Annotated in this window: 49 protein-coding genes (2 of these 49 running past the window's edge); 29 read left to right on the top strand and 20 right to left on the bottom strand. The window is 51.4% G+C overall.

The annotated features are described in order from the left end of the window. From Q4E40_RS14170 to Q4E40_RS14150, 5 genes are all read left to right on the top strand, one after another. On the top strand, positions 1–112 hold the 3' portion of the coding sequence (locus Q4E40_RS14170) for a GbsR/MarR family transcriptional regulator (protein ID WP_303413051.1). It extends 350 nt beyond the left edge of the window; the window shows 112 of its 462 coding nt (coding positions 351–462); its start codon lies beyond the left edge, outside the window; the stop codon is at positions 110–112. Positions 113–181: 69 nt separating this feature from the next. Further along, positions 182–1,534 carry a TolC family protein gene (locus tag Q4E40_RS14165; RefSeq protein WP_303413049.1) on the top strand — a complete coding sequence of 451 codons (1,353 nt, stop codon included), beginning with the start codon at positions 182–184 and terminating at the stop codon, positions 1,532–1,534. 17 nt (positions 1,535–1,551) lie between these two features. Next, entirely contained in the window at positions 1,552–2,607 is a 1,056-nt protein-coding gene (locus Q4E40_RS14160) for an efflux RND transporter periplasmic adaptor subunit (protein WP_303413048.1), read from the top strand. Positions 2,608–2,885: 278 nt separating this feature from the next. Next, the gene (locus Q4E40_RS14155) at positions 2,886–6,065 is read left to right on the top strand and encodes an efflux RND transporter permease subunit (RefSeq protein WP_303413047.1); all 3,180 of its coding nucleotides are present in this window, start codon (positions 2,886–2,888) and stop codon (positions 6,063–6,065) included. 96 nt (positions 6,066–6,161) lie between these two features. Then, positions 6,162–6,404: an acyl carrier protein gene (locus Q4E40_RS14150; RefSeq protein WP_303413045.1), complete on the top strand. Its 243-nt coding sequence runs from the start codon at positions 6,162–6,164 to the stop codon at positions 6,402–6,404. 124 nt (positions 6,405–6,528) lie between these two features. On the opposite strand, the gene Q4E40_RS14145 is transcribed toward Q4E40_RS14150, so the two are convergent. Beyond that, on the bottom strand, positions 6,529–6,663 hold the full coding sequence (locus tag Q4E40_RS14145) for a hypothetical protein (protein ID WP_303413044.1): 135 nt from the start codon (positions 6,661–6,663) through the stop codon (positions 6,529–6,531). Between the two features lie 318 nt (positions 6,664–6,981). Here Q4E40_RS14145 and Q4E40_RS14140 point away from each other — a divergent pair, with 318 nt between their 5' ends. The 3 genes from Q4E40_RS14140 (at position 6,982) to tamL (ending at position 15,073) form a co-directional block, all read left to right on the top strand. After that, positions 6,982–7,452, top strand: coding sequence for a YbhB/YbcL family Raf kinase inhibitor-like protein (locus tag Q4E40_RS14140; protein ID WP_303413043.1), 471 nt, complete (start codon positions 6,982–6,984; stop codon positions 7,450–7,452). A 108-nt stretch (positions 7,453–7,560) separates the two neighbouring features. Next, positions 7,561–12,687, top strand: a complete 5,127-nt coding sequence (locus tag Q4E40_RS14135) for a translocation/assembly module TamB domain-containing protein (RefSeq protein ID WP_368411173.1) — start codon at positions 7,561–7,563, stop codon at positions 12,685–12,687. A gap of 7 nt (positions 12,688–12,694) precedes the next feature. Further along, the gene (tamL, locus tag Q4E40_RS14130) at positions 12,695–15,073 is read left to right on the top strand and encodes a translocation and assembly module lipoprotein TamL (protein ID WP_303413042.1); all 2,379 of its coding nucleotides are present in this window, start codon (positions 12,695–12,697) and stop codon (positions 15,071–15,073) included. A 74-nt stretch (positions 15,074–15,147) separates the two neighbouring features. On the opposite strand, the gene arsC is transcribed toward tamL, so the two are convergent. Beyond that, a complete protein-coding gene (arsC, locus tag Q4E40_RS14125) occupies positions 15,148–15,489 on the bottom strand; it encodes an arsenate reductase (glutaredoxin) (protein ID WP_303413041.1) in 342 nt (113 codons plus the stop codon). A gap of 166 nt (positions 15,490–15,655) precedes the next feature. Here arsC and Q4E40_RS14120 point away from each other — a divergent pair, with 166 nt between their 5' ends. Next, positions 15,656–16,297 (top strand): DUF3347 domain-containing protein, encoded by a 642-nt coding sequence (locus tag Q4E40_RS14120; RefSeq protein ID WP_303413040.1) that lies wholly within the window; start codon positions 15,656–15,658, stop codon positions 16,295–16,297. Positions 16,298–16,451: 154 nt separating this feature from the next. Here the strand turns inward: Q4E40_RS14120 and Q4E40_RS14115 are convergent, their stop codons facing one another. The 3 genes from Q4E40_RS14115 to Q4E40_RS14105 form a co-directional block, all read right to left on the bottom strand. Then, on the bottom strand, positions 16,452–16,760 hold the full coding sequence (locus Q4E40_RS14115) for a DUF6122 family protein (protein WP_303413039.1): 309 nt from the start codon (positions 16,758–16,760) through the stop codon (positions 16,452–16,454). 106 nt (positions 16,761–16,866) lie between these two features. After that, positions 16,867–17,136, bottom strand: a complete 270-nt coding sequence (locus tag Q4E40_RS14110; RefSeq protein WP_303413038.1) for a hypothetical protein — start codon at positions 17,134–17,136, stop codon at positions 16,867–16,869. A gap of 187 nt (positions 17,137–17,323) precedes the next feature. Beyond that, complete coding sequence (locus Q4E40_RS14105) at positions 17,324–17,776, bottom strand: STAS/SEC14 domain-containing protein (protein WP_303413037.1); 453 nt, start codon at positions 17,774–17,776, stop codon at positions 17,324–17,326. Positions 17,777–18,074: 298 nt separating this feature from the next. Here Q4E40_RS14105 and Q4E40_RS14100 point away from each other — a divergent pair, with 298 nt between their 5' ends. The 3 genes from Q4E40_RS14100 to Q4E40_RS14090 all read left to right on the top strand — a co-directional run bounded on the left by Q4E40_RS14100 (position 18,075) and on the right by Q4E40_RS14090 (position 22,003). After that, a complete protein-coding gene (locus Q4E40_RS14100) occupies positions 18,075–18,335 on the top strand; it encodes a hypothetical protein (RefSeq protein ID WP_303413036.1) in 261 nt (86 codons plus the stop codon). A 343-nt stretch (positions 18,336–18,678) separates the two neighbouring features. Further along, positions 18,679–21,114: a TonB-dependent receptor gene (locus Q4E40_RS14095; RefSeq protein WP_303413035.1), complete on the top strand. Its 2,436-nt coding sequence runs from the start codon at positions 18,679–18,681 to the stop codon at positions 21,112–21,114. Between the two features lie 139 nt (positions 21,115–21,253). Further along, positions 21,254–22,003 (top strand): metallophosphoesterase family protein, encoded by a 750-nt coding sequence (locus tag Q4E40_RS14090; protein ID WP_303413033.1) that lies wholly within the window; start codon positions 21,254–21,256, stop codon positions 22,001–22,003. A gap of 72 nt (positions 22,004–22,075) precedes the next feature. On the opposite strand, the gene Q4E40_RS14085 is transcribed toward Q4E40_RS14090, so the two are convergent. Further along, a complete protein-coding gene (locus Q4E40_RS14085) occupies positions 22,076–23,590 on the bottom strand; it encodes a SulP family inorganic anion transporter (RefSeq protein WP_303413031.1) in 1,515 nt (504 codons plus the stop codon). Between the two features lie 762 nt (positions 23,591–24,352). On the opposite strand from Q4E40_RS14085, the gene Q4E40_RS14080 reads away from it, so the two are divergent. Both Q4E40_RS14080 and mscL read left to right on the top strand, forming a co-directional pair. Next, a complete protein-coding gene (locus Q4E40_RS14080; protein ID WP_368411172.1) occupies positions 24,353–25,873 on the top strand; it encodes a SulP family inorganic anion transporter in 1,521 nt (506 codons plus the stop codon). 207 nt (positions 25,874–26,080) lie between these two features. Beyond that, positions 26,081–26,509: a large conductance mechanosensitive channel protein MscL gene (gene mscL / locus Q4E40_RS14075; protein ID WP_425475176.1), complete on the top strand. Its 429-nt coding sequence runs from the start codon at positions 26,081–26,083 to the stop codon at positions 26,507–26,509. A gap of 875 nt (positions 26,510–27,384) precedes the next feature. On the opposite strand, the gene Q4E40_RS14070 is transcribed toward mscL, so the two are convergent. The 3 genes from Q4E40_RS14070 to Q4E40_RS14060 are packed head-to-tail and all read right to left on the bottom strand — an operon-like array spanning position 27,385 to position 29,069. After that, on the bottom strand, positions 27,385–28,152 hold the full coding sequence (locus Q4E40_RS14070) for a creatininase family protein (RefSeq protein ID WP_303413025.1): 768 nt from the start codon (positions 28,150–28,152) through the stop codon (positions 27,385–27,387). Positions 28,153–28,204: 52 nt separating this feature from the next. Next, positions 28,205–28,609, bottom strand: a complete 405-nt coding sequence (locus tag Q4E40_RS14065) for a hypothetical protein (RefSeq protein ID WP_303413023.1) — start codon at positions 28,607–28,609, stop codon at positions 28,205–28,207. A 58-nt stretch (positions 28,610–28,667) separates the two neighbouring features. Further along, a complete protein-coding gene (locus Q4E40_RS14060; RefSeq protein ID WP_303413021.1) occupies positions 28,668–29,069 on the bottom strand; it encodes a hypothetical protein in 402 nt (133 codons plus the stop codon). Positions 29,070–29,331: 262 nt separating this feature from the next. Between Q4E40_RS14060 and Q4E40_RS14055 the strand changes: the two genes are divergently transcribed. From Q4E40_RS14055 to Q4E40_RS14040, 4 genes are all read left to right on the top strand, one after another. Continuing rightward, on the top strand, positions 29,332–29,739 hold the full coding sequence (locus tag Q4E40_RS14055; protein WP_303413019.1) for a hypothetical protein: 408 nt from the start codon (positions 29,332–29,334) through the stop codon (positions 29,737–29,739). Between the two features lie 351 nt (positions 29,740–30,090). Next, positions 30,091–30,384 carry a S8/S53 family peptidase gene (locus tag Q4E40_RS14050; protein WP_303413017.1) on the top strand — a complete coding sequence of 98 codons (294 nt, stop codon included), beginning with the start codon at positions 30,091–30,093 and terminating at the stop codon, positions 30,382–30,384. 260 nt (positions 30,385–30,644) lie between these two features. Continuing rightward, the gene (locus Q4E40_RS14045; RefSeq protein ID WP_303413016.1) at positions 30,645–32,867 is read left to right on the top strand and encodes a PAS domain-containing sensor histidine kinase; all 2,223 of its coding nucleotides are present in this window, start codon (positions 30,645–30,647) and stop codon (positions 32,865–32,867) included. Beyond that, positions 32,857–33,255, top strand: coding sequence for a response regulator (locus tag Q4E40_RS14040; protein ID WP_303413015.1), 399 nt, complete (start codon positions 32,857–32,859; stop codon positions 33,253–33,255). Before Q4E40_RS14045 ends, Q4E40_RS14040 begins: the two co-directional genes overlap by 11 nt. Here Q4E40_RS14040 and Q4E40_RS14035 read toward each other — a convergent pair. The 3 genes from Q4E40_RS14035 to abc-f all read right to left on the bottom strand — a co-directional run bounded on the left by Q4E40_RS14035 (position 33,252) and on the right by abc-f (position 37,284). Continuing rightward, entirely contained in the window at positions 33,252–34,328 is a 1,077-nt protein-coding gene (locus tag Q4E40_RS14035; RefSeq protein ID WP_303413014.1) for a sensor histidine kinase, read from the bottom strand. The genes Q4E40_RS14040 and Q4E40_RS14035 overlap by 4 nt on opposite strands. Before the next feature lie 111 nt (positions 34,329–34,439). Further along, positions 34,440–34,919, bottom strand: coding sequence for a hypothetical protein (locus Q4E40_RS14030; RefSeq protein ID WP_303413012.1), 480 nt, complete (start codon positions 34,917–34,919; stop codon positions 34,440–34,442). A gap of 433 nt (positions 34,920–35,352) precedes the next feature. Continuing rightward, complete coding sequence (gene abc-f / locus Q4E40_RS14025; RefSeq protein ID WP_303413011.1) at positions 35,353–37,284, bottom strand: ribosomal protection-like ABC-F family protein; 1,932 nt, start codon at positions 37,282–37,284, stop codon at positions 35,353–35,355. Positions 37,285–37,503: 219 nt separating this feature from the next. On the opposite strand from abc-f, the gene Q4E40_RS14020 reads away from it, so the two are divergent. The 3 genes from Q4E40_RS14020 to Q4E40_RS14010 all read left to right on the top strand — a co-directional run bounded on the left by Q4E40_RS14020 (position 37,504) and on the right by Q4E40_RS14010 (position 44,076). Continuing rightward, positions 37,504–38,055 (top strand): 2'-5' RNA ligase family protein, encoded by a 552-nt coding sequence (locus Q4E40_RS14020; protein ID WP_303413009.1) that lies wholly within the window; start codon positions 37,504–37,506, stop codon positions 38,053–38,055. A 256-nt stretch (positions 38,056–38,311) separates the two neighbouring features. Continuing rightward, positions 38,312–40,507: a catalase gene (locus tag Q4E40_RS14015; RefSeq protein WP_303413008.1), complete on the top strand. Its 2,196-nt coding sequence runs from the start codon at positions 38,312–38,314 to the stop codon at positions 40,505–40,507. A gap of 986 nt (positions 40,508–41,493) precedes the next feature. Then, entirely contained in the window at positions 41,494–44,076 is a 2,583-nt protein-coding gene (locus tag Q4E40_RS14010) for a M1 family metallopeptidase (protein WP_303413006.1), read from the top strand. An 82-nt stretch (positions 44,077–44,158) separates the two neighbouring features. On the opposite strand, the gene Q4E40_RS14005 is transcribed toward Q4E40_RS14010, so the two are convergent. The 5 genes from Q4E40_RS14005 to hslV form a co-directional block, all read right to left on the bottom strand. Next, entirely contained in the window at positions 44,159–45,430 is a 1,272-nt protein-coding gene (locus tag Q4E40_RS14005) for a hypothetical protein (protein ID WP_303413004.1), read from the bottom strand. A 353-nt stretch (positions 45,431–45,783) separates the two neighbouring features. Further along, positions 45,784–46,755: a deoxyhypusine synthase family protein gene (locus Q4E40_RS14000; RefSeq protein WP_303413003.1), complete on the bottom strand. Its 972-nt coding sequence runs from the start codon at positions 46,753–46,755 to the stop codon at positions 45,784–45,786. A 112-nt stretch (positions 46,756–46,867) separates the two neighbouring features. Next, positions 46,868–47,185, bottom strand: coding sequence for a DMT family transporter (locus Q4E40_RS13995; protein WP_303413001.1), 318 nt, complete (start codon positions 47,183–47,185; stop codon positions 46,868–46,870). Positions 47,186–47,247: 62 nt separating this feature from the next. Further along, the gene (locus Q4E40_RS13990) at positions 47,248–47,817 is read right to left on the bottom strand and encodes a Crp/Fnr family transcriptional regulator (RefSeq protein WP_303413000.1); all 570 of its coding nucleotides are present in this window, start codon (positions 47,815–47,817) and stop codon (positions 47,248–47,250) included. A 17-nt stretch (positions 47,818–47,834) separates the two neighbouring features. Next, positions 47,835–48,377, bottom strand: coding sequence for an ATP-dependent protease subunit HslV (gene hslV / locus Q4E40_RS13985; protein WP_303412999.1), 543 nt, complete (start codon positions 48,375–48,377; stop codon positions 47,835–47,837). A 222-nt stretch (positions 48,378–48,599) separates the two neighbouring features. On the opposite strand from hslV, the gene Q4E40_RS13980 reads away from it, so the two are divergent. The 8 genes from Q4E40_RS13980 (at position 48,600) to rclC (ending at position 54,916) form a co-directional block, all read left to right on the top strand. Next, the gene (locus Q4E40_RS13980; RefSeq protein ID WP_303412998.1) at positions 48,600–49,433 is read left to right on the top strand and encodes an FkbM family methyltransferase; all 834 of its coding nucleotides are present in this window, start codon (positions 48,600–48,602) and stop codon (positions 49,431–49,433) included. A 66-nt stretch (positions 49,434–49,499) separates the two neighbouring features. Beyond that, on the top strand, positions 49,500–50,342 hold the full coding sequence (locus Q4E40_RS13975) for a 1,4-dihydroxy-2-naphthoyl-CoA synthase (RefSeq protein ID WP_303412996.1): 843 nt from the start codon (positions 49,500–49,502) through the stop codon (positions 50,340–50,342). 317 nt (positions 50,343–50,659) lie between these two features. Continuing rightward, entirely contained in the window at positions 50,660–51,571 is a 912-nt protein-coding gene (locus Q4E40_RS13970) for an amidohydrolase family protein (RefSeq protein ID WP_303412994.1), read from the top strand. Between the two features lie 189 nt (positions 51,572–51,760). Beyond that, positions 51,761–52,240 (top strand): YybH family protein, encoded by a 480-nt coding sequence (locus Q4E40_RS13965; protein ID WP_303412993.1) that lies wholly within the window; start codon positions 51,761–51,763, stop codon positions 52,238–52,240. A 140-nt stretch (positions 52,241–52,380) separates the two neighbouring features. Beyond that, a complete protein-coding gene (locus Q4E40_RS13960; protein WP_303412991.1) occupies positions 52,381–52,710 on the top strand; it encodes a DUF1801 domain-containing protein in 330 nt (109 codons plus the stop codon). Positions 52,711–52,740: 30 nt separating this feature from the next. Then, positions 52,741–53,301 (top strand): sugar O-acetyltransferase, encoded by a 561-nt coding sequence (locus tag Q4E40_RS13955; RefSeq protein WP_303412989.1) that lies wholly within the window; start codon positions 52,741–52,743, stop codon positions 53,299–53,301. Positions 53,302–53,375: 74 nt separating this feature from the next. Then, positions 53,376–54,206: an AraC family transcriptional regulator gene (locus Q4E40_RS13950; RefSeq protein WP_303412988.1), complete on the top strand. Its 831-nt coding sequence runs from the start codon at positions 53,376–53,378 to the stop codon at positions 54,204–54,206. A 71-nt stretch (positions 54,207–54,277) separates the two neighbouring features. Next, positions 54,278–54,916, top strand: coding sequence for a reactive chlorine resistance membrane protein RclC (gene rclC, locus Q4E40_RS13945; protein WP_303412987.1), 639 nt, complete (start codon positions 54,278–54,280; stop codon positions 54,914–54,916). A 303-nt stretch (positions 54,917–55,219) separates the two neighbouring features. On the opposite strand, the gene Q4E40_RS13940 is transcribed toward rclC, so the two are convergent. From Q4E40_RS13940 to Q4E40_RS13930, 3 genes are all read right to left on the bottom strand, one after another. After that, a complete protein-coding gene (locus tag Q4E40_RS13940; protein WP_303412986.1) occupies positions 55,220–55,465 on the bottom strand; it encodes a hypothetical protein in 246 nt (81 codons plus the stop codon). Between the two features lie 283 nt (positions 55,466–55,748). Then, complete coding sequence (locus Q4E40_RS13935) at positions 55,749–57,479, bottom strand: pyruvate dehydrogenase complex dihydrolipoamide acetyltransferase (RefSeq protein WP_303412984.1); 1,731 nt, start codon at positions 57,477–57,479, stop codon at positions 55,749–55,751. Between the two features lie 109 nt (positions 57,480–57,588). After that, positions 57,589–57,671, bottom strand: the 3' portion of a protein-coding gene (locus Q4E40_RS13930; RefSeq protein WP_303412982.1) for a histidine phosphatase family protein. The gene runs 544 nt beyond the window's last position; only the last 83 of its 627 coding nucleotides appear in the window; its start codon lies off the right edge, out of view; its stop codon occupies positions 57,589–57,591.

Raw genomic sequence — 57,671 nt, 5'->3', positions numbered from 1 at the left:
GCGCGATAATCCGATCTATGACGCCAAGCTTAACGACTTTATCAGCTTCATGGACTACATGCAAAACAGAATGCCCTCCCTGATTGAAGAGTGGGAGAAGAGCCGAAAATAATTTTTTTATTTCTATAGTTCACTCTTTCCTGAACTTACTAGTTACATCTAAACACAATAAACCAACAACGTGAAAATCAAATATTTAGTAGTCGGATTGGCCATGCTTTTCGTGAAGCCGGTGGTGGCGCAGGAGAAGCCCGATGTGCGGACGCTGAGTCTGCAGGAGGCCATTACCTATGCGCTGGAGCATAACGAAGACATGCAAAAGGCTTCGTATGACCAACTGAGCGCCAAATACATGGTGAAGGAGGCGAAGAGCAATGGGCTGCCGCAGGTGAATGCCTTCGGTAACTTTAATATGTACCCTGCCATACCCGTGCAGGTGATCCCGAACGTGTTCGAGGGAAAGCCTGACGAGATGATCCCGGTGCAGTTCGGTACCAAATACAACGCAAACGGCGGTATACAGCTGTCTCAGCTGTTGTTCAACCAGTCTTACTTTGTAGGCCTGAAAGCAGCCAAGAGCAGCGAAGACCTTTACCGCCTGCGTAAGACCATGACGGAAGAAGAAGTAATGTACAACGTGAGCTCTTCTTATTTTCAGATCCTGCAGACGAAGGAGCAATTCCAGATCATCAATGCCAACCTGGCACGACTGGAGCAGCTGGGCAAAATCCTTCAGCTGCAGTACGAAAACGACCTGGCCCGCAAGGTGGATGTGAACCGCATCAAGGTGAACAAGACCAACCTGGAGACGCAACTGCAGACGCTGACCAGTGCACTTGACCAGCAAATGAATGTCCTGAAGTTTTTCATGGGCATGCCGCTGGAAGAGGGCATCGCGTTGACAGACGCTGCCATCACGCTCGACACAGGCGCTGCGGCCTTTAACAGCAGCAAAGACCTGGTGCAGGGACAGACACAACTGGAATTGCTCAACAAGCAGGCTGAGCTGACTGATCTGCAGATGCAGAACATCAAGGCTGGCTACTACCCTACTTTGGCGGCAACAGGCACTTACCAGTACAACGCCATGCGCAAGGAGTTCAACTTCTTCGACACGAACATGCCATGGTTTAAAACAGCCATTGTAGGCGTTCAGCTCAACATCCCAATTTTCGACGGTATGCGCAAGCACTCCCAGATTAAGCAGACAGAGTACACACTCAAGTCGCTGGAGGCAGATCGCCAGAAGCTGACCAAGAACCTGGAAGTGGCGCTCGAGAACTCTATCAGCCAGCTGCAGAACAGCTCGTCGTCCATTGCGGCGCAGGAGCAGAATGTGGCCCTGGCCCAGGAGGTATACGACACCACCAACGACCTCTACAAGGAAGGCATCTCTCCGCTGACCGATCTGCTGGAGGCCGAAGTGAGCCTGCGCGAAGCCAAAACAAATCTGAACAACGAAATGCTGAAGTACCAGCTGGCCCAACTCGGCTACCTGAAAGCTACCGGCGACCTAAACACATTAATTAAATAAGCATCACAAACAACAAAATGAAAAAGCTGATTTATATCGTAGTCGTAATCGTGATTTTGGGCGCTATAGGCTTCAAGCTGATGAGCAACAAAGAGCAGATGGCAGCCAACGCCGCCGTTGCCTCCATCAAGAGCGATGCTATACCTGTGACCATTACCGAAGTAGCTTCTGCTAAACTCGACAAGTCCTTTACGGCACAGGGCAACTTCGCCCCGATCCAGAGCCTGACGCTGCTGTCTGAAACACAGGGCCAGATCAAAAGCGTGCTCAAGCGCAAAGGTGACAAAGTGAAGGCAGGCGAACTGCTGTTACAGGTTGAGAGTAACACCATGGCCGCCGACCTGGCCACCGCGCAAACCAACGCCGAGAAAGCCAAGCGTGACCTGGAGCGTTTTGAGAACCTGGCAGCAGGCGATGCGATCACCAAACGCCAGTTGGAAGATGCCCGTCTGAACGCAAAGGCTACAGAAGGACAGCTTGTAGCTGCCCGTCAGCGTCTGACCAAGACCCGCATTACTGCCCCCATCAGCGGCGAGATCAACGAGATCTATGTGGAAGTTGGCTCATACCTGAACACAGGCACCAGGCTGTATGACATCGTGAACGTGGACAAGCTGAAGCTAAAAGTGAAAGCTTCTGAAAGTGAAGTACTGCTGATCAACAAAGGAGACAAAGTGAAAGTGAAAGCCGATGCCGGTTCCGGCCAGGAGTATGAAGGCATCGTGACCGCCATTGCTGCTCAGGCTGACCCTACCCTGAAGTTTGACGTGGAAGTGGAAGTGAAAAATGCCGCTAACAACAACCTGCGCGCCGGTATGTATGGTACCGCTTTCTTCGACATAGCCGACCAGCGCGACGCCATGCTGTTGCCGCGTGAGGCGCTTGTAGGCAGCATCCAGAACCCACTGGTGTATGTGGTGAAAGACGGACAGGCCAGCCAGCGTCCGGTACGTGTGGGTGTGGTAACGCAGGACAAAGTAGAGATTCTGGACGGTGTGAAGCCAGGAGAGCAAGTAGTGCGCAGCGGCCAGATCAACCTGCGTGAAGGCATGAAAGTAACGGTGCTGAAATAGTTATTGGTGCACGATTGTCATCCCCCTGCCCCCTTCTTTGTCGAGGGCCCCTACCCCCAAGGGGGACTTTGGTCCATTAGATTGCATTTGTCATTCTGAAAGGAACTTGGTTGAAGAGAGGTTAAGCTAAAGCTAATATACACCCCTGCCCCTCCCAAGAGGTGAATTGAACTTGCAAACAAGTCCCCCTTTGAAGGGGGCAGGAGGATGACATACTACAGGAGAATTCAACTCCTTAAAATGATACAGATAAACTTCTTTCTCAAGAACATTAAGAAATGAATATAACCAAAATATCGATACAGCGCTCAACCATTGTGGTGGTGGTCTTCACGGTCCTCACACTACTGGGTGTTGCGAGCTACCAATCGCTCAACTATGAGCTTCTTCCGAAGTTCAACCCACCGGTACTCACCATATCCACCCTTTATCCGGGCGCCTCTCCTAACGAGGTAGAAAACTCGGTAACCAAGGAGATCGAGGAAGCCCTGTCATCACTCGAGAACGTGAAGACCATGCGAGGCACCTCCCTGGAGAGTTTCTCGATCATTGTAGTGGAACTGAACCAGGGTACTGACGTGGACCTGGCCCTGCAGGATGCGCAGCGTAAGATCAACACCATCCTGGCCAATCTGCCGGATGATGCGGAATCGCCGACATTGAACAAGTTTGACCTCGACGACCTCCCAATCATTAAGATGGGTGCCACGGCCAACATGTCGCCAACTGAGTTTTACGACCTGATCGACAAGAAGATCAAGCCGGAGCTGTCGCGCATACAGGGTATGGCCGCCATCAAAATTCTGGGTGGCCAGGAGCGTGAGATAAAAGTGAACATCGACGCCAACAAACTGGAGGCCTACAACCTCTCTATCCTGCAGGTGCAGCAGAAGATACGCAACTCCAACCTTGACTTCCCTACCGGAAAGATCAAGCAGGAAAGCGGCCAGACACAGATCCGTCTGGCAGGAAAGTTTGCGTCGCTGGACCAGCTGCGCAACCTGATCGTACGCGAAGACCAGAACGGCATCGTGCGTCTGGCGGACGTAGCCGAGGTGCAGGATACGCAGAAAGACATTGAAGTACTGACCCGCGTGAACAGCAACCCATCCGTAGGTATCACCATCCAGAAGCAGTCGGACGCCAACGCCGTAGAGGTAAGCCGTTTGACAAAGGAAGCCCTGGCTGACCTCGAGAAGACGTACGCTGACGTCGGATTGAACTTCAACATCGCCAACGACTCCTCTGACTTTACCCTGGAAGCTGCCGACTCGGTACTCCACGACTTGATGATTGCAATCATCCTGGTGGCGGTAGTGATGTTGCTGTTCCTGCACTCGCTCCGTAACGCGGTGATTGTAATGGTTTCTATACCTGCCTCTTTGGTGGCGACCTTTATTTTCATGTACCTGTTTGGCTACTCGCTTAACCTGATGTCCCTGCTGGCACTCTCGCTCGTGGTGGGTATCCTGGTGGATGACGCCATTGTGGTGATCGAGAACATTCACCGCCACATGGAGATGGGCAAGAAGCCGGCACAAGCTGCTTACGACGGTATCCGGGAGATCATGGCGACCGTTACATCTATCACGCTCGTAATTTCGGTGGTGTTCATTCCGATCGCCCTTTCATCGGGACTGGTATCAGACATTCTGCGTCAGTTTGCCGTGGTGGTGGCGGTGTCTACGATGATCTCACTCTTCGTAGCCTTCACCCTGATTCCGCTGCTGGCCAGCCGTTTCTCACGCCTGGAGCATATCTCGGACAAGAACATCTTCGGACGCTTTATTCTGGCATTCGAGCGCTTCCTGGACAACATCATCGATGGCTTTACTGCCGCTCTGAAGTGGGCCTTTAACCACAAGTTTATCACACTGGGGGTAACGATCCTGATGTTGGTGGCCTCGTTTGCGCTGGTGCCACTCGGCTTCATCGGTTCGGACTTTATACCTGCCGGTGACCGTGGTGAGGTGAGCCTGCAGCTAGAGTTGCCAAAGAACTCTACTGTGGAGCAGACTAACTTTGCAACGCGCCAGGTAGAGCAGTACCTGGATGGTTTTCCGGAAGTAGCAAAAGTATTCACCACAGTAGGTACTACTTCTTCTGCGCAGCAGGGCCAGAACACAGCTTACAAAGCGGAAGTATCGGTTACGCTGGTCGATGTGAAGGAGCGTACGTTCAGCACGGACCAGTTCAGCCGTCAGGCCAAGGCCGACATCGAGAGCAAACTGCCAAATGTGGAAGTAACGCCGGTACCGGTAGGCCTGGTGGGTAACTCACAGGCCCCTATCCAGCTGATCATTTCAGGTTCTAACCTGGACAGCGTGATGGCTTTCTCGCAGCAGGTGATGCGTGTGGTGGAAGGCGTGGCAGGTACTGCCGACGTGGAAATGTCAGTGGAAGGCGGTAACCCGGAAATTGAAGTAGTGGTGGACCGCGACAAAATGGCCAACGTAGGCCTGTCGCTGGAGAACGTGGGTGCGAGCATGCAGCTGGCCTTCAGCGGTAACTCCGACGTGACTTTCCGCTCCGGCACCGAAGACTACGACATCAACATCCGCCTCGACGAGTTTGACCGCCGCAGCGTGACCGACATCGCCAACCTATCCTTCGTGAACAACACGGGGCAGCTGGTGCGCCTGGGTCAGTTTGCCGACATCCGTCAGTCAACTGGTCCTTCTCAGCTCGAGCGCTACAACCGCGTAACATCCATTAACGTGAACTCACAGGTAATCGGTCGTCCGACAGGTACTGTGGGTGCCGACATTCAGGCGCTGATGGAAGAAGTGGACATGCCGGCTGGGGTGAGCATTGAGTACGGCGGTAACCTGAAAAACCAGAGCGAAGGCTTCGGTACTCTGGGTGTTGCCCTGCTTGCCTCGATCATCTTCGTGTACCTGATCATGGTGGCCCTGTACGACTCGTACGTGTACCCGTTGGTGGTATTGTTCTCTATACCGCTAGCGATCATCGGTGCCTTGCTGGCCCTGGCACTGGCGCAGCAGTCGCTGAGCATCTTCTCCATCCTGGGTATTATCATGATGATCGGTCTGGTAGCCAAGAACGCCATTATGGTGGTGGACTTCACCAACAAGCTCAAAGATGAAGGCGTGGAAGTGAAAGAGGCCCTGATCGAAGCGGTGCGTATCCGTTTCCGTCCGATTCTGATGACGACGCTGGCGATGGTGATCGGTATGTTGCCGATCGCGCTGGCAGGTGGCTCTGTGGCCGCAACCAAGAACGGTCTGGCATGGGCTTTGATCGGTGGTCTGAGCTCTTCGATGTTCCTGACCCTGATCGTGGTGCCGATCATCTACTACGGCTTCGACCGCATCCTGGCTAAGTTCGGGCTGGATAAGAAAACGGTTATTCACCTTGAAGATAAGACGCTGGAAGAGCTGGAGCACGAAACGCGTGAGCTCGAAGAGAAGAAAATGTCACACGAGTTTGTGCACTAAAGTCTTATTTTGATTCCCCTCTCCTCCTGTCTCAATAAGAGGCAGGAGGAGATCAGGGAAGCAAGAGGTTCAATATTACTCTTTATTATTAAGCACATGGCAGATCCTAAAACTACCCTTTACAAAGAGGTAATTAATCTGGTGAGCAGGTTAAAAGCAATCGCCCCCCATAAACTATCCGGCCCTAAAGGCCTTTGGGAAAATGGGATGGATATAGTTGATGTTGTAGATATTATTCTGGCCGTAGAGAAAAAGTACAGCATCGTAATTCCGGACGAGGTTCCGGTATACTCAATTGACGATCTGGTGAACTACCTCCAGTTAAGCAAAGCATGTTAGGCAAGTGTATTTCCTAATTGATTTACGCAAAAAAAGGTGCAGGACGTTAACCTGCACCTTTTTTATTGGTGCGACAGTTGCGGTAATGACCGGGCACTGAAAATACAAATAGTAAAATTCTCCCTTATACCTGGTAGCGGTCGTACTTTTGATAGCGGTCGTACTTTCGGTTCTTTCGCTCCTCTTTGCCATACATGTAGTACAACAGGTAGCCTACTGCATAAATCGCCAGTACTGTCAAGATGATAAATATCTCCATAACCCCATGCTTTTTTATCCGAGTTGCCTTATATACGAAAGTTAATAGGTTCTGGCTAATTCTCAATTATTTAGGAAAAAATATTTAAAAATAATCACCATTCGCCTTCTCTTCTGAAGATGGAGACTGTTTTTCGCCCAAAATAAGCCTAAATTGATAAAATAGTTAGTAAATATAGACTTTTATTTATTTCAAAACACAACCTTTATAATAAAACAAAGTTATTATATAAATATTAAATTCATACCTGTGCTACCACTTTCTCTTACACCCCCCTGAACGACGAGTACCAGAACACTTAACCGGAACTGAACCGCTATGCAGCCCAGAACACAAGGAAAGCTATACCTGACTAGTCCCGCCTTTTCGCAGGGTGAGCGGATTCCGACCCGCTATACCTGTGACGGCGAGAACATCAGTCCGCCGCTTGAAATCAGAAACCTGCCTAAATACACGGAAAGCGTGGTGTTAATTGTGGAGGACCCGGATGCGCCACGTGGTATCTGGACGCACTGGTTGGTCTGGAACGTGCCACCCACCAATCTGATCGAAGAAGGCGATGTGCCAGGTATACAGGGTACCAACGATTTTGGCAGACTGCACTACGGAGGTCCCTGTCCGCCCCAGGGTTTGCACCATTACTACTTCCGGATCTATGCGCTGGATGTGATGCTCAACATCAAGGAAGGCACTGGCCGACAAGGACTGCTTCGCGTGCTCGGTCCGCATGTGCTCGCAATGGGCGAACTGATGGGCGTGTACAGCCGCTACAACGTGATGATGGCCTAAGTAAACGGAGCTAACAACAGCCATGGATTGATCCTACGATTGTCGTTAGTAAAAAATTCTATCCTTGTTAGCAATCTTGCGTAAAGTCAATCAGTAAATACCAGACTTATCGCATCAGCTAAACATATCGGAAAGACCATCGCCAAGGTAGTACTGTGGTTCCTCGCCATCGTAGTGGGCCTGTTATTGCTCATTATCATTGCCTTACAAATCCCAAAAGTACAAAATTTCGCTGCTCAGAAAGGAGCCTCATACCTGGCCGGCATGCTCGACACCCGGGTGGAGATCGGGCGTTTTAAAACAGACTGGCGCAATGCCATTGTGCTGGAAGATGTATACCTGGAGGACCAGCAGCAGGATACGCTCTGGTACAGCCAGCGCCTCGGGCTGGACCTTAAGGTATGGTCACTCTTGAGTGGCGGAATCAACATCAGCAAAATAGACCTGCAGCAGGCCACCCTCAACCTGCACATCCGCCCTGACTCCACGTCCAACTTCGATTTTCTGATGGAGGCCTTCGCCACCGATACCACGGCAGCCCAACCTGCCGACTCGACCGGTGCCATGCAGCTGGACCTGGGCCTGATCAACCTCGAGAACGTGTATGTCAACTTCAATGATGAGGCAGGCGGCAACCACATCCGGGCAAGGGTGGGCCAGCTGACCACCACCATGGAAGAACTGAACCTGGAAGAGGAGATCTACCGATTGGATGAAATAGAGCTTCGCAACACAGGTATAAGCTACGTGCAGTCCAAACTACCGCCTGAGACGGAGCCGGAGCCCATCACCTTTGAATTTGACATGAACGGCGTGGAAGTGGAGAATTTTGCCCTGAACTACGTCAGCATTCCGGCATCACAAAGCATCGAGCTGAAGTTAGGCAAATCGGAACTGGCCGTGGAGGACATTGACCTGCCCAACGCACGCATCGACCTGCGCAGCTTCGACCTGCACGATTCCAAAGTGCTCTATGTGCAGAAGAAAATGGTACCGACCGACTCGCTGGCTGTGAACCCGGCCGAGACGGTGCGCAAACTGGACGAGTCGGTAGAAAAGACGCAGGGCCAGCCGGTGAAGTGGGCCCTTAACCTGGGTAAGCTGAACGTGAGCGGACTGGAAGCAGGTATGGAGAATGCCGATGCACCACGACAGGCCCGCGGGATGGATTACAACCACCTGCGCTTCACCAACATCGAACTGGATGCTGAAGATGTCAGGTATAGCCTGAACCAGATGGGCATGCAGCTCAACCAGCTTAAGCTTCAGGAAAAGAGCGGCTTCCGGATTAACAATTTTCAATCCGACATCACCCTCGACTCCACACATGCCCGGCTGGCCGACCTTGATCTGCAGACTGTCCACAGCCACATCAGCAAAGACCTGGCGCTGCGCTATACCTCATGGGCAGACCTGACCGATAACCTGGATGCCGTGCAAGTGGATCTCGACATCGACAACAGTCGTATCGGCATGCAGGATGTGCTACTGTTTGCTCCCGACCTAACCGATAATCCTTCGTTCCGCAAGATCGCTAATTCTACCATTCGCCTCGACGGACGCGCACAGGGGCCGCTGGATAACATTCACATTCAGCAGTTGCAGGTAGCAGGTTTGCAGGGCACCACCGTGAATGTGAGCGGCAACGTGCGTAATGCCATGGACCCGGACCGCCTGGCCATGAATCTCAACATCAACCGCCTGGCCACCACCCGCACCGACATCCTGGCGCTGGCTCCTCCGGGCACCATTCCACCTGAGGTCAGGATCCCGAACAACCTGAGCATGACGGGCAGGTATAGCGGCACACTTACCAACTTCGATCTGAATGCAGCGATCAGAAGCTCCTTTGGCAACCTGAATGCCGTCGTGGACATGGACGAGGGACCGGCGGGCGCCGAGCCTTTCCGGGCGACGGTCAAAACAGCGGGCTTTGACCTGAAGCAACTCTTTACGGAAGACTATGGTGTGGGACGTGTGGCTTTTGAGGCAACAGCCAAAGGCACGGGCTTAAGCCCTGAAACCATGCGCGCAGATGTGAAGGCCCACATTAAGGAGGCCAACTACAACAACTACGCCTACAACAACGTGGACGTCGACGCACGCATCGACCGCAACCTATACCAGGTAGCAGCCCGCGCCCGCGACGAGAATCTGAACTTTGACCTGAAAGGCGACTTTAACATGCGCAATGCCCAGCGGGGTGAGTATGTGTTTGACCTGGACCTGAAAGGCGTAGACCTGAAAGCCCTCAATTTCTATGAAGAGGAGCTCGGCGTGCGGGGCCAGTTGCGCGGTCGCTTTGCAGGAAAGGATGCCAGTGACATCAGCGGTACGCTGGAGGGCGACAACGTACGCGTTCGCCTGCAAGGCGTCTCCTACCCGATCGACTCGCTGCAATTGACGCTGAACCAGAAAATGCCCGGCACTGCCATCGCGCTGAACTCCAGCATCCTCAACGCCGATATGCGCTTTGCCAATGACCTGGGCGAGCTCCCGACTGCGCTGGCCAAACATTTCTCCGCTTACTTCGACCTGCAACCTGATCCGCCTTTCCCGGCTAACCTCAACCTGGGCGACTTTGAAGCTACGATGCTGGTTCGCCGACCGGACATCATTGCCTCCTTTGTGCCTGGTTTAGAAGAACTGTCGGTAAATGGTCCCATCACGGCTTCCTACAACGGGGAGACGCAGGTATTTGCCATGGACGCGAACGTGAGCAAGCTAACCTATACCGAGTATAACGTACAGGATGTGGCACTGCAGCTACGGGGCAACCGGGAGCAAATGGGTTACAACCTGGGCGTGCGTGAAATCCGTTCCCCTTCCCTGCTGCTCAACAATGTGAGTCTGAACGGGGCGGCCCGCGACAATGACCTGACCCTGCGCCTGGCCATGGCCAATGCGGATAGTGTGGAGCGATTTGTGATTGGCGGTGTGCTCAATAGCCTGGGGCCGGGCTACCGTTTTTCCTTCAATCCGGAACAGCTCGTCATCAACAGCGAACCCTGGTCAGTATCAAAAGACAATTTCCTGCAGTTCGACACCAACCTGCTCTATGCGCAGAACATCCGCCTGGAGCGCAATGGCAATTTCGTGCTGCTCAACAGCACCGGACCGGTGAGCCCGAATGCACCGCTGCAGGTGGAGTTCGGCAACTTTGAGATCGGCCAGATCATGGCCTCTTTTCAGCAGCAGGACAGCGTGATGACGGGCGTGCTGAACGGTACCGCAACGTTGACCGATATCATGGCCGGTAATCCGGCCTTCACGGCGGACATGACCTTGTCTAACTTCGCCTACACAGGTATACCGATCGGGGACATTGCCCTGAAAGCCAACACGGCGGGCGCCAACCGCTACAACCTGAACCTGGGGCTGACCGGCAATGGCAACGAAGTGCTGGTAAGTGGCACGTATGAAGTAAAGCCTGAAACGAGCCTGCTCAACCTCGACGCCAACATTGCCAACCTGAACCTGGCCTCGTTCGGCGGCTTTACCCAAGGCATGGTGGATGAACTGGCCGGTAGCGCCAATGGCAAACTCCGCATCACAGGCACACTGGCGCAGCCCGCTATCCGGGGTGGGCTGGATTTTAACCAGGCGCAATTCAACCTGACCATGCTCAACTCGCTCTATACCTTACAAAACGAGCGTCTGGAGTTTACGGAGCAAGGCATCAGCATGCGCGACTTCACCCTGACCGATACACTGGGCAATACGCTCGATATCAACGGCAACATTCTGACACAAAACTACACGGACTATACCTTCGACCTGCGCGCGCGAACGGACCGGTTCCTGGCCATGAACTCCACCGCCAACGACAACGATCTATTTTACGGCAACGTGCAGATGGCCATGAAAGCCAGTATAACAGGCAGTATGATGGCGCCTAACATTGAGGTATTCGTGACGGTGCTCGATGGCTCCACGTTCACCACCGTGATCCCGGCCGATGGGGTGGCCGCCGCTGAGCGCGAAGGGGTCGTCGAATTTGTCACGCTCAATGACTCCCTCAATGCCATTCTCGCAAGGACGTTTGAGGAGACTACGTCCGCTGGTTTTATGGGTGCCAATGTCGACGCGCAGATCACCGTAACCGATGCCACTACCGTTACCATTGTGATCGATCCGACCACAGGTGACAACCTGGTCGTTCGTGGCAACGCTTCCCCCCTGTACATCGGCATTACGCCGAGCGGACAGATCAGCATGAGTGGTCGCTATGAGATTACGGAAGGCATGTACAGCATGGACTTTTATGACCTGGTGTCCCGCAAACTCGAGATCGCCAAAGGCAGCTACATCAACTGGACCGGCGACCCGTTGCAGGCCAACATGCAGATCTCTGCCATTTACAGAATTGATGCCGCGCCAATGGAGCTGGTGGCCAACCAACTGGACGCAGAGGCGGGAGAGCTCAACCGTTTCCGCACGCAGTTGCCTTTCGAGGTATATGTGAACCTGAACGGGGAGTTGCTCAAACCTGAGATCGGATTTGATATTCAACTGGAAGAGCAGCGCCGCGGGGCCTTGGATGGCACGGTGGAAGCACGCCTGGGGGCCTTGCGCCAAAATGATTCTGAACTCAACAAACAGGTATTCTCGCTGCTGGTTTTGGGCCGCTTTCTGGCAGAGGACCCACTGTCGAGCTCCGGTGGTGGCGGGCTGGGCTCTACTGCCCGTAACAGCTTAAGCCAGGTGATGACAGACCAGCTCAACCAGCTGACGAACCGCTATGCAGGGGGACTCGGGCTGGAGCTAGGCGTGAGTTCCTACGAAGACTACTCCTCCGGTTCAGCCGAGGGCCGCACCGACCTGAACGTGGCACTCCGCCAGCAGTTCCTGGATGACCGCCTGACGGTGCGTGTTGGTGCTGACATCGGGCTGGAAGGCCAGAGTGAGCAGCAGCGCAACATGAGCGGCTTCGGCGGGGACGTATCGGTGGAGTACTCGCTCACGAAAGACGGCAGACTGCGCGTGCGCGCCTTCCAGCGCAACCAGTACGAGGGCTTCCTGGAGGGGGACGTGCGGGCCACCGGCGTGGGCCTGATCTTTGTGCGCGACTACGACAATTTCTCCGACCTCTTCCGAAGCCTGGAAAGCAGAGGGGCACGCAGAGAAGAACGTCGCATGGAGGAGGCCATTAAGTTTAACCAGCGTGAGAAACGCAAGGAAGAGCAGGAAGCTGAAGAGAAAGTAGAAGAAGTCGTAAAAGAAGAACAAGAATAAGCCACTTATGACCACAGCCTTACGCTATACCTTATTTGCTTTATGTCTGGCGCTGAGCTGGGTACTGCCCGGTTGCAGCAGCACGAAAACGGTACCGAAGGGCGATGCCCTGTTTGCCGGCTATGAGGTAAAGGTGAACGATGAGGAGGACAGCAGCAAGCGCGGCCCGGAACTGGAAACAGAACTGAGCAACACGGTTCGCCCGAAGCCCAACGCCTCTATACTTGGTATGCGTCCCAAGCTTTGGATCTACAACGCTTTTTACACGGAGAAAGAGAAAGGCCTGAAGAACTGGATCCAGGATAAACTGGGTGAGCCGCCGGTATTGCTGTCGGAGGTGGACACGGCCAGCATCAACGAAGTGATGCGCGCGCGCCTGCACAACCGCGGCTACTTTTACAACACCGTGCAGAGCGACACCACCATCAAGAAGAAAAAAGCCACCATTGCCTGGAAGGCAACAGTGCATGAGCCTTACCGCATCCGCAACGTGGCCTATACCCTCAGCGACTCCCTGCCCATACATGCCGAGATCAGGCAGCTGCAGGCCGGCTCACTGATCAAGCAGGAAGAGCCCTACGATCTGGATAAAATGATTCTGGAAAGGACCCGGATAGACCAGGCGCTCAAAAACCGTGGCTACTTCTTCTTTGCACCCAATATGCTCATTTTCAGTGCCGATACCACAGTGGGCAACAAAGGCGTGGATGTAGTCCTGCGCCTGAAACATGATATGCCCGCACCCGCCCTGCGCTCCTATAAGATCGACGACATCTTCATCAACGCTAACTTTGTTCTGAACGACAGCCTGTCCGTGAGTGATACGCTGCGTTTTGAAGGTTACAACTACATTCCGAACGAAAACTATGTGCGGGCGAAGCATATTGTTCCGGGCCTTTTTGTGGCGAAGGACAGTCTATACAGCCGTCGCAACCACCTCCTGACGGTGAGCAGGCTGTCGGGCCTGAGTGCCTACAAGTTCGTGAACCTGCAGTACGAGCGCGATACCTTGAAAGAGGACCGCTTGGACGCCTTTATCTTTATGACGCCTGACATGAAAAAATCGCTTAGGGCAGAGGCGCAGATGGTAACCAAATCCAATAACCTGGCGGGGCCCGGTATGTCTGTTTCGTTTCGTAACCGAAATGCCTTTAAAGGATCGGAGATGCTGACCGTAAATTTCACAGGACGCTTCGAGAACCAGGTCGGGGGCCAGCGGGTCGTCAGCAGTGGCGAGTCGCCCGAGGAGAACCCGGTCGGTCTCAGTTCCTACGAGCTTGGGGTACAAACCAGCCTCACTTTCCCCAGGCTGGTGGCTCCCTTCAACCTACCCAACCTGCGCTCTGCCTTTGTGCCGAATACGCGCATTACGCTGGGGTACAATTTCCTGAACCGGGTGCAGTTCTTTCAGATGAACTCCTTTAACGCTTCTTATGGGTACAACTGGCGTCCCAAGCAAACGATCACGCACGAATTCACTCCGATCAACCTGCAGTATGTGCGCCTGGGGAAACAGACGGAAGAGTTTAGCCAACTGCTCGCTGACAACCCATTTTTAAGAAGCAGTTTTGAGGAGCAGTTTATCATCGGATCCATGTACCAGCATACCTTCAGCACGCTGAGTCTGGAGAACAAAACGCACCAGTTTTTCAATGCCACTACCCTCGATGTGTCTGGTAACCTGGTGAGTGCGGTGCAGTCGCTGCTGGGGAGCGACAAACGCGATGATGCCTCGGAACCTCCCGTTCCACCGCGCACCATCTTCAGTCAGCCGTATTCGCAATACACGCGCCTTGAAAACGACTTCCGTTACTACTTCAACTTCTCTAAACTGAGCCAGCTGGCGACGCGCCTGGTTGCAGGTGTGGGTTACCCGTATGGCAATTCCCTGACCATGCCCTACGTGAAGCAGTTCTCGATTGGGGGACCGAACAGCATCAGGGCCTTTCGGGCGCGCAGCATCGGGCCAGGCACCTACAACGTGCCGGATGCCCTCGCCTTCTCATACTTCGACCAGGTGGGTGATATTAAGCTGGAGGCGAATGCCGAGTACCGCTTCCCTATTTTCGGGTTTTTCAGGGGAGCCATTTTTGTAGACGCCGGTAATATCTGGCTGATCAATGAAACCTACGACAAGAACGGGATTCTGGATAAGCCCAAGTTCAGGGCCGGCAACCTGTTCCAGGAGCTGGCTGTAGGGACGGGCTTTGGCCTGCGTGTGGACATTGAGTTCTTCGTGATCCGCTTCGACCTGGGTATACCGGTGCGCGTGCCATACCTGCCCGAAGGCGATCGCTTCGTCCTCGACGATTTTCGCTTCGGTTTCAACCCCAAACCGGGCGAACACGGCATGGTGCTCAACATAGCCATCGGCTACCCCTTCTAAAACAGGTATAAGGAATAGCGGCAGGTATAGCAATCGTATTCAGAGGCTATACCTTATACCTGCCTATACCTGTGTTACAGGATGTCGAGCACTTTTTCAGGTGGCCGGCCGAGGGTGGCTTTGTCGCCTTTCACTACAATCGGGCGCTCGATCAGGATGGGGTTCGCTGCCATGATCTGGAGCCACTCCTCGTCGGAATAGCTTTTGCCCGCGAATTTTTCTTTGTATACCTGCTCGCCTTTGCGCAGCACCTGTTCCGGCTTCAGGCCCAGTTTGCGGAGCACGACTTTTAGTTCTTCGGCAGAGGGCGTGTCTTTCAGGTATTCCACTACCTGTAGTTCCTCTCCTTTTTCACGCAGCAACTCCAAAGTCTGGCGGCTCTTACTGCATTTGTTGTTGTGATAGATCGTAACCATTGCTAAAACTCAGTTTACTCAAAGATACGTAAAAGCCTCCGATAGGCTAAGGCTATAGCATTTTATCCATTTCGCTAAAAAGCGTACCTTTGCAGTAAGATAGCCCGGCAGGGGTGTCTGTTTTACAAAAAATTGTAATTACCCTTCGATTTCCTAATCAACCATTATGAAAAAGACAACATTATTTGCAGCGCTAATAGCCATGTTTGCATTCGCTTCCTGTTCATCTGATAGCAACCAGCAACAGGCCGATGCCACAGAAGAACACGACCACGAGCACCATGACGGCATGGCGCACGGTGACAACGTACCTGCGGCCGGCACGGTAGTAGTAGAGACGCCTGCCTTCGATTCGGTAGCAGAGCCAATGAAAAACAATCTGTCGCAGCTGCTGGACGAGTACATCACTCTGAAAGACGCTATGGTAGAGTCTGACGCTGATGCAGCCAAAGAGGCAGCCAATACTGTGCTTAACTCAGCGAATGCCATGCCGGTTGCCTCCCTCGAGGTACCGGAGCAGAAGACGTTCGCAGAAGAGCAGGTTGAAAAAGTACGCACATCTGCCGCTGCCATAGCCGCCACCAATGACCTGGGCGAGCAGCGCAACCAACTGGAAGACCTGTCAGAAGCCGTGTTCTCGCTGACCAAAGCATTTGGCGCAACAGACCAGAAAGTATACTACCAGCACTGCCCGATGGTAAATAACAACCAGGGCGCCTACTGGGTAAGCACCAAATCCGAGATCCGTAACCCCTACTTCGGAAGCAGCATGCTGAAGTGCGGCAGCAACGAGGAAGTGATAAACTAATTGAGTGAGTTAGTGAATGTAAGAAGTAGAGAATAGCTCTGCCAAGCCAATAAAACAGAAGAGCTGATCAAAGATTTGATCAGCTCTTCTGTTTTTATAAAAGTACTGACAATTCGCTCAATCACTAAATCACTCATTCACCAACTCACTCAATTTATAAATAACAGTCCATCCAGTCCAAAACGATGTGTATAAGCAGGCCCAGGCCAATCAGCCGGGTTTTAGGGATAAGTGCCAGTATGGCGTAAATAGGCACGATCCAGTACCGGTGTAATAAATGAAACCCAACGCTGCACCTGTCCTGGTCGATGATGGGAGTTACCAGCAAATGGTCAAAATCAATCAGCCAGCCTGCCAACATCATAAGCGAGGCATAACGGAGTTGATCTCTGTAGAACAGCGCCGCTACTAATACAGGCACTGCCATATGCAGTATGATATGGATCGCAAAAGATAAAGTCATAAGCAGGATACTGCAACAGCAAGGTATAGGTTGCTGGCGCGACGAACATAAAAAAGCCCTCCGCTATCATTTAGCAGAGGGCTTTTTCTATCACTTTGGGGATAGACTATTTCAATGTATCTAAGAGCATTCTGGATTTAACACGAAGCGCAAACCATTCATACGTGTTCTTAAGCCTCTCAAAATGTAAGCCCTCCACAATACCGTTCACGCTTGCTTCCTGCAGTGCTGTTGCCAGAACGCTGTTTTCAATCGGAAAATTATCGTAAACGAGGCCCTCTCTTATAAAAGAACATTCAACCTTTTTCTCCCGGTCTTTCAGGACAAGGGTATTGCTGTGGCGGAGTGCTTTCTGGATTCTTTCAAGCTCTTTCATAGACGCGTATTTGTGCAAAGGATTATAACTTAATAGCAAGTTTATTACATGAACTATTCACAAAAAGTTCATGAATATTTCATGTTATTACTGATTTTTTTCAAATAAAATCTTAAATCAGACAAAACTTGAGGAATTTGCGCTTTACCAGCGGTCTAATGACCAAGTAACTGATTCCGTGCTGATTTTATGATGTAGGATGGATTCTTTGAGAGGCACTTCGGAACAAGCCCTCATCAGGGTCGTTAGAGGATACGAGCCACTGTTGCGCCGCGCACGAATCGGCGAAATGAGCAATCTGCACTTGGTTGTCGGACATGCTAAGCAAACTATTGCTCACTTTCTCCACGACAACCTCCAGAAACAAATCGTCGGGCAGTACAAGTGCCAGTTTGCGAAGCCTGGTGTGGGGCAGGCTGTGGCCGAGCAGTTCTATCGTCCAGCTTTGGTCGCTCATATTAGGAGCAGCCACACGGCTAAAGTCCACCAGCCAACTCATTGCCTTGCTCTTCTGCAATCGCTTGCAAATATTAACCAACGCCTGCCGGTATTCAGCGCTGTCGCCTACACGCAACCAGCGACTCGAAAGAAGGCTTTGCTTCGGATGATAGGTTACTTTAAAATAGGGAGGTGGTTTCATGTCTTAATAACAGTCTATTATTTAATGCTATAATCATATAACGAACAATTGCATAGGCTGTTGCTATTATTATGTGAAATTCGTAATAAATGCACTCTAACCTGCTGAATTTCAAAGCAAACGGAACTTAGCATTAAGATTTTGCCTTAAAGGCATACGCTCACGTATTTTTTCAACCCGTTGACACTGAAATTGATAAGGGTCATTTTATCTCAGGTTAGCACCTGCTAGCTTTAAGCTTCATTTATGAAAACATGCAGTAGCAAATAACATTATCACCATTTTTAGGCAGCAGGGAATGAAAAATCTAAGACGTGCCTTTGTCGAGGAGACTGGAACGAAAGTGAAGAAAAGAACTGTCAGGAAGTGTTTCTTCAGGGTGTACAGCTACCTTTTATATCAGGATACTGCCAGTCTCTTTGAGGCCCTGGATTACAGAAGCTCTCTGGATCAGGAGGAGCGTAAGCGTGAGCGCTATTTTGTTTTCCGTTACATGCTGCGGCTGATCAAAAGCAAGCATCCCAAGCAGTACGATCAGCTTTGCCCTATGCCTAGTTAAGGTATAGCATATATCAAACATTCTCCTTTCTAATGAAGAAGCCCCTTGTTTGCCCCGCCGGCAGACAAGGGGCTTTTTTATGGTGCCTCTGCTAAAATAAAATAGTGAAGCAACCATCGGCTCCCTCTCACCATCTATCGATCAAGCTGTCCTTGAAAGCAGCTACCCCACCCTGCTGTCATCGAATTTCCTTAAGTCAGTTTTTCGTTCGTCGGAATTCTGGAACTGTTAACGGATAATTTCGGGCCATTCATATAATAAACTAAACAGTACCTTGCATTACAAAGTACTATAGACTAGTTTTGCTTCATCCTATTACACTATATGCTAACAAAGTAACACTATGAAAAAGTTATTCTATTTATTCGCCTTCATTATCCTTACTATACTGTCACACAAATCCTTAGCCCAAAATGAAGGCTGGCTAACGGGTAAAGTGCTGGACGAAAAAGAACAGGGACTCGGCTTTGTGAATGTCGCTGTAATCTCCTCCTCTGCTGACGCGGTGGTGACAGGAGCCATCGCTGAGATGGATGGCTCCTTCCGAATTAAAACGCCGGTGAAGGGAAGTTATAAGTTAAAGTTAAGCGGTTTGGGCTACCTGCCACTGACTACAGAGGTGTTTGAAGTGACTGGATCTGATTTCAGCCGAGACTTTGGTAAACTGCAACTGAAACCGGATGTGAAAACCCTGAAGGAAGTGACGATTCAGACCATGCGCCCTACCATTACCAACGACGCTGAGAAAATGGTGGTGAGCGTGGAAGGCACCGGACTGGCACAAGGCAGCACAGCCTACGAGGTGCTGGAGAAATCGCCGGGCGTGTGGATTGACCAGGATGGCAACATCACCCTGAACGGCAAGCCCGGCGTGCAGGTCATGATCAACGGCAAGCAGTCGTACCTCTCCGGCAAGCAGTTGCAGAACCTGCTGCAGGGTATGTCGGCGGAGAATCTGAAAGACCTGGAGATCATCACCAACCCATCTGCCCGCTATGATGCTGAGGGCGCTTCCGGCATCATCAACATCAACCTGAAAAAGAACGAGGCGTTCGGCATGAACGGCAACGTGTACGTGGGCTACCAGTACAACCGCCTGAACTCATACAACGGGGGCTTCGACCTGAACCACAAGAGCGGCAAGTGGAACACCACGGCCGGCCTGGACTTTGCACGCCGCATGAACTTCCGCGACATGGAGATGGAACGCATCTTCAACGACCCGGCCGGCCGCAGCTTCTTCGACCAGGTAGGTATAGAAGAGCGCGAGCGCATCAGCCCGACCCTGCGCTTGGGCACCGACTACGAAATTACTGAACGCCATAGCGTGGGTTTCATGAGCAACCTGTTCCACAACTCAAACGAGGGCATCTTTAACACCGAGTCTGATCTGCGTCGCCCGGTGGCTGCTGACAGTCGTCACATCTCTGCTACCAACGAACACAAGAGCACTTACCGCAACGGTACCTTCAACCTGCACTACAACGGCAAGCTCGACACAGTGGGCACCACCCTTTCGGCTGATGTGGATTATGCCCGCATCTCGGACGAGACTGACTTTGTATTCAAAAATAGACAGTATGTGCTGGGTACCGACGAACTGGTAAGCCAAGAGCACCTTACCAGCTTTAATCCTACCGGCTACGACATCCTGGCTGCCAAAGTGGATTTCGGAAAGAAACTGGGCCAGGACGACAAGCTGGAACTGGGCGCCAAGGCCAGCCATGTCGTGTCAGACAACGAGTTGCTTTTCTACGAAGTAACGGATGGCCGCGAGGTACTGGACCCACGCCGCACCAGCCACTTTGTGTACACCGAGAACATTTATGCCGGGTATGCAAACTACTCTGCTAAACTGAGCGACACCTGGAAAGTAATGGCTGGTCTCCGCGCCGAGCACACGTCTTCCGAGGGCAATTCCATCACGTTGGAGGATATCAAAAAGCGCAACTACCTGGACCTATTCCCCAGCCTGTTCCTGCAGCAGAAAGTGAGCGACGACTACCAGGTGAGCTACAAGTACAGCCGCCGCATCAACCGCCCTTACTACGGCCAGTTGAATCCGTTCATCTTCTACCTCGATCCCTATACCTGGTCGCAGGGCAACCCGAACCTGAAACCGCAGTACACCAACTCCTTTGAGATCACGCAGACCCTGAAGGAGCGCTACAACCTGATGGCCGGCTACTCTATCACGACTGACTTTATTGGCGAGATACCGACTTATAACAGCGAGGACAACACCACCGTTTTTGGTCAGCGTAACATCGAGAGTTACAAGAACCTGTACACCACGCTGGTAGCACCGGTAAAGATCTCAGGCAAGTGGGAGATGAGCAACACGGCTACCCTGGCCTACCAGCGCTATACCAAAGAGGTGAATGCACAGGATGTTGTCAATGACCAGGTGCTGTTCTACGTGCAGTCTAACCAGAGTATCCAGCTGCCACAAGACATCCGCATGGAGCTGAACGCCGGCTTCCAGGGTCCGGCCGTGTACGGCCTGTACGAGATCAAAAGCCAGTGGTGGCTCGATGCCGGCCTCAAGCGCACGTTTATGGACGACCGCCTGACGCTGGCTGTTAACGCAACCGACATCTTCCAATCCCGCATGCTGAAAGTGAAAACCCTGCTGGATGGAAACCTCAACGCCATTGATCAGTACCAGGGCACCCAGAGCATCCGCATCAACCTGCGTTTCAATTTTGCCAAGGGTAAAGACTTTGAAGCCAAGAAGCGCAACACCAACCTGGAGGAGATCAACAGAACCGGAAATTAGATAAATAGTACTTGTTAGCCTACTCAGCCCCCGCACCACGAATTGCGGGGGCTGTTTCTTTTCAGGGCAGGTATAGGTTACCTCCCCTATCCTGAAACAGGCTTGACACGTAGTATTACATTCAATAAAACGAAACACGATGCAAGACGAGAATACGGAACCTAAGAAACTACGCATTGCGGCCGTAGGCGACATACACGTGAGTGAGCAGGATACAGGCAAATGGGTTGACTTTTTCAGGCAGGTGTCGGAGGAGGCGGATGTGCTGCTGCTCTGCGGCGACCTGACCGACACGGGCCGCGAGAGCGAAGCCGAAGTGCTGGCCGAGGAGCTCAGAGCCTGCTCTATTCCGGTGCTGGCCGTGCTGGGAAACCACGACTATGACCACGACCAGGTAAAGAAATTGCGTAAGGTTTTTGCCCAAACCAACCTGCAGCTGCTCGACGGTGACTTTACGGTGATCGGGCATGTGGGCTTTGCCGGCGTGAAAGGGTATGGCGGTGGCTTCGACCGGTATATGTTGGGTATGTTTGGTGAGCAACTCAACAAGGACTTTGTACAGGAAGCCGTGACCGAGGCCCTGAAACTGGACGCGGCCCTGTCGCAGCTCGACAGCCAGCAAACCGATATGAAAAAGATCGTGCTGCTGCATTACGCGCCCATTCAGGCAACCGTGGAAGGGGAACCGGAGGCCATTCACGCTTTCCTGGGCTGCTCCCGCCTCGAGGAGCCACTGAACCGGCGCAACGTGCTAGCTACCTTCCATGGACACGCGCACGCGGGCACGCTCGAGGGTAAAACCAGCACTGGTGTACAGGTGTTCAACGTGTCGCTGCCTGTGCTGGAGAGGTCAGGCTATGGGAAACCTTACCTTTTGTACGAGGTATAGCCTGTCTGAAACCGTCTTATACCTAAAAAGGAGGCCATACTGGCCTCCTTTTTAGGTATAAGACGGTCGCTCTTAGGACAGCTTATCAGAAAGCACGGCATAGTGCGGGTCTTCCATGATGTTCACTTCGATGAAGCTGTCAGCATTGGCCAACAGACGACGGCAGTCTTCACTCAGGTGACGTAGATGCAGTTTTTTGCCAGCAACATGGTACTTCTCTGTCAGTTTGTTCAGTGCCTCTATACCGGAGTGGTCCACCACGCGCGACTCTTTGAAATCGATGACCACTTCTTCCGGATCGTTGGCCACATCAAATTTCTCCAGGAATGTGGCGGTAGAACCGAAGAAAAGCGGCCCGAATATCTCGTAGTGCTTCACGCCTTTTGCATCCACATACTTGCGGGCACGAATGCGCACAGCGCTGTCCCATGCAAACACCAGCGCGGCTATCACTACACCGATCAGCACAGCGATGGCCAGGTCGAAGATCACGGTTAGTACCGTTACCGCCACCATGACAATCGCGTCTGATTTGGGTATGCGGCGCAGCACCTTAAAGCTGGCCCATTCAAACGTACCAATCGCCACCATGAACATCAGGCCTACCAGTGCCGCCATTGGCACCATTTCGATCAAAGTAGACAAAAACAGGATGAAGACCAGTAGCATAACCGCCGCCGTGATGCCAGACAGGCGCGTACGACCGCCGGAGCTCACATTGATGATACTCTGCCCGATCATGGCACAACCGCCCATCGTACCGAAGAATCCGCCTACCACATTGGCAGCTCCCTGTGCGATGGACTCTTGGTTTCCGCGCCCGCGCGTGTCCGTCAGTTGATCCACAATCGTTAGTGTGAGCAGAGACTCCAGCAAACCGATGCCTGCCAGAATCAGCGAGTAAGGAAGAATGATGTAGAGCGTCTCCAACGTGAAAGGCACCATCGGGATGCCGAAGGCAGGCAAGCCCCCACCTACGGAGGCAACATCGCCCACGGTTCTGGTATCCAGGCCGAAACCGATCACAATGGCCGACACAACGACAATAGCGGTCAGCGCGGCCGGGATCTTTTTGGTGATCTTGGGCAAAATGAACATGATGGCCATGGTCAGCAGCACCAGGGCTCCCATAACGTACAGCGCCTTTCCCGACATCCAGTCCAGGCCACTTCCTGCCAGGGCAGGCACTTTAAACTGGGCGAACTGCGACTTGAAGATCACGATGGCCAGGCCATTGACGAAGCCATAGATCACGGGCTCCGGTACAAGTCGTATAAATTTGCCCAGTTTGAGCACGCCGAACAGAATCTGGATCAACCCCATCAGCACGACAGCCGCAAACAGGTATTCCACCCCATGACTGGACACAAGCGAAACCATGACCACGGCCAGCGCTCCGGTTGCGCCGGAAATCATACCGGGTCTGCCACCAAAAACGGCCGTGATCAGGCAAACAATAAAGGCGGCGTACAGGCCCACAAGCGGTTCAACGCCAGCGACAAAGGCAAAGGCAACCGCCTCCGGTACCAAGGCGAGAGCAACAGTTAGCCCTGCCAGAATTTCATTTCTGAAATTGATCTCCTTCATGGAGATAGGTGAGTAAATCATAACTAAGTGATATCGGTAAAATGTGCAAAAGCAATAGGAAACTGCCGCAGCCCGAAATAAAGGGCATAGCAATGGTGTAACCAAAAGTAAATGGAGGGGAAACAGCTTATACCCGGGGGGAGGCTGCTGTCAAAAGAAAATTAAATCAATCTGGCGTATTGCCGATGGTATGTAGGGATGCTGCTCTCATGCGGCTTCAAAGTTAAAAGGTTTATTTTTTATAATACAAAAAGCTTATCAGTTTTTCCCGCACCGCTAATCATGCTCCCGGCATTCGTGAGAACTGACGAACAAATGCGAAGTCGATTTTGAAATGGCTTTAGCAGGAACCGCAACCTTGCCTTTGTATAGATAAAATCGTAAATTTATACATCTATATGCTCCGCTCCTTTACCCATAGTCCCCCTACTCCCCCTTCATGAGCATTGGCCGTTGGTCGATAGTCAGGAAAGGCGCCCCTATGCCTTCCCGTCCCAATCAGGCCTGCGTTTCCTAACCAACTTCTCTTACTAGCCTATACCTGACCCGTCACCTTTTATGGCGTGGATCAGTCGGCTGTAAGTAATAGGTAATGAGTAGTGACTAATGAGTAATCTCTAATTTTTCATCACTAATTACCTATTCACTACTCATTAGTCATTATTCATTCCTCATTATTCATTCTTCCACTCCATGCAATCCGATAATTTACCGCTCCAACCAAAAGTAAAGGACAGTCTTTTTTCGCACGTTAAAACAGATTTGTCGGCCGGCCTAGTCGTTTTCCTGATCGCGCTCCCGCTCTGCCTGGGCATTTCGCTCGCTTCGGGCGCTCCCCTGTTCTCGGGCATCATTGCAGGTATAGTGGGCGGCATTGTGGTAGGTATCCTGAGCGGCTCCAAGGTGAATGTGAGCGGTCCGGCGGCCGGTGTGGCGCCGATCATTTATGTGGCCATCGAGACGCTGGGTTCTTTCGAGATCGTGCTGAGCGCTGTGATCCTGGCCGGTGTTTTTCAGATCATCCTGGGCTTTCTGCGGGCAGGCACCATCGCCTACTTCTTCCCCTCTTCCATGATCAAAGGCATCCTGGCCTCCATCGGCCTGATCCTGATCATCAATCAGATCCCGCAGGCCTTCGGCTACTCTGGCAAGGAGCTTTTTGGCAGCATGGAGGATGGTTTCAGCACCCGCGTCTTTTCCGAAATAGCCGGCATCCTGCAGTACATCAGCCCGGGCGCAACCCTGATCACCTTCCTGTCGCTGGCCATTATTTTCCTCTTCGACAAGCCCTCCCTCAAGCGCTATACCTTCTTTAAGTTTGTACCGGCTGCCCTGATTGCAGTGCTGGCCAGCATCGGCATCAACCAGTTTTTCATCGCATACTTTCCGGAGCTGGCCCTGACGGGCGGACGCCTCGTGCGGTTGCCGGTTGCCGAAAGCCTGGGTGAGTTTTCCACTTTCTTCACCTTCCCAGATTTCTCGCAGATCACCAATCCGGAACTCTGGACCGTGGTGTTGAGCATTACGTTCATCGCTTCACTGGAGACGCTGCTCAGCACGGAGGCCGGCGACAGGCTGGACCCGTACAAGCGCAAGTCATCGACCAACCGCGAGCTGAAGGCGCAAGGTATAGGCAACATCGTGTCGGGCTTAGTGGGCGGTTTGCCTATCACAGCCGTGATCGTGCGCACCTCGGCCAACGTATCGTCTGGTGGGCGCACGCCGCTTTCTACCATCACACATGGCGTTATCATGCTCATCTGCGTCATGACGATCCCTCGCCTGCTCAACCTGATTCCGCTGGCCTCGCTGTCGGCTGTGCTGTTTGTGGTGGGTTACAAACTCACCTCTGTGTCACTTTTCCGCCGCATGTGGAAAGCCGGCAAGCGCCAGTTTGTGCCTTTCTTTGTGACTGTGGTAGCCGTGATGCTGACTGACCTGATTATGGGCATCGTGATCGGAGGTGCCGTGTCGGTGTTCGTCATCCTGCGAGACAACTACCGCACGCCCTTCTTTCTGGACCGTGCAGAACGCGCCGAAGGCGAGCATGTTGAACTGGTGCTGGCAGAGGAGGTTACCTTCCTTAACAAGGCCAGCATCATGCTGACCCTGAACCACGTGGCGCCCAATTCCTCTGTTGTGATCGATGCCTCGCGCTCCGTTCACATAGATGACGACGTGTTGGAGATCATAGAGGAGTTTAAGGCCACCGCCGCCTATAAAAACATCAAAATGGAGACGATCGGGCTTGATAAATTCTATGCGCAGCGGCAGCTCGTTTAGGTATAGCTCATTCTCCCCTATAGATTTTCTCAAAAGCCCGGCGCTTTACCAGTTACAAGGTATAGCGCCGGGCTTGGTTTTTTAAAGCTGACCGGACCGACAAATACTTAGGTATATCCCACTTGCTTTATACTTTCAAATGAATATATTTACATATTAAAAAAACCATTTAACCTTCTCACCTTCAAAAGATCAGAGCTTATGGGCATGATAAAAGAATTTAAAGAGTTTGCCATGCGTGGCAACGTAATGGACCTGGCCATTGGTATCATCATTGGTGCGGCGTTCAGCGGCTTAGTTAATTCCGTTGTAAATGACTTGTTCATGCCGCTGGTAGGCGCAGCACTGGGCGACATGGACTTCTCGAATCTATACGTGCCGCTTTCGAGTGCCGTGCCAGATGGCCTGGCGCTGGAAGAAGCCCGCAAACTGGGAGCAGTGTTTGCCTGGGGTAACTTTGTGACAGTTGCGCTTAATTTTCTTATCCTTGCTTTTATTATTTTCCTGATCGTGAAAGGGATGAACCGCATGATGCGCAAAAAAGCTGCTGCCCCAGCTGTGCCGCCGGCTCCAACCAAAGAAGAAGTGCTCCTTACAGAAATGCGCGACGCCCTGCGAACCATCGCTGCGAAGTAAATTTTTAACTCAACAAAAAAACCATGTTGTACGAGGGCGGATATGCCTGCGTACAGCATGGTTTTTTTGTTTAATGGTTGGGTTGTTGAATTGTTGGTGGTGGAAGGCTGAATTGTTGGTGAATGATTTACCTTCCCCTGCCCCTACTATTATCCATGCTCCCTAATCCAGTGAGGATATTTCTGCATGATTTAGAAAGGTGTAGAGGTACATGATTTAGGTAGGTATATCGGTGCAGGAATCGAACAAGTATATCGGTGAATATTTGATGGGGTATACGGACGCATGTTTGCTGTTAAATGATTCAGACAGGTATACCGGTGTATGATAGCCGGTGCACGATTCGGACAGGTCGCGACCTGCCCCTAGAAACGAATATTTCTGTAAGGCTCTGCTACAAGGCTCTTCGGGATTTATCAATCCCGAAGCTAACGGTTGGGGATTTCCTAATCCCCGTGTGGAGATTTTTGCGCTCCTTCGGACATCCGTGTCCGAAAGTATTTCTGCCGGGGACATCCTTGTCCCCTATACCTGCGAACCTGAGCACGGGGATGTGGACATCCCCAGCAGATGGCCTCCGGACATGGATGTCCGAAAGAGCATATAGATTTGGAAATTCGAAACGCACATAGAAAGAACATTTGGAGAAGCGGCCAGAGTCCGCGCTATAGCTCACACTCGCGGGACGCGAGAGAGGGCGAAGGGTGCTATTTGTTCAGTTGACGATTTGTTCCGGCAGGTGATTGCATCCTGATACCTATCAAAAACGGTTTTCCGCACCACCACGACGCTACACTATAACCTCCCAACAAATGAATGACGTTGTAGCTTAAAGTGGCTACATGTTAACCCCCTATTCTCAAACTCCCTGGCTCCTAACCTCTCCTATACCTGTCTTTCGGATCAGTAGCTGCTAGTTCCTGCAAGAGCTGGGCGATGTTGCGGGTGGTGGCTTCAAAGAAGGCTTTGCCTTTAGCGGGAGTGGCGGCTGCCGGGCTGCCGATGCCGGTGTCGTCGCTTACCTGCGACCACAGGCGCTCTGACCAGGCCCAGCCTTCACGTATACCTGTCAGCTTGGATTTATGCTCTTTGCCCTCCCCTGCTTCGCTTAGCGGCAAAACCAGGTCGGGACGCAGGTGCTGCATGATGCTGGTTTCCATCTCATCGGCGTGGTCGCCGGGGCTGTCGAAAAAGGCTTTACGGTCGGCGGCCAGAAACCAGTTGCAGGTGAGCAGGAACATCTCCGGAAACTTCAGGCCGAGTTCGCGCAGGATAGGTTTAAAATCGTTGCCGCCGTGGCTGTTGAGCACCAGCAGCCTGTGTATACCTTGGCGGTTAAGCACTTCTACGATGTCGCGCAGGATGGCCAGTTGCGTGCTGGGGTTCAGGTTGATATCGAGGGTGATGTCGGCCTGGCCGGTGTTCACACCAAATGGGATAACCGGAAGCACGGTTACCTTCGCTCCCGCTTCCCAGGCCAACCGAGCTGCTTCGGCGGCCACCGCCTCTGCTTCGTAATTATCAGTGCCGTATGGCAGGTGATAGTTATGGGCTTCGGTTGCGCCCCAGGGCAATATGGCTACCTCAACCTGCTGGTCTTTGATAGCTTTCCAGTTCGATTCTGCAAGTATGTAAGGGCGCATGGGAGTTTGGGAAGTTAGAAAGTTTGGAAGGTATAAAGGTAGAAAGTTATTATCAAACTCCTTCACCCGCCGTCAGCCAGGTGACAGCCTCTTCAGTGCTTGAAAAGCTACGGTAGGCGATTGAGCCGATCACCAGCGCGGCGGCATTGGAGGAAACTGTCTCACGATCAGCATCAGAGGTTTGCAGCTTGGCAAACTTTTGCAGCCGCGTTTTGGCCAGCTGCAACGCCAGCTCGTTTATGATTTTGGCGTACTCCTCCATGGGTACGGTCACCTTCGACTGTCGTGTGTCTGTCAGGATGCGCTTGATGTCGTAGCTGCGCACAGCATCAATCACTTCGTCGATGATGTAGGTAACCTCCGTCAAGGTATAATCGTGCATATTGGGCCATTCCACGAACAGGATATCGTATGTCGGGTTATAGTCAAGCTTCAGAAATTTGTTGGGGATGATCATCTTGAGTTATAAGGTATGGCGCATTTATAGGGGCAGTGCAAAGGTGGGGTTCCAGGTATCATGCCAGTAGCCAGTTGCGGGCCTCGCCATAAAACTCAAACTCCATCAAACCATACTGGAGCTGGCTATAATCGAGGTACCTGAACATGTTCTCGGAGCTGATTCGGGCTGAAATATCGGTTGACCGGACACGGGCTATCTTTTCCAGGTGACTGGCCTGCTCAAAGAATAGCGGCGCCCACTCTTCTTTCGTCCACTTCTGGTCTGACAGGCGCACCACCCGGGCCTGACGGTGGTCCTCCAGCCAGCGTTTTACCTCGTATTTCCGGAGCGCTTCTATGTACTGTAGCATTGCCTCTCGGTACGCTGAGCTGGAAGCATAGGCCAGCCACGTAATTTCGAGCAATTGTTCCGCCTTGTAATAGGCAATGCTTATATAGTCTCTTTTGTATATTATCATTGCAATGCGGTCTAAGGGAGCAGGGATGGGCACATCGGGTAGCAGTAAAATCATTTGAGTGATTACGCCGCGGCCGTGCCTCAACCCAGCTATTTTGACTAGGGTTTGCAATAAAGGGCTTACAGTTTTAAAATCAAAACCGAGAAGTGCATTTAGTATATATTTGTGATATTACTCAATTTTTGCTTGGTGGGGCTGCTGCCGTTTTGTATATTAATGCGCCGTTTCATTCCCGAAACTCCTTTACAGCGATTCCCCGATCATGATACTTTTGCAAAACAGCATACTGCTACTGGAATACGACCCGGCCACCGACATCCTGCAGGTGCGCTACCCTGACCTGCAGCGCTACCACATGTCAGAGATAAGGCACAGTCTGCAGATTATGGTGCAGACGATCCGGAACTACGATGTGCGCAAGCTGCTGCTCGATGCCCGCACGACTGCCATAGAGATTGATGATGAGGAGAACCGGCAGCTCACGCTAGAGCTGGCGGCTATGCTGTCTGAGACGCGGCTGGTTAAAGTGGCCCGCGTGCAACCTTCTGACCCGGAAAACGAGGCGCGTGCCCAGCAAAATATTGAAGCGGCGCGAAAGGCGGGTGCATTATCCTACGATGTGGCAACATTTCCGACACCTGCCTCGGCCATCAGCTGGCTCAAAGCTTAGCTGAAATGCATAAAAAAAGCGGCCCCGGTCGTTCACCCCCGGAGCCGCTTATACTTTCACAAAATGAGCTTTCGCTAAGCTTTCTATATATACGCTCGACTATATTAAAAAGTTGTTATCTTTTTAAATTTATTTTTCGAAGCGTATTTAACGATTGCCAGACCTGGCTACATCTCCCAGTTTCGCGCGCGCTTCTAGCAGATCGGCTTTCGCCAAACAGGTATGGGTATAGGTATAGGTACGACTGCTGGGAGAGATGGTCGCGGTCGCTGCGAGGTCTGATGTCCGGCTGTTCACACTCTTCCTACTCAACCCAAACCCCTACTCTATGCGCAGCAATTCGTTGTAAATGTGTTCGACTATATATTCAACGCAGGCAGCAACCAGGCTCCGGGAGCAGCTTTCTACTACTGGCCTGTAGGCACGAGTATGGCAGGTCAGCACGCAGCTGGCATAGCGGCGGTTCTTATTGGCAAGAACGGCTGCAAAATGGACCCAGCCCATTTACTGGTCAAGATGCACGCCACTGCCGATGACCTGGGCAAGGCTGGCCGTGACCCATACCACGGTTATAGCCGCGTGCACGCCTTGCGTGCTGTAACAGAATCTGTTACACCTACATTCATAACAAAAGCTGGACTGTAAAACGATAGGCCGGCTTTTGCATTTATAATACTGTGCAATTTAATTATATCGAATTATTATAAATATCCAATTATAAAACTCATATATCCACCGGTCAAAATAGTTGTTTTAACAGTAAGTTATATCCTTTCAAACCATTTATAGGATATTAAAAAGCCATTATTCGACATTTAAAATAAGTTAATATATTTTGCCAAACAATTGAACCCATATTGCCTAATTACAATTACATTCAGGAAGTTTTTAGTCAATACACCTCTATGAAGGTAAATTTTACGCTGTCTGAAGAACTGGCCCTAACGCCAGATTTCTATAGTTCTATTGTACGTCACGGATCCGAATTGATCACAGTGCTCAACTGGGAGGGCAACTACAAATACGTTTCCGACTCTGTTGGCCCCGGGTTGGGGTATGATCCTAAAGATTTGCTGGGCACCCATGTGCTCGAACTCATCCATCCGGATGATGTGCCAACACTTGCTGAGGAGCTTTTAAAACACACGTCCGGACTTACAAAACAGATAGCCCTTGCACCTTTTCGCTTCAAGGCAAAAAATGGCGACTGGCATTGGCTGAGCTGCGTGTCCACCAATATGCTGGATGATCCGCATGTACGTGGCATCGTCACCAACTCCCGCGATATCACCTCTAAAATGGAGGCCATGCAGCAGAAGAAAGAGAGCCGGGCCTATTATGAAGCGCTCTTTTTCAACAATCCCGATCTTGTATTCACGCTGAGCAAGAGCGGCCGTGTAGAAGCCTGTAACGACGCCGTAGCAACCCTGACTGGCTATGCACGCGAGGATTTTCCGGAAAGCAGTTTTGCTGATTTTGTGTTGCCAGAATGCCATGCAGCAGCATTTGAGGCTTTCAGCAAAGCGAAAGCTGGTCAATCCTGCACTATGGAAACCCGCATCCGGCACCGCGATGGCACAACGCGCTACTTATCAGCCACATTGTTGCCCGTGATGCTGGAAGGCCGCGTGCTCGCTGTACAGTGCATTGCCAAAGACATAACAACCGAAAAAGAAGCTAACCTGCTGGTACAAGCCCAGGCACAAAAGCTGCACAACATACTGGAGGGTATGATAGAAGGGTTTTTCGCCCTGGATACGGCATGGCGCTACAGCTTCGGCAACACAGTGCTGGCTAATTTCCTGGGCCGCCCGCTCGACGAACTCATGCATCGTAACATATGGGAGGAATACCCCTTCCTGGTACACACCCGGTTTTATCAGAATTGTTTAGAGGTAGCAGAAACCGGGAAAAGTGTTCGATTCGATGAGAAAATCAGTGATGTGGCAGCCATGCTACGGTTTACGCTGAGCCCCTTTGCTGATGGCATTCTGGTATCGTTCGTAGATATTACGGAACAGGTAGCTGTTCAGGAAGAACTGCGCAAGCTCTCGCTAGTTGCCAGCAAAACCACGAACGCCGTGATCATTACCAACAGCGAACACAAAATAGAATGGGTGAACGAGGCCTTTAGCAACGTGACCGGCTATACGCTGGACGAAGTCGCCGGTAAGCACCCCAGTGAAATCCTGACCGCTGCCGATACGGATCGGCGTGAGATTGAATGGGTAAGGGAGCAGCTGGCATTGGGCGTGCCCATGCGGAAGGAACTGCACAGCTACAAGAAAAACGGTGAGATGATCTGGACCGATGTCACCATCTCGCCTATTGCCAACGAGCAGGGCCAGATCGAAAAGCACGTCTACATCCACACCGATATCACGGAGCGAAAGCTCGACCAGGAGCAGTTGCTCAAAACCACCGAGCACCTATACCACCAGAACCAGGATCTGCAGCAGTTCAACTACATCGTGTCGCACAATCTGCGCGCACCTGTTGCCAACCTGGTCGGCCTTTCGACCTTACTGCAGAAGCTTGACAGCAACAGCAGCCGCTTTATGCAGGGCCTGCAAAACCTGGAGACATCCGCCCGCCGGCTCGACGATGTGATCAGTGACCTGAACAAAATACTGGCCGTGCGTTCCTCAAACCTGCAGGCAGCTTACGAAATGGTCGGCCTGCGTGACGTGGCGGCCGAAGTGGTGCAAAGCCTGCAGCACTTGCTCACCCCGATCAATGGCCGTATTGTGCTGAATCTAAAGCAAGAAGACCTGCTCTGGGCCAACCGCGCCTACGTCTATAGCATCCTGCACAACCTGATTTCGAACGCGATCAAGTATAAATCTGCGCAGCGCGAATTACTTATTGAGTTAAATAGCGTAAGGGAAAAAGACAGTCTGCAACTACTTGTAAAGGACAATGGCAGTGGCATGGACCTGGAGACAGTGAAGCCACATTTGTTCCAGCTCTACAAACGATTTCATGCAGGGCCTGATGGCAAAGGCATAGGGCTATACCTGGTGAAAATGCAAATGAGCGCTATCGGAGGAGAGATTAAGGTAGACAGTAAGCCCGAATTAGGTACCACCTTCACTTTACATTTTAAGCACGCAGCGTATGGTCAGTAAGGTTTACATAATTGATGATGATGACATCAGTGTCTATCTTACTTCCATGGTGCTGGAGCAAGCGGGATTTGCGGCCGAGATACACACCTATACCTCCGCAGATGATGCGCTGGCTGCCATGCCCTTAACAGAGCCTGCTCCCCTGCCGGACGTTATCCTGCTCGACCTGAACATGCCTTTTAAAAGTGGCTGGGATTTTCTGGAGATCCTGCGCCCCTATGAAGGAGCACTTAAAGGAAAGTTGGATGTTTTTATCCTCACCTCATCTATTGCTGTCAGTGACAAGGAACAGTCTCTGGACTATCCGCTCGTGCGCGGATTTCTGCACAAACCGCTCGATGAAGCAAGTCTGGCCATTATCACGCACATGCGCAACCGTCACGCTTAAGCTCCATACATGGGCAGCCTGACTGTAAAGTGCGTGCCCTCCTGCTCCCGACTCTGCACGTTAATGATCCCACCCTGGAGCCTCACTAATTCATAGACAATCGAAAGCCCGAGCCCGCGTGACTTTTCTCCATTAAGTCCCGTTCTGGAAGCGCCCCGCCGCTCAAAAATATTGGGAAGCAGGTGCGCAGGTATACCGATGCCATTGTCGCTGTGCTCAACCACAGCGTCTCCCTCATCCTGATAAGCACGGATGGTGATCGTGCCGGTTGCGGGCGTGAACTTGATGGAGTTGGAGATCAGGTTGTTCATTATCTGTGAGAATTTTATCTGGTCCAGCTCCACCATCAAGGGCTCTTCCGGCAGCCGCAGCATAAACTCCTGTTGCACGATCTGGCCCTTCTGGTAAAACTCTACCAGATTCCGGATCTGCTCGTTGATGTCTACGCGGGTCTTGTTCACATACACCTCCGGAGATTGCAGGTGCTCTTCGCTCAGCAGGTCCAGTATCAGGTCAGTGCATTGCTCGCAGGCTCTTTCAATGATATCAGTGTAGTGTTCCAACTCCTCCTTCCGATTATCTAAAATATCCTGCCGTAGCAGGGCTGCCACACTTTTTACGACTGCCAGCGGGCCACGCAGGTCATGCGACACCATTTCGAGCGCACTGTTCTTCCGCTGTCCGAACTCGGTCAGGTAATTAATAAAATCCTGCTGCCTGGAAACATTCTCCGCCATACCTGCCAGGGCCACCACCTTCTGCGCACTGTCAAGGATCGGGTAGGCTAAGCAGCGTATATAGCGTTTCTGTCCGCCCTGGTAAATGCGCACGGTTGTGTCTACATGGTCTCCATGCAACAGCTTCTGCCAGCAGCGCAGCACTGCAGGACGGTCTTCCTCCATAAGGGAGTCGGGCAGCAGCTTCAGAAGCTCCTGCATCTGCGACTCCTCCACTTGCCAGATGTCACGAAAAGCAGGCGATAAATAGTCGAATTGATTGAGTGCCAGGTTGTACTGAAATAGGACTTTTGAACTCTGCTCTCCTATTTGATGAATTATGTCTGTTTGGTTCATGATAAGGTGCCATATGCGCATTTGTAAATACGGCGCACCGGGCGGTATGTTAACGCAGAGGCAGTACTTAAGGCTATTCTGCTTGCACCATTTGCCTGCAAAATGAGCGTACTACCAGAAAGTGAAGACCAGCATGGCCTGGCTATAGGCATAGCCAACGCGAAGATCCGTATTTGGCCGTTTGGCGTAGCGCAATCCTTCGTTGTAAACGTAGATAGCCTGGTGTTCCCGTTTCATTTTGGCTCCCGCAAAAGGGATGCTGAATGTCACCAGGCCCGCTCCGGAAACCAGCCAGTTGGGTTGATAACCGGTCAACTGCCTGCTCATCGGATAGCCAATCAGGAGACCACCTGCAAAGGCGAGTGCTGAGGCTGGCAATGAATTGCGATGACCTTTCTGAAGCTCTTTTCGGGCCTCCGGATGCTGGTCCAAAATGTGCAACAGCTGTTTTTTACTGATCTGGTTGCCGTTGCGATAGTAGACAAATCCCAGGCCTTTTTTCTGTACAATAATTTCATCGCTCGGCTGCGCAAAGCTGGAATTAAGTACGCTGCTTAAAAAAAGCAATAACAACGGTAAGGAAGTTTTCATAGATATATGGTGCGTATTGGAAACAAAATAGCAAAATGGCGCTTTATCTCAAAGTGCAATTTTTACATACGCATTTTATTGCACTAAAGTATAGCGTATTGAAGTTATTTTAACATTGATAATCAACCAAATACATGTATTTTAGCACAAAAAAAGCAGCAAACCTGTGGTTTGCTGCTTCAATTTTAAATCACATCAAAAGGCCCTAATCAGACCTTTCTATTTTGACAGTTAATACTTATAAGCAGAAGAACAGAATTAATTTACCCTGTTTTGTCATCCTGAAAGTATCTTGATGAAGAGGGCCCCTACCCCCGCAAGCTGCATCAGCTGAACCTCCCGGGGGTAAGGGCCCTCTATTTCTACCAGGTTTCTTTCAGAATAACAACTCTCTTTTATGCTTTAATCTAATACTGTCCTCGTACTTACCTTTCTAACTTCTCAGCTGCTCTTCCAACTCCTCGGCCTCCAGCATCAGGTTCTCCCACTTCTTGTTGACAGCATCCAACTCTTTTTGCACAGATTCAAACTTCTGGGATGTTTCCTGCAGTAGGCTGGGGTTGCCGTATACCTTCGGATCCGCCAGCTCGGTTTCATATTTGGCGAGTTCCTTTTCCAGTTGCTGCACCTGCTTTTCGAGCTCATTTATCTGCCGGTTCACCTGCTTTAGCTGGTTGTTAAGCGCATTGAACTCGCTGTTGTCACGCTTTGGCTTCGGTTCGTCTTTTTTGGGAGCTGGCGCCGCAGCGGCTTCGCGTTTCGTTTCCTTCTCGCGCTTCTCCTGGAAGGTCTCAAATTCGTGGTAAGTGCCGGGATATTCCTTCAGCTGGTAGTCTTCAATGTACCAAATTTTAGTCGCCACATTCTCCACAAAATAGCGGTCGTGCGAGATGATGATGAACGTGCCCTCGTACTGCTCCAGCGCCTGTATCAGAATGTTGACAGACTGCATGTCCAGGTGGTTGGTCGGTTCGTCGAGCATCAGGAAGTTGGCCTCCGAGATGAGCGTTTTGGCCAGCGCCACGCGGCTCTTCTCCCCTCCTGACAGCACCTTAATCTTTTTGAACACATCGTCGCCGGTGAAGAGGAAGGAGCCCAGCAGCGTGCGCAGTTCTACCTCCGTTTTGCCGGAGCCTGCCTGCTGGAGTTCCTGTAGAATTTCATTTTCCACGTTCAGGGCCTCGAGCTGGTGCTGCGCATAAAACGACATGATCACGTTATGCCCCATTTCGCGCTTGCCCTCTATCGGCTCGGTGCCGGCAATGATGCGCAGCAGCGTGGACTTACCCTTTCCGTTGGCACCGATGAGGGCAATTTTGTCGCCCCGCTCGATGTGCACGTTCGTGTCCCGGAAAATAAGCTTGCTGCCGAAGCTCTTGCTCATGTGCTCTAAGCGAAAAATGTGTCGGCCCGGCTGCACGTTAAAGCGGAAACTGAAATTCACTTTCGCGGCCTCACCAGCCACCTCTTCGATGCGCTCCATGCGCTCGAGCTGCTTCATGCGGCTCTGGGCCTGCTTGGCTTTGGTCGCCTTGGCCTTAAAGCGCTCAATAAAGCGCTCTGTCTGCCGGATGTGGGCCTGCTGGTTTTCGTAAGCGCCTTTCTGTATTTCGTTACGCAGGGCTTTTTCTTCTACATAAAAGCTGTAGTTACCCGGGTATAAGTTCAGCTTTGCGCCCGATACCTCCACGGTAATGTTGGTCGTCTTATCCAGGAACTCCCTGTCGTGCGACACGATTACAACAGCGCCTTCAAATCGATCCAGGTAGGACTCAAGCCATTTGATGGAGGGCAGGTCCAGGTGGTTAGTCGGTTCGTCGAGCAGCAGCAGCGAGGGTTTCTGCAACAGGATTTTGGCCAGCATCACACGCATGCGCCAGCCACCCGAGAAAGAGGCCAGCGGCTGTTGCAGCTCCTCAGTCGTAAAGCCCAAGCCCTCCAGAATCGACTCAGCTTCGGCCTGCATGGTATAGCCGCCGAGCGCCTCGAACCGCTCCTGCAGCGAGGCCAGTTTATCAACCAGCTTGTCATGGAAATTATGATCAAACTCTACCAATACCTGGTCGATCTCCTTCTGCAGCGAGATGGCCTCGTCAAAAGCCTGCATGGCCACCGACAGGATGCTCTCGTGCGTTTCGTAGCTAAGCAGGTCCTGGTTCAGGAAACCGATGGTGGTGTCACGGCTCATTTGGATACTGCCGCCGTCGGGTTTATACTCCCCCACAATGATGCGCAGCAGCGTGGACTTGCCGGTACCGTTCAGCCCGATCAGGGCGATTTTGTCTTTGGGTTTGATGTGCAGATTGGCATCCTCGTACATGGGGCGGCTGCCAAAATGAAAGCTAAGGTTATTAATAGAGATCATAGATTCGGAAAGCTGAGCTACAAAGGTACTTATTTTGGGAAACATCCCCAGCTTAAAGGCCCACAGACCAAAAGTCGCCTCATACGTAGAATAAGACGTTGCCCGCCGCTAAAAGCCCTGGACAGGCAAACATTATCACATGTGCCTCGTTCTATAGCTTTATGCTTTTGAGAAATGTGTGTGCGAGACGTTGAGAACAGCAATAAAAAATAACCTTTTATGATCGCAGTTACATCCCTGCTCGACCCTTCCCATTCTGCACGTGTGACCGAACTGACCGAGTTACTCGACTCCCAATTCGGACTCAACGAGGTGAAGATGACGCCCTACCCGCACCTGACCCTGCTGACGGCTGAAATCCCGGATATGGAAGAGCTCCAGCAATACCTGCAGGAAACCAGCCGTGAGACCGAGCCGTTTACAATCCGCACTACAGGCCTGGGCGTGTTTCCGGGTGAGAAACCGGTCATTTACATACCAGTGCTGCGTACCTCCCCACTCAACCAATTGCATGCCCGCCTGCACCGCGACATTTCTGAGATGAGCAGCGAAATGGGCGTTTACTACAACCCCAACATGTGGCTCCCTCATATTTCGCTTGCCCTCGGCGATACCTCCCCTGATGTCTTGGGACCTGTCCTTACCTTTCTTTTCAACTATAACTTCAACTGGGAAATCACGATTGACAACCTGACGATTCTGCAGAAATGCGGGGATTATTACCTAAAGGAAGACGAATACAGCTTTGGCCGTAAAGAGTTTAGTCTGTAGTAATACGGGCATTAAGAAATTCTTCATTTAATCAGAATACTCCTAATTATGTTTGCGCTATACCTGTGTTTTATCCAAAAACAGCACAGGTATACCTGCTTTGGCTATACCTAAAGTCTTATTTTAATTCCATTTTAATCTTGTAAAGTTTCACTTTTTGTTAACCACTTAAAATGCTGGCCCGTATTGTTGGAGAGAATTCCGCACAGATTTCAAAAAAGGTATACCTCACCTACATCCAAAAACAAACTAAACCATGGAAGAGAAAGACAACAACAAAGCCAAGCCCACAAGCGTCGATGAAAACAGCAAAAACAAACAACTAAAGCACTTTCGGTCAGACGGTGAGGACCAATACATGACCACAGATCAGGGCCTGAGGGTCAACCATACCGACGACTCGCTCAAAGCGGGACAACGCGGGCCAACGCTGATGGAGGACTTTCACTTCCGCGAAAAAATGACCCACCTGGACCACGAGTCCATACCGGAGCGGGTGGTGCATGCCCGTGGTTCGGGCGCACACGGTTACTTCCAGCCCTACGACAGCTCGCTGAAGGAATTCACCAAAGCCAAATTCCTGACCGACCCGAACACGAAGACGCCTGTGTTCGTGCGTTTCTCCACAGTGGCGGGCTCACGGGGATCTGCCGATTCGGTGCGCGATGCACGAGGTTTTGCCACGAAATTCTACACCGAAGAAGGCAACTATGACTTGGTGGCCAACAACATACCTGTTTTCTTTATCCAGGACGGCATCAAATTCCCCGACCTGGTGCACGCCGTGAAGCCTGAGCCGGACAACGAAATGCCGCAGGCCTCCGCCGCCCACGACACCTTCTGGGACTTCATATCCCTGATGCCTGAGTCTACCCACATGATCATGTGGCTGCTGTCGGACCGGGCTATTCCGCGTAGTTTCCGGATGATGGACGGCTTCGGGGTGCACACTTTCCGCTTCATTAATGAGGCTGGTAAATCGACTTTTGTGAAACTGCACTGGCGCGCCATGCTGGGGGCGCATTCGCTGGTATGGGACGAGGCGCAGAAACTGGCGGGTAAAGACCCTGACTGGCATCGACGCGACCTGTGGGAAGCCATCGAAATGGGCGACTATCCGGAGTATGAACTGTCGGTTCAGCTGGTGCCGGAAGAAGATGAATTCAAATATGACTTTGACCTGCTGGATGCCACCAAAATCATCCCGGAAGAACTGGTTCCGCTCCGCCCGGTTGGCAAGATGGTGCTCAACCGCAACCCGGACAACTTCTTTGCAGAAACCGAGCAGGTGGCGTTTCACCCGGGTAACCTGGTGCCGGGCATTGACGTGACCAACGACCCGCTGCTGCAGGGCCGCCTCTTCTCTTACCTCGACACGCAGATCAACCGTTTTAGTAGTATCAACTTCACCGAAGTGCCGATCAACAGGCCGCTGGCTCCGGTTCACAACCACCACGGGGCGGGTTTTATGAAGATGACCATTGGCAAGGGCAAGGCCAACTACTGGCCTAACTCGATTGGCAACGGCTGCCCGATGATGGCCCCGGAGAACATGGGCGGCTATGTGCACCACATGGAGAAGGTGGAAGGCCACAAGATACGCGCCCGCAGCGAAAGCTTCAACGACCACTACAGCCAGCCCACCATGTTCTGGAACTCCCTTACGGAGGCAGAAAAAGATCATCTGGTATCGGCTGCACACTTTGAATTAGGTAAGGTGAACATCAAAGCGATACGTGAAAGGCAAGTGGCGAATTTCTATAGAGTAGATCCGCAGTTTGCTGCCCTGGTGGCCGCAGGTATAGGTATTAAAATGCCAATAGACCAGGATTCGGAGCCGACCGGAAACTTTGTAAAAGACGCCGCCTCGCAGAAAATCAGCCAAGGCAAGTCTGTGACAGAATCGCCGAGCATCAGCATGGATAAAGACAAGGTAGAGGGTTCCAAATCCCGCAGAGTCGCCATCCTGATAGAAGATGGCTTCGACTACAACGAGGCGATGCAAGTGAAGGAAGCCCTGGAGGCTGCCGGCGTTCATGCCAAGATCGTGTCGAAGGTGCAGGGCAAGCGCATCTCCAGCACTGGTCAGGAACTAGAGGTGGATATGAGCCATGTGACGACGGGATCTGTCATGTTCGACGCCGTCTACATTCCGGACGGAGAGAAGAGTGTGCGCAAAATGATGGGTATGGGTGATGCCCTGCACTTTGTCGCCGAGGCCTTCAAACACTGCAAGCCGATTGCCACTTCCGGTTTCGGCATCAATCTATTTGAGAGAGCATTTGTGGTAGGCGTGAATTTCGCTGACAAGGAGTCAGGCAAAGTAGTTTCCCACACCGGTGTGATCACGGCCGGAGCCAACGCTGATGCCGGTGAGTTTGCCACTAAGTTTGTGGAGGCCATCAAGAAGCACCGCCACTGGGACCGCGAAAAAACTATGACACCAGCTTAAGCATTTGGATGTTTGTTATTGATTGTTTGTTTGGAGCAAAAGCCGTGATATTCGCGGCTTTTGCTTTTGTGGTGAGTAGTGCTTCCAGCTGGCTTGATGGTGCGCCATGGCGCGAGCGTCCACGCTCTTGAAGGTTATTGTGGGGCCTCTGGCCCGGGCACAGGGTATAGCCTCCAGGTTTAGGTATAAATGATTTCATTGAAGCCCAACATACCGCAAGTTTAGCGAAGCGCAACCTGTGGTTTTGCATACAGCCAGTTTGTAGCTAACGTAGTAGGGGTTGTTGCAGGTATAGCAGCCTGCATTGCTTTGTAGCTTGCCCTGGCCGGGCGGGCCGTACTTTTTTCCTTGATGAAGAGAAAGAGGGCCCCTACCCCCAGTAAGCAAAAAAATCAAGACGCTCCAAATCGAGGGCCCCTACCCCCACTCACTGAACGCTCGAACAGTGGAGCGCCAAATGGTGCACTTGGCTAGCGTGATTCACTTCGTAGACTCCGGGGCAAGTTAGTCTTGCTATACCTGTCGGGGTGTATAACGGTAGCTATGGCACTTTTACCTTTGGATTGATAGTCACAGATTCCCCGCCTGGGGGTAGGCGCCCTCTTTTCGAGAGAAATCCGAATGAGCGTGAAAATTTTGAAAGAATCGAGATATCTCCTATCGTCGAGATGACAGCTTAGGTTAACCTTCCCTTAGATTAGAGGGTAGGGGTGGTTGGACCCGGTTTAGCAAAAAATCTGCTGTAACTACTACACCTTTGATTTGGTAGCTATAGAAAATCCCCCTTGGTTAGGGTCCTCGATAAAGAATCAGACAGGGGGATGTCAATCGTGCACGAGCATCCTGAAAATCCTTAAATCCTGAAAATCCTGATTCAGACAATAAGGCAATAGGATGACCACCTTCATTGAAAATCCTGATTCTGAGTGTCAGGGTGGGTATCATTTCACCTTTCCCACTATATTTACAGCATACACTCAGAGCAAATGAACAACTTTAACTATACCTTGAGCGCCGCAGCCCTGTCGCTCCTGCTGCTTGGAGCTTGCAGCAAAACCCCTGCCACCAGCGCCTATACCTTACCTGTCGAGACGGGTGTGTCGCGCGAACTGGCGGAGTACCGCAAACAGACCTTGCGCAATGTGCAGTATGATATCAAGCTGCAAATCCCTGCCGCTAAGGACGCGTCTATACCTGCTTCCGAAGTCATTTCGTTTCACCTGCTCAACAAGGAGCAGGCGCTGCAGATCGATTTTAAAGAGCAGCAGGATCAATTGCATGCCGTTCGGGTGAATGGGAAACAGATCCCGATTGTGTTCCGGAACGAGCACATCGTCATCGAGCCGCGCTACCTGAAAGAAGGCCATAACCAAGTGCAGCTTGGCTTTACGGCCGGCAACCTCTCGCTCAACCGCAACGAGGATTACCTCTATACCTTGCTTGTGCCGGACCGGGCCCGTACCGTGTTCCCCTGCTTCGATCAGCCGGACCTGAAAGCGGTGTTCACCCTCTCACTAACGCTGCCGAAGGACTGGAAAGCCCTGGCCAATGCCCCATTGCAGGACTCGGTACTGACCGGCGCGACCAAGACCTATACCTACCTGCCTTCCGATACCATTCCGACCTACCTCTTCTCTTTTGCGGCAGGCGATTTTAGAAGGATCACGAACGAAGATCGCGGCCGTACCATGCATTTCCTCCACCGCGAAACCGATCCGGACAAGCTGAAGAGTGTTGCCCCGATCTTCAGCATTCACCGTGATGCGCTCGACTTTATGGAGGACTACACCCGGATTCCCTACCCTTTCCAGAAATTCGACTTTGTGGCTATACCTGATTTCCAGTATGGCGGTATGGAGCACGTGGGGGCAATCGACTACAAGGCCTCTACCCTGTTCCTGGACGAAGGCGCGACTAAAGACCAGCTGGTGGCACGTTCTAACCTGATCGCGCACGAAACGGCGCACATGTGGTTCGGCGACCTGGTAACAATGCGCTGGTTCAACGACGTGTGGATGAAAGAGGTGTTTGCCAACTTCATGGCCGATAAAATCTCCAAAACGACGGTAAAGGACAGCAATTACGACCTCAAATTCCTGATCGACCACTTTCCCGCGGCCTACAGTGTAGACCGTACGGCAGGCGCCAACCCGATCCGTCAGGACCTGGCTAATCTGCAGGATGCCGGCTCGCTCTACGGGCACATCATCTACCACAAGGCCCCCATTATGATGCGGCAGCTGGAGCGGCTGATGGGCGAAAAAGCGTTTCAGGAAGGGCTGCAGGTATACCTGAAAACCTATGCCAACAGCAACGCCACCTGGCCACAACTGATTGAGATTCTGGATGCCCGCACGCCAGTAGACCTGCAGGCCTGGAACCAGGTATGGGTGAATGAACCGGGCCGTCCGGTGTTCGACAGTAAGCTGGATGTGGAAGATGGGAAAATCAACGTTTTTTCTATCTCCCAAAAAGGCGAGGACGGATCGGAACGACTGTGGCCGCAGCTTTTTGAAGTTGCCCTGGTGTACGATGACCGCGTCGAGGAATATACGGTAAACATGGACCGTCCCTCCATTGAATTCCAGGAGGTGATTGGTAAAGAATGGCCGCTCTATGTGTTGTTCAACTCCTCCGGGCAGGGCTACGGTACTTTCCCAATCGATGCGCGTGGCCTTAGCTACCTCAATAGACTACAGAATCCCGTGATGCGAGCTTCATCCTACATCAATTTGTATGAGAATATGCTCAACGGAGTGGACATCACGCCCGATATCCTGCAGCATATTGCGCTCCCGCAATCAGCTAACGAGCAGGACGAGTTGAATCTGAAGCTATTAACAGGTTACCTGAGCGACACCTTCTGGAAATTCACCAGTCCGGAGCAAAGAGCGAAATTAGCCCCTGCCTATGAGAAAATTTTGTGGGGGGCCATGGAGAAACAGCAATCCGGGAATGCCAAAAAATTGCTCTTCAAAGCTTACCAAAACATAGCCATGACTCGTGAGGCGCAGGATCGTTTACACCAGGTATGGCAGACTCAGAAAGCACCAACAGGCGTCACCCTCACCGAAGAGGACTATACCCCCCTGGCCCTGTCGCTGGCTGTGCGTGACTACGCTGATTCGGAAGGTATACTGCGCCAACAACTGGCACGCCTCAAAAACCCGGACCGTCAAAAACGTCTGCAGTACTTGATGCCGGCCCTGTCAGGAAACGAACAGGTGCGTGACGCCTTTTTTGCCACGCTCAAAGATCGCGGCAACCGTGACAAGGAAGCCTGGGTGGGTTCTGCCCTCTCCTACCTGCACCACCCACTGCGGGCAGCCTCGTCAGAGAAATACCTGCGTGAGAGCCTGGAACTGGTGGAAGAAATTCAACTGACCGGCGACATCTTCTTCCCTACCAACTGGCTGCAATCCACGCTTGGGTATTACCAGACGCCGACGGCCGCCGCCGCCATTCGCACATTTCTGGCCGAGCACCCGGACTACAACCCCAAGCTGAAAGGCAAAATTCTGCAGGCTGCGGACCATGTGTTCAGGGCGGAGAAACTAGTGAAGCAGTAATGGTAAATTGCACGGCTTGAAAAACAAGAGAGGCTACCCCAACGGAATCGGGTAGCCTCTCTTGCGTATAGCAATGTCTGTTTTACTTTATTTTGTAGCCTAGTCGGAGGGTCACTGAATTATTGGCGGTTTTCACGCCCTTTGCAGCAGAGAAACCATTTCCATTTTCAAGCCGCACCTCTGTCTGCACTCGTTTCCACTCGCCTCCTATACCTAGCAGCAACACCTGCTCATGCTTTCGCATGACGTTGGCCATTGGGTTGCCTCCTTCGCGATTCCCTGTTGGATAGGATGGAGAGTATACTTCCTGGTGGCTATTATCATGTATGATGAAGCTGTTGCCAACACCCAGGCTTATGTACGGCCGTATACTTTTGTCCAGAAGCCGGTAACGTCCCATTACGTTGATCGCCAGCTGGGACATGTCAAAAGTGGTGGTATATTCCGTGTAAACCTCCTCTGTGTGCGGGTTCACGTGTTTGAAGGTTCCCTCATTTCGATAGGCTTTGTAGAGCAACTCTCCTATCAGGGCATATTTGCCATGGCTTCTGGGGAGTGTGGCGATAAAGGAAGTGCCGAGGGTATAGCCCATCCCTGTGAACTCGGGTTCGTTTAGTGCCCTGCTCGGATGGCCATTGATGTTCAGGGAGGTATATGAAACGCCTCCTAAGGCATAAACACTGAAATTTACCTTCTCTTCAGCGGCTACATAGTCTCCCTCGGTGCCGCTGGCGCACATGTTGTAGTCCTGCACCAGACGTTTCAGAGCCGACGGCTTGAAGGCCACCTTGCTTATCTTGTTGGCCAAATCCTGGCAGTCCGTCATCTTAGCGGTCAGCATTCCCCTGTAAACCGGCAGTTTCACCAGGCCTGACTTGCCAGCTGATCGCTTCATAATGGAGCGGTACACTAGTTCAACAGGAGGTTCGCCGTCTTTCTGCATGTAGATGCGCTCCTGGGCATCCGGTTCATTCAATGTATACAAACTCACCCTGCCTTTGACCAGGACGCGCAGAAACACGGTGTCCCGCACCATGCTGGACTGGCTGTCGTAGATGTAGGTGCTGCCTATCTTCGTCACGCTCTTTTCCTTATCCACGGCATGCACTTCATACCTGTCACCAAAGGTAAGCGAGAATCCTTTGATGTCTGCCACGCCGAGTCGCTGTGTGCTGGTGCTGGACAAGTCCTGCTTCACTTCGATGTAGGTGGGACTTCTTTTCCAGTTCTGGTCGTTGATGAGCACTTGCACGGTGTCCCCCTGGTGCGTCACGTACCGACCCGGCATAAACTTTTTCTGCCCGAAAACAAGGGAGCAGCTCAACAGCAGTATAAGGGTAAAGGTTGTTTTCATATAGGGTTGTTATGAATATATGATAGGATTAATATACTGGTAACTTGTGGTTTAAGATTCAGCCCCAGAATTTTCATACCAGTCGCCGGGTCAGTATTCGGCTTGATTTATGATCACTGTAACGGCTCCTAGAGCATATACATTCACACCGCTGCAAACTACCCAATCCGAATACCGGAATACCAGGTTTTGAAATACAGCTTCCCTATACCTTTCGCAGGCCGGCACTAAAGGGCTTCTGTATTGAAGAGCCGATATCAGTTGTCTGCAAAACAAAAAGCCCGCTGTTGATGCAGCGGGCTTCTCTATTTATCTGGAATTTCTCTTGTCAGGAAATTCCCTGGTCGCAGAAATTACATATCCAGCACGATCGCGAAGATGAGCGGCGCTACGATGGTGGCGTCTGACTCGATCATATACTTTGGTGTGTCTTTGCCGAGTTTACCCCAGGTGATCTTCTCGTTTGGTACAGCGCCGGAGTAAGAACCGTAGCTGGTCGTAGAGTCAGAGATTTGCGCGAAGTAGCCCCAAAGCGGAACGTTCGTGCGCTGCAGATCCTGGTGCAGCATCGGCACCACGCAGATCGGGAAGTCACCGGCTATACCGCCGCCAACCTGGAAGAAACCTATCGTAGACTCCTCTTTTGCGTTCTCAGTATACCAGTCAGCCAGGTAGATCATGTACTGTATACCTGTGCGCATGGTGTGCACATTCTTAATGTCGCCGCTGATCACGTGACCGGCGTAGATGTTACCCAACGTGGAGTCTTCCCAGCCCGGGCAGATGATCGGCAGGTTCTTTTTAGCAGCTTCCAGCATCCAGCTGTTTTTCGGGTCGATCTGGTAGTACTGCTCCAGGTCACCTGACAACAGGATCTGGTAGAAGAATTCGTGCGGGAAGTAAGACTTGCCTTCCTGGTCGGCTTTCTCCCAGAACTTCAGCACGGTGTGCTCGATACGGCGCATGGCCTCCTCTTCAGGTATACAGGTATCGGTCACGCGGTTCATGTGGCGGCTCAGCAGCTCTTCCTCGTCGGCAGCTGACAACTCACGGTAATGCGGCACGCGCTCGTAGAAATCGTGCGCTACCAGGTTGAAGATATCCTCCTCGAGGTTGGCACCGGTACAAGAGATCGCGTGCACTTTGTCCTGGCGGATCATCTCGGCCAGGATGATGCCCAGCTCCGCCGTAGACATGGCACCAGCCAGTGACACGAGCATTTTGCCCCCGTTGTTGAGGTGCGTCTTATATCCTTCGGCAGCGTCGATGAGCGAAGCAGCATTGAAGTGTTTGTAGTGCTTCTTTAAAAAATTAGATACTTCCATTTCCTTGTGTTTATGCTTTTACTGATTCGTGTTTATACTCCTGTAACTCGCTATGAGTTAAAAAATATGTACTTCGGCAAAGATAAGCTTTAAAATGACATCCGGGCCCTTCCTACTTCGACACCAGCTTTAGGCCAATAATGGAGCCGATGAGCAGGAAGACGAAGAACAGGCGCCAGAAATCAGTTGGCTCCTTGTAGAGGATCATGCCGATGATCACGGTGCCTACAGCTCCTATACCTGTCCAGATGGCATAGGCGGTGCCCATGGGGATGGTCTGAATGGCTTTGTTGAGCAGGAAGAAGCTCAGGGAGATGCAGATGAAGAAGCCGACTGACCACTTCAGCACACTAAAGTTGTTGGAGAGCTTGAGGCAGGTGGTAAACCCGATCTCAAACATGCCTGCAATGATTAAGTAAATCCAGCCCATTTTTCCTTTTTTTACAAAGGTCGGGACTTGGCGTCAAAAGAAATTTAACAAATGTTAAAAAATCACCTGACTTGCGCCCTAATGCGGCTGAGGGTAACCTGTGTCACGCCCAGGTATGAGGCGATCTGGTTGAGGGGAACGCGCTGTATGAGGCCGGGGTTTTGCTGCAGCAGGGCTTTGTAGCGCTCGGTAGCCGATTGAAACTGGAAGACCATGAACCGCTCCTCCGTTTTGATGAGTTCGTACTCGGCGAGCTTGCGGCCCCAGTTGGCCAATTCGATGTTGGTCAGGTATAGGTCCTGCAGACGGGCCAGATCGATGGCGTGTACCACCGCGTTTTCGAGCAACTCCACGGTTTCGTAGCCGGGCTTATTGGCCACATAGCTATAGTAGGAAAGCAACATCTCGTTTTCGGCGCCGAACCAGAACGTTACTTCCTGGTCGTTGCGGTAGCAGAAGGCGCGTGCAATGCCCCGCTCCATAAAATACACTTTGTTGCTCACCTCCCCCTCCCGGAAAAGAATATGGCCTTTGGGCAACTCCTGCCGCTGCATGAGCGCCGTGAGCTGTCCAAAGGTTTTATCAGAGATGGGGTATAATTGCCGGATGGCCTGTTCGATGGTCTGCACCATGTGCGCTATACCTGAATTTACTTGGCCGGTTTCTCGAGAATGAGGTTGTGGTTGGTGTAGATGCAGATGTCGGCTGCAATGTTGAGGCTTTCGCGTACCATTTCTTCTGCCGTGAGGTGTGGCGCGTGCTTCTTCAGAGCAAGGGCTGCTGCATGGGCGAACATGCTGCCCGAGCCGATGGCCGCAATCTGGTTGTCAGGCTCCAGCACGTCGCCGGTGCCGGAGATGATGAGCAGCTCCTCTTTGTTGGCTACGACCATCATTGCCTCGAGCTTGCGCAGGTACTGGTCTTTGCGCCAGTCTTTGGCCAGTTCGATGGCGGCACGCTTCATATTGCTCTGGTAGGTGTTCAGCTTCTCTTCGAAGCGCTCCAGCAGGGTGAAGGCATCGGCAGTGGAGCCGGCAAAGCCCGTCACGATCTTGCCGTCTAGCAGCTTGCGAATCTTCTTCACGTTGCTCTTGGCGATGTGCTTGTCCATGGTGGCCTGTCCGTCGGCACCTACGCATACTTCTCCGTTGTGGTATATGCCTACTACTGTAGTCGATCTTATTTTTGCCATTGCTGTGTGTTGGTTTATGTGAAGGTATACGGTTATACCTTAAAATGCTTGTGCTAAAGCATGGGCATCTGCAAACAAAAAGCCAAAGGTATAGCAGCCGACAAATTGTCGGGTGAGCAGCAGGTATAGATTGGGTGTCATGTAGAGAAACCGTATCTTCGCTGTACAGGAGCCTTTGTGTCAGGTATAGCCATTGCCGGTCACTTCACTTAATGATTTCTAATGCTGACACTTTTCAGGTTATGGAAGCTTGCCTCTAGCCGCCAGAATACGCATCTGGCTGGTCGGCTTGGTACCTTCCTAACCCTCCTGCGCATCTACGCGCAAGCCAAGCTCAGCAAAAAAACCGACGAAATCATACAGCTGCAACTGGAAGGCTTTACCGTTGCCGGATATAGTTACGTGACTCTAACCGAGCTTTACACGGATATTTTCATCAAGCAGGTATACCGTTTCGAAACCGATGCCAAACGGCCCTTTATCGTGGACTGCGGTGCTAACATTGGCATGGCGGTGCTCTATTTTAAGCAACTATACCCTGAGTGTGAGGTCTGGGCGTATGAAGCAAATCCTGATGCCTTTGCCTTGCTGCAACGCAACGTTTCGGCCAATAAGTTAGCGGGAGTGCGCCTGTTTAATTACGTACTCTCGGACACCGAAGGCAAGGTTGATTTTTATATACCTGCCGCCACGGCCGGTTTGAACGGCTCCCTGAACCCCTCCATCGCCAAAGGCACCAGGCAGCGTTTGCAGGCGTACAGACTATCCAGCTTATTACCACCCGCCCGGGAAGTTGACTTTTTGAAAGTGGACATTGAAGGAGCGGAATTTCAACTTCTGGAAGAGCTAAGTGCATCGGGTCGCCTGAACGACATGTTGCAGCTCGTTGTGGAACTGCATGCCAGCAGCGAAGACATGCAACAGAAATACAACAGGCTACTCAGCATGACAGGGGCAACGTATAAATACCAACCCGTAGGCGACCAGCATACCCTCGGCTTCCCGCACGTGATAAAGTTTAGCAGAAAAGGCCTGTTAGCCGGCACACAGGGATAAGAGCCAAGTGACGATATTTGCTGCAAAGCTGAAAATGCGATAATTTTACATCAAAAACTGACGATAATGAGCAAAGCAAACTGGGTAACAGTTAAAGAATACGAAGACATCACCTACAAGAAATGCAATGGCGTGGCCCGCATCGCCTTCAACCGGCCAAACGTGCGCAATGCCTTCCGCCCGAAAACAGTGGGCGAATTGTTCGAGGCTTTCCTGGATGCCCGCGAAGACACCTCAATCGGAGTAGTGCTGTTGTCGGCCGAGGGACCTTCGACCAAAGACGGGGTATATTCCTTCTGCAGCGGCGGCGACCAGAACGCACGTGGCCACCAGGGCTATGTGGATGAGGCCGGTATGCCGCGACTGAACATCCTGGAAGTGCAGCGCCTGATCCGCTTTATGCCAAAGGTGGTGATCGCCGTGGTACCGGGCTGGGCCGTAGGTGGCGGACACTCCCTGCATGTGGTGTGTGACCTCACGCTGGCCAGCCAGGAGCACGCGATCTTTAAACAGACAGATGCCGACGTAACCAGCTTCGACGGTGGTTATGGTTCAGCCTACCTGGCCAAAATGGTGGGTCAGAAACGCGCTCGCGAGATCTTCTTCCTCGGCCGCAACTACTCCGCACAGGATGCTTACGACATGGGCATGGTGAATGCTGTGATCCCGCATGCCGAACTGGAAGACACCGCCTACGAGTGGGCGCAGGAAATCCTGGCCAAGTCCCCTACCTCTATCAAAATGCTGAAATTTGCTTTCAACCTCACCGACGACGGTATGGTGGGCCAGCAGGTGTTCGCCGGCGAAGCCACCCGCCTTGCCTACATGACCGACGAAGCCAAAGAAGGCCGCAACGCCTTCCTGGAGAAGCGCAAGCCGGACTTCAAGGATATCAAATGGATTCCGTAAGGTATAGCCATTAGGTATAGAATAGAGAAGCCGCTCTGTAGAGGAGCGGCTTTTTTGTTGTTTGGGCTATCATGAATCGGGTAAATACAATTCCGGAAGATGATGAATGATTAAGACATCATACTCAATAACCAACTACAGACCTGATTACCAGACATGTGTTAGTGGTTTTTAAAAGTTTAAAACGTATAAAGGTGAATCTTGGGTGTATCAAAAAGACTGTGATTTTCCTGGAGCGGTGCTACCAGCTATTGCATATAGTAAAGGTTTAGAATAAAACACATTAACTAGTCAAGCACAATTAGAAGGGAGGAATCATGAACAAATGCATTTTAATTTTTCTCGCCTTACTTCCGCAGTTCTTGTTGGCGCAATCCAAGACGAGAATTATTGACATGCATATTCACTCCTACACAAACAGAGACTTTGGCGGAAAAGAACCAGCAACAGATTATTATGGAATGAAGGGGGCAGCAAATGCAGAAGCGCATAGAGTGGAGACCTTTGCAGCCTTTAAGAAGTGGAATGTTGTGAAAGCTGTGGTTAGCGGGCACCCCGGAAGTGTGGCGAACTGGTCGGCAAAAGATACTGATGATATTGTAATCAGAGGAATTTTGATGTATTCGCCAGAAGATTATGAGTTGGACACTTTAAAATTCGAACAGTTAATTAAAGAGAAAAAGATCGAAGTATTCGGTGAAATTGCCCCCTACTATAGCGGTACCACACTAAGCGATTCCATCTGGCAACCATACCTGCGTATATGTGAAAAATATGACATTCCGGTTGCTGTTCATACCGGGGGTGGCGATCCCGGCGGAACTTATTCATGGTCACCCAAAGCAAGGCTACAGTTAGGAGACCCTTACTTAATTGAAGATGTATTGGTACGATACCCTAAGCTCAGAATCTATATGATGCATGCAGGGGGAGAAGACTGGCCAGAACGCGGAATCCGACTTATGGCCTATTATCCACAACTCTACACAGATGTTGCCGCGATGTTATGGGTAGAACCAAACACTCAAAGGTATATTGCCGACTTCCTAAAAAATGCTAAACATGCCGGATATCTAAACAGAGTAATGTTCGGATCGGATCAGATGATATGGCCTTATGCTATTGAGAAGTCAATTAATTTCCTGAATAGCCTCGACTTTTTGACCAAACAAGACAAAGAAGACATTTTCTATAACAACGCTGCAAGATTTTTAAAACTGAAAGAATAACCGTGCCTAACAGCAGTTGCAATAAATCAGGCCTTCAAGCTTTATAGCACTGTAAAATTACACATTTGAAATGCCTTGCTTTACGGGAAGTTCTGAGGACAAACTCCCCCGCTACGGATTGCTACAAACCACTGATATCAATTTAAATATTTACGTATGGTATATAAATAAAACATTAAATTGATGCATATGAAAAAGCTGATACTAATTGTAAGTGCGATCTCCCTTTTAGGTTGTAGTCCACAGGAGGCCGATCAGAAAGTAGACACCAATGCGGAAGGTGAAAAGATGATGCAGCTCAGCAGAGAGTGGTCCGAGGCAGCTTCTTCCGGAGATGTAGAGAAAGTTGTTAGTTACTGGGCAGATGATGCTGTTGTCATATCAGCCGGTGCACCTGTTTTACGCGGTAAGCAAGAAATACGAAGAATGGTGGAAGAAAGCTTCAAGACGCCTGATTTCCGTATAAGCTGGCAACCGGAAAGTGCTACGGTTTCAGAGAGCGGTGATATGGCATATATTATAGAAAATGTGCAGATTTCATATACTGATTCGACAGGTAAACCGGTCTCCTTCAACGATAGAGCAGTTAGTATTTGGCGTAAACAAACAGATGGCACTTGGAAGAATGCAGTTGAAATCTCGACACCTAAGGCTTCACAGAACCAATAAGGGCACTTAACCTAGTATTGCTCGAATACAGGCAGAAGAATGTATATTTGAACAATGGCTAGCTTGTGAAGGGTAACTCATCACCCAAAACCTTCATCAGGCGGCTGCTTACGTCCCATACTTTCACCTTACGTATACCCATGCACCCACAAGTAACCGACTACATCAACACCTCCGAAAAGCACAAAGAAACCCTGGAAGCCTTGCGCCAGCTCGTCCACAACACCGTGCCGGGCGTAACCGAAGAGTTCAAGTGGAGCCGTCCGGTGTTCCGCGCCAACAAAGACTTCGTTTACCTCAAGACCGCCAAAACCTACGTCACGCTGGGCTTCTTTCAGGCCGAGAAACTGAATGACCCCAATAACCTGCTGGAAGGAACGGGCAAGGACATGCGCCACATCAAGATCAAAAACGTGCAGGACATTGACCGGGAGCTGTTGCGTGAGTGGTTCAGAGCGGCTTCGGTATAGCCGAAAAAAGCAGCCTCCGTATACCTGCCTATGAAGACCGAGAAAGAAAAGATGCTGGCGGGAGAACTCTACGACCCACTAGACAAGCAGCTGAGCGACGAACGCCTGCAGGCACGCCTGCTCCTGAAAGAACTCAATGACAGCCGCGAAGACCAGGTAGATGAGCGCAACCGTATCCTGAAAGCCCTGATTCCGAATGCGGGGGAGGGACTCTGGCTACAGCCCCCCTTCTACTGTGACTACGGCTACAACATGGTGGTCGGCGAAAGGGTGTTCTTTAACTTTAACTGCGTGGTGCTCGATGTGATGGAAGTGCGTATTGGCAGCCGCACGCTGTTTGGCCCCAACGTGCAGGTATATACCGCCACCCACCCGATGGATCATCGGGTACGTGCCTCCGGTGTGGAGAGCGCAAAGCCCATTTCTATCGGAGAAGATGTCTGGATAGGCGGCAGCGCCGTCATCTGTCCTGGCGTCACGATTGGTGACCGCAGCGTAATCGGTGCCGGAAGCGTGGTAACCAGGGACATTCCGGCTGATGTATTTGCGGCAGGCAACCCCTGTCGGGTAATCCGGCATTTGGATAAGTAGTAGTCGAGCTCTTCCTCAAGCTTTGAGAAATCACTCAGAAGGCGCTATCTTTAACTTCTGTTACTCCCTCGCTTATGGAAGCTTATCAGGACATGTTTCAGCTGCAGAAACACCGTAGCAGCGCCTTTGCACGGCCTTACGCTTCTGAATTCTACAACATATTGCTGCTAGAGGGCAGTGGTACGCTCAGCGTTGACTTTACCATCTATACATTTGAAGGGAAAATAGCGCTCTTCACTTCCCCTTACCAACACCTGAGCATCACCTCCAACACGGACTTTGAAGTTGACCAACTGATATTTCATGGTGATTTCTATTGCATCGAGTATCACAAGAATGAGGTAGCCTGCAATGGCCTGCTGTTTAACAACATCTACAAGCAGCCCTTTATCACCTTACAAGACGACGAAATCCGCCTGATCTTTGATAAGCTCCGGTCTGAGCTCAACCAGAATGAACCGCACTCGGAGCCGATCCTGCGGAGTTATCTGCAGCTCATCCTGGCCATCGGGAGCAGGATCAAAAAGAGGGAGCAACAGCTGGGGGCGGAAGGCACGCTTCATCCCATGGAGCAGTACCGGGAGTTGGTGGAGCAACACTTTCTGACACAACGCAATACCCTGTTCTACGCCGAAGAAATGGCCCTCTCCCACAGCGCCTTCGCCCGGAAAGTTAAAAAGCACTTTGGCAAGTCTCCCTCTCAACTGATACAGGACCGGGTAATCCTGGAGGCTAAAAAGCAGCTGCACCTCACGCACAAGAGCATCAAAGAGGTGGCGGCCGCGCTCAATTTTGAGGACGAGCACTACTTTAGCCGCTATTTCAAGAAGCATACCGGCATATCTCCTACCCATTTCAGAGAGAAAGTTGGCATCTCGATAGTGGCGGATCTGTCCATGAGATAGCCCGATCCGTCCATTCTTTTACCCTTCGGAAGGCTTTAGTTTTGTATAGTCACCAATCCTATACTTAACTGATGAACGACAACGTACAGCAACTACTCCAAACACTTTCGAATTCCCAGCGCTATTTTGTGCATTTTACCAGAATCTCTATTTTCATTGTCATGGCCTGGATCGGCGGCCTGAAAGCTTTTCAGTACGAAGCGGACGGCATTGTGCCCTTTGTAGCCAACAGTCCCATGATGGGCTTTTTCTATACCAAGGATGCACCTGAGTACCAGCAATACAAAAACAAGGAGGGCGAGGTAGTCCCTAAAAACATTGCCTGGCATCTGGAAAACGGCACCTACATTTTCTCCTATGCCCTCGGTGCGGTTATCATCGCCATCGGACTGCTGACCCTACTCGGCATCTACAACGCCAAGATCGGTTTACTGGGAGGACTGCTCACGGTAGGTATGTCGGTCGTGACGCTCTCTTTCCTCATCACCACGCCGGAGGTATACGTACCTGACCTGGGTGGGCCTGACCACGGCTTCCCATACCTTTCCGGTGCGGGCCGGCTGGTCCTCAAAGACATTATCATGATGGCAGCGGGGCTGGTGGTAGCATCTGATGCGGCAAGCAGAATCTTAAAAGAAAGAAACGCTGCGCTTGCCACGCATGAAGTTCCCACGCATCGGCTAAAAGTAATGGCCCAGCCGGTGGACTAACAGTTTCAAAAGCTATACCTGCCAAAACAAAGGGCCTCTCCGGAAATAGAGAGGCCCTTTGTTTTGAATGAGACAGGATACTAAGATTGTCTTTTGGCGACAGCCCCTTACGATTCCTGTCTCCCGGCCATGAAGAATTTCGGCCGGGTGCTGACAAAGCGCTGTATCTGCCGCCGTTACCATCAAGTCGGTCAGCAACATATTCGCACGGAAGGCACCACGTTGCCAGTATCAGGCCTTGGCCGATGATCAAAAAAAAGCCGGGCGTTCGGCCCGGCTTCATCTACCCACAACTGTCTGGGACTAATTGTTTATTTTGATATCTACTTTCTTCGTTTTAAGCGAACCGCCCTCTGGACCCAATTCGATGGATGTTCCCTTTTCCTGCTCCACCACTACTTTGGTAGCTGGAACTGCGGCAGGCTTCTCTACCTCAACCACTTTTACTGTTTCTTTCTCTACAACTTTTACTTGCTCTTCTGCAGGTTGATTATTACAGCCAAATGTGAAGGTCAGTGCAAGCGCACTCAATACATAAATGAATTTCATATAATGAAAATCTGGAACTGGTGATGGCAAACAAAAATGGCTAATCTGTCAAATCCTGATGATTTACCTAAGAGCACTTTCTTACCTATAACATAGAACGTACATTAAACGGAACTGGTTGCATAATATCAATATATATAAATACCGCAGTAGTATTACGCCTCCTAATTGAATTCCAGAAAGACCAGGATGTATAAGCAAAAGAGCCTCTCCGTTTCCGAAGAGGCTCTTTTGCTTTATGTTATGCTGTGCTTAAACTTCTGGAAGTTTTGTCACGCGCACCTTATACCAGGATGCGCAGTGGGTTTTCCATCATGCTCTTGAAGGTCTGCAAGAAGGCAGAACCAACAGCACCGTCTACCACGCGGTGATCGCAGGAAAGGGTTACTTTCATCACGTTACCGATCTGGATGTTACCGTTCTTCACCACAGGCGTCTGTTTGATGGCGCCTACTGCCAGAATGCACGCATCCGGCGAGTTGATGATGGCGGTAAACTCTTCGATGCCAAACATGCCCAGGTTAGAGATCGTGAAGGTGTTGCCCTCCCAGTCAGACGGTTGCAGCTTCTTGTTCTTCGCCTTGCCGCCCAGGTCTTTCACCTCAGATGCAATCGCAGAAAGTGACTTGCTGTCGGCATTGCGCACCACTGGTACCAGCAGGCCTTCTTCTACAGCTACAGCCACGCCAATGTTGATCTGCTTGTTGTAACGGATCTTGTCGCCTAACCAGGATGAGTTCACGGCAGGGTGCTGACGAAGCGCCGCAGCGGCCGCCTTGATCACCAGGTCGTTAAACGATACTTTCACCGGAGACACCTCGTTGATAGAAGCGCGGGACTCGATTGCCTTGTCCATGTCGATTTCCATGGTCAGGTAGAAATGCGGTGCAGAGAACTTGCTCTCGGCCAGACGACGTGCAATCACCTTGCGCATCTGCGATACGTTCACTTCTTCGTAGGCGTCTGTAGTGGCAGCTGGCGTAGCTGCTGCAGCTTGTGGGGCAGGAGCAGCGGCCTGAGTTGGCGCGGCAGCAGGAGCTGCAGCTTTCTGCGGTGCAGCAGACGGCGTGAAATTCTCCACGTCGCGCAGCACTATGCGGCCACCCTCCCCTGATCCTTTGATCTGGTTCAGCTTAATGCCTTTGTCTTTCGCTACTTTTTTGGCAAGCGGAGAAGCCTTGATGCGGCCATTACCTTCCGCAGCAATCTGCTCTGTTTCGCCAGCCGGCACTTCTGTTTCCTGTACTTTATCTTCTGTTGTGGCCTCGGTTCGGGCTTCTATGTTCTCGTCAGACTGCGCGTTCTCTTCGCGTGAACGTCCTTCTTTACCACCTTCCGCATCAAGCAGGGCTTTGTAGTCCGCGTCTTTGTCGCCGATGATGGCGATGATCGCATCAATGGCCACAGAATCACCCGCGTTTACGCCGGTGTAAAGCAGCGTACCGTCTTCGTAAGACTCCAGCTCCATGGTCGCCTTGTCGGTTTCCACTTCGGCCAGCACGTCGCCTGAGCTCACTTTGTCGCCCACTTTCTTCAGCCAAGATACCAGCACACCTTCTGTCATGGTGTCGCTCATCTTCGGCATGCGGATAACAGAGGCTTTGATGTTGGAGGTGTCCACAGAAGTTTTTGCGGCAGGAGCGTCAGCCTTGGCCGGAGCCGCCTCTTTCTTCTCTTCCTGCTTCGGAGCTTCCTCTTTCTCTTCTTTTGGAGCCTCTTTGGCAGCAGGCTTCGCGCTTCCGCCAGCCTCACCCAGTAGACCGGAAATGTCCTCGCCTTCCTTGCCAATGATCGCTATTACAGCATCAATAGGTACAGAATCGCCTTTCTTCGGACCAATGTGCAACAGAGTGCCATCTTCGTATGATTCCAGTTCCATGGTCGCCTTATCGGTTTCCACTTCGGCCAGCACATCGCCTGAGCTAACCTTGTCACCTACTTTCTTAAGCCAAGATGCAATCACCCCCTCCGTCATCGTGTCGCTCATCTTAGGCATTCGTATCACTTCAGCCATAATTTATCGTCTTGTTTGTTCGCCTGTTTCGTGTAATCAATAAAGCCCAAAATTAGACCTAAAAATATTTTATTCAAACTATACCTCTTAAATTGTTGCCGCGGGCAATTTATACCTGCAGATCCTGCAAATGGCCCACGTCACAGTACTTCTTCACGGTGAACATACTACCTGTGAAATCGAGCTGATAAA

The sequence above is a fragment of the Pontibacter coccineus genome (assembly GCF_030546575.1).
Classification (GTDB): Bacteria; Bacteroidota; Bacteroidia; order Cytophagales; family Hymenobacteraceae; genus Pontibacter; species Pontibacter coccineus.
Note: the sequence above shows the minus strand (reverse complement) of the source record. Positions and strands in the feature narration are given on the sequence as shown.

Coding starts and splice junctions, on each gene's coding strand:
- Q4E40_RS14110 (WP_303413038.1), bottom strand. CDS start 17,136: ATGAAAGAGCTTGAAAGAATCCAGAAAGCACTCCGCCACAGCAATACC.
- Q4E40_RS13975 (WP_303412996.1), top strand. CDS start 49,500: ATGAGCAAAGCAAACTGGGTAACAGTTAAAGAATACGAAGACATCACC.
- Q4E40_RS13990 (WP_303413000.1), bottom strand. CDS start 47,817: ATGGTGCAGACCATCGAACAGGCCATCCGGCAATTATACCCCATCTCT.
- Q4E40_RS14105 (WP_303413037.1), bottom strand. CDS start 17,776: ATGAAACCACCTCCCTATTTTAAAGTAACCTATCATCCGAAGCAAAGC.
- Q4E40_RS14115 (WP_303413039.1), bottom strand. CDS start 16,760: ATGACTTTATCTTTTGCGATCCATATCATACTGCATATGGCAGTGCCT.
- mscL (WP_425475176.1), top strand. CDS start 26,081: ATGATAAAAGAATTTAAAGAGTTTGCCATGCGTGGCAACGTAATGGAC.
- Q4E40_RS13950 (WP_303412988.1), top strand. CDS start 53,376: ATGGAAGCTTATCAGGACATGTTTCAGCTGCAGAAACACCGTAGCAGC.
- Q4E40_RS14120 (WP_303413040.1), top strand. CDS start 15,656: ATGAAAAAGACAACATTATTTGCAGCGCTAATAGCCATGTTTGCATTC.
- Q4E40_RS13965 (WP_303412993.1), top strand. CDS start 51,761: ATGAAAAAGCTGATACTAATTGTAAGTGCGATCTCCCTTTTAGGTTGT.
- Q4E40_RS14155 (WP_303413047.1), top strand. CDS start 2,886: ATGAATATAACCAAAATATCGATACAGCGCTCAACCATTGTGGTGGTG.
- Q4E40_RS14045 (WP_303413016.1), top strand. CDS start 30,645: ATGAAGGTAAATTTTACGCTGTCTGAAGAACTGGCCCTAACGCCAGAT.
- Q4E40_RS14100 (WP_303413036.1), top strand. CDS start 18,075: ATGAAAAATCTAAGACGTGCCTTTGTCGAGGAGACTGGAACGAAAGTG.
- Q4E40_RS14055 (WP_303413019.1), top strand. CDS start 29,332: ATGATACTTTTGCAAAACAGCATACTGCTACTGGAATACGACCCGGCC.
- Q4E40_RS13955 (WP_303412989.1), top strand. CDS start 52,741: ATGAAGACCGAGAAAGAAAAGATGCTGGCGGGAGAACTCTACGACCCA.
- Q4E40_RS14160 (WP_303413048.1), top strand. CDS start 1,552: ATGAAAAAGCTGATTTATATCGTAGTCGTAATCGTGATTTTGGGCGCT.
- arsC (WP_303413041.1), bottom strand. CDS start 15,489: ATGGTTACGATCTATCACAACAACAAATGCAGTAAGAGCCGCCAGACT.
- Q4E40_RS14085 (WP_303413031.1), bottom strand. CDS start 23,590: ATGAAGGAGATCAATTTCAGAAATGAAATTCTGGCAGGGCTAACTGTT.
- Q4E40_RS14030 (WP_303413012.1), bottom strand. CDS start 34,919: ATGAAAACTTCCTTACCGTTGTTATTGCTTTTTTTAAGCAGCGTACTT.
- Q4E40_RS14010 (WP_303413006.1), top strand. CDS start 41,494: ATGAACAACTTTAACTATACCTTGAGCGCCGCAGCCCTGTCGCTCCTG.
- rclC (WP_303412987.1), top strand. CDS start 54,278: ATGAACGACAACGTACAGCAACTACTCCAAACACTTTCGAATTCCCAG.
- Q4E40_RS14145 (WP_303413044.1), bottom strand. CDS start 6,663: ATGGAGATATTTATCATCTTGACAGTACTGGCGATTTATGCAGTAGGC.
- Q4E40_RS13980 (WP_303412998.1), top strand. CDS start 48,600: ATGCTGACACTTTTCAGGTTATGGAAGCTTGCCTCTAGCCGCCAGAAT.
- Q4E40_RS14090 (WP_303413033.1), top strand. CDS start 21,254: ATGCAAGACGAGAATACGGAACCTAAGAAACTACGCATTGCGGCCGTA.
- Q4E40_RS14035 (WP_303413014.1), bottom strand. CDS start 34,328: ATGAACCAAACAGACATAATTCATCAAATAGGAGAGCAGAGTTCAAAA.
- abc-f (WP_303413011.1), bottom strand. CDS start 37,284: ATGATCTCTATTAATAACCTTAGCTTTCATTTTGGCAGCCGCCCCATG.
- Q4E40_RS14065 (WP_303413023.1), bottom strand. CDS start 28,609: ATGATCATCCCCAACAAATTTCTGAAGCTTGACTATAACCCGACATAC.
- Q4E40_RS14020 (WP_303413009.1), top strand. CDS start 37,504: ATGATCGCAGTTACATCCCTGCTCGACCCTTCCCATTCTGCACGTGTG.
- Q4E40_RS14070 (WP_303413025.1), bottom strand. CDS start 28,152: ATGCGCCCTTACATACTTGCAGAATCGAACTGGAAAGCTATCAAAGAC.
- Q4E40_RS14095 (WP_303413035.1), top strand. CDS start 18,679: ATGAAAAAGTTATTCTATTTATTCGCCTTCATTATCCTTACTATACTG.
- Q4E40_RS14000 (WP_303413003.1), bottom strand. CDS start 46,755: ATGGAAGTATCTAATTTTTTAAAGAAGCACTACAAACACTTCAATGCT.
- Q4E40_RS14040 (WP_303413015.1), top strand. CDS start 32,857: ATGGTCAGTAAGGTTTACATAATTGATGATGATGACATCAGTGTCTAT.
- Q4E40_RS14140 (WP_303413043.1), top strand. CDS start 6,982: ATGCAGCCCAGAACACAAGGAAAGCTATACCTGACTAGTCCCGCCTTT.
- Q4E40_RS14005 (WP_303413004.1), bottom strand. CDS start 45,430: ATGAAAACAACCTTTACCCTTATACTGCTGTTGAGCTGCTCCCTTGTT.
- Q4E40_RS14150 (WP_303413045.1), top strand. CDS start 6,162: ATGGCAGATCCTAAAACTACCCTTTACAAAGAGGTAATTAATCTGGTG.
- Q4E40_RS14060 (WP_303413021.1), bottom strand. CDS start 29,069: ATGATAATATACAAAAGAGACTATATAAGCATTGCCTATTACAAGGCG.
- Q4E40_RS13960 (WP_303412991.1), top strand. CDS start 52,381: ATGCACCCACAAGTAACCGACTACATCAACACCTCCGAAAAGCACAAA.
- Q4E40_RS13940 (WP_303412986.1), bottom strand. CDS start 55,465: ATGAAATTCATTTATGTATTGAGTGCGCTTGCACTGACCTTCACATTT.
- Q4E40_RS13970 (WP_303412994.1), top strand. CDS start 50,660: ATGAACAAATGCATTTTAATTTTTCTCGCCTTACTTCCGCAGTTCTTG.
- Q4E40_RS13935 (WP_303412984.1), bottom strand. CDS start 57,479: ATGGCTGAAGTGATACGAATGCCTAAGATGAGCGACACGATGACGGAG.
- hslV (WP_303412999.1), bottom strand. CDS start 48,377: ATGGCAAAAATAAGATCGACTACAGTAGTAGGCATATACCACAACGGA.
- Q4E40_RS14015 (WP_303413008.1), top strand. CDS start 38,312: ATGGAAGAGAAAGACAACAACAAAGCCAAGCCCACAAGCGTCGATGAA.
- tamL (WP_303413042.1), top strand. CDS start 12,695: ATGACCACAGCCTTACGCTATACCTTATTTGCTTTATGTCTGGCGCTG.
- Q4E40_RS13995 (WP_303413001.1), bottom strand. CDS start 47,185: ATGGGCTGGATTTACTTAATCATTGCAGGCATGTTTGAGATCGGGTTT.